Source organism: Sphingobacterium thalpophilum (assembly GCF_038396785.1).
In the GTDB taxonomy this organism is placed as follows: Bacteria; Bacteroidota; Bacteroidia; order Sphingobacteriales; family Sphingobacteriaceae; genus Sphingobacterium; species Sphingobacterium thalpophilum_A.
Map to the genome: position 1 here is coordinate 5,305,776 of NZ_CP151087.1, position 57,671 is coordinate 5,363,446.

52 protein-coding genes (1 of these 52 only partly in view) are annotated in these 57,671 nt (G+C 40.5%); 37 read left to right on the plus strand and 15 right to left on the minus strand.

Annotation, left to right across the window (positions count from 1 at the left end; translation table 11 throughout):
- Positions 1-142 precede the first annotated feature (142 nt).
- The 5 genes from AACH28_RS23395 (at position 143) to AACH28_RS23415 (ending at position 3,357) form a co-directional block, all read left to right on the plus strand.
- Positions 143-586, plus strand: a complete 444-nt coding sequence (locus AACH28_RS23395; RefSeq protein ID WP_341831675.1) for an alcohol dehydrogenase catalytic domain-containing protein — start codon at positions 143-145, stop codon at positions 584-586.
- Positions 583-1,164, plus strand: a complete 582-nt coding sequence (locus AACH28_RS23400; RefSeq protein ID WP_341833138.1) for a zinc-binding dehydrogenase — start codon at positions 583-585, stop codon at positions 1,162-1,164. Before AACH28_RS23395 ends, AACH28_RS23400 begins: the two co-directional genes overlap by 4 nt.
- Positions 1,165-1,331: 167 nt before the next feature.
- Positions 1,332-1,841: a hypothetical protein gene (locus AACH28_RS23405; RefSeq protein ID WP_145327908.1), complete on the plus strand. Its 510-nt coding sequence runs from the start codon at positions 1,332-1,334 to the stop codon at positions 1,839-1,841.
- Complete coding sequence (locus AACH28_RS23410) at positions 1,831-2,097, plus strand: hypothetical protein (protein WP_232475571.1); 267 nt, start codon at positions 1,831-1,833, stop codon at positions 2,095-2,097. The genes AACH28_RS23405 and AACH28_RS23410 overlap by 11 nt, the downstream gene beginning before the upstream one ends.
- Before the next feature lie 366 nt (positions 2,098-2,463).
- Positions 2,464-3,357: a sensor histidine kinase KdpD gene (locus AACH28_RS23415; protein ID WP_088162330.1), complete on the plus strand. Its 894-nt coding sequence runs from the start codon at positions 2,464-2,466 to the stop codon at positions 3,355-3,357.
- Positions 3,358-3,525: 168 nt separating this feature from the next.
- Here AACH28_RS23415 and AACH28_RS23420 read toward each other — a convergent pair whose 3' ends face one another.
- From AACH28_RS23420 to AACH28_RS23430, 3 genes are all read right to left on the minus strand, one after another.
- Entirely contained in the window at positions 3,526-4,212 is a 687-nt protein-coding gene (locus AACH28_RS23420) for a class I SAM-dependent methyltransferase (RefSeq protein ID WP_341831676.1), read from the minus strand.
- 221 nt (positions 4,213-4,433) lie between these two features.
- Positions 4,434-4,646, minus strand: a complete 213-nt coding sequence (locus tag AACH28_RS23425; protein ID WP_341831677.1) for a hypothetical protein — start codon at positions 4,644-4,646, stop codon at positions 4,434-4,436.
- A gap of 62 nt (positions 4,647-4,708) precedes the next feature.
- Positions 4,709-5,059, minus strand: a complete 351-nt coding sequence (locus AACH28_RS23430; protein WP_341831678.1) for a hypothetical protein — start codon at positions 5,057-5,059, stop codon at positions 4,709-4,711.
- Positions 5,060-5,271: 212 nt separating this feature from the next.
- On the opposite strand from AACH28_RS23430, the gene AACH28_RS23435 reads away from it, so the two are divergent.
- The 6 genes from AACH28_RS23435 to AACH28_RS23460 all read left to right on the plus strand — a co-directional run bounded on the left by AACH28_RS23435 (position 5,272) and on the right by AACH28_RS23460 (position 9,053).
- Complete coding sequence (locus AACH28_RS23435; RefSeq protein ID WP_075993542.1) at positions 5,272-5,649, plus strand: hypothetical protein; 378 nt, start codon at positions 5,272-5,274, stop codon at positions 5,647-5,649.
- 83 nt (positions 5,650-5,732) lie between these two features.
- A complete protein-coding gene (locus AACH28_RS23440) occupies positions 5,733-6,587 on the plus strand; it encodes a FixH family protein (protein ID WP_341831679.1) in 855 nt (284 codons plus the stop codon).
- 42 nt (positions 6,588-6,629) lie between these two features.
- Positions 6,630-7,121, plus strand: a complete 492-nt coding sequence (locus AACH28_RS23445) for a cytochrome c (RefSeq protein WP_341831680.1) — start codon at positions 6,630-6,632, stop codon at positions 7,119-7,121.
- Between the two features lie 48 nt (positions 7,122-7,169).
- A complete protein-coding gene (locus tag AACH28_RS23450) occupies positions 7,170-7,517 on the plus strand; it encodes a hypothetical protein (RefSeq protein ID WP_115050401.1) in 348 nt (115 codons plus the stop codon).
- Positions 7,518-7,557: 40 nt separating this feature from the next.
- Positions 7,558-8,424 (plus strand): helix-turn-helix domain-containing protein, encoded by an 867-nt coding sequence (locus AACH28_RS23455; RefSeq protein WP_341831681.1) that lies wholly within the window; start codon positions 7,558-7,560, stop codon positions 8,422-8,424.
- 455 nt (positions 8,425-8,879) lie between these two features.
- Positions 8,880-9,053 carry a hypothetical protein gene (locus tag AACH28_RS23460; protein WP_341831682.1) on the plus strand — a complete coding sequence of 58 codons (174 nt, stop codon included), beginning with the start codon at positions 8,880-8,882 and terminating at the stop codon, positions 9,051-9,053.
- 33 nt (positions 9,054-9,086) lie between these two features.
- On the opposite strand, the gene AACH28_RS23465 is transcribed toward AACH28_RS23460, so the two are convergent.
- Together AACH28_RS23465 and AACH28_RS23470 are read right to left on the minus strand one after the other, a co-directional pair.
- Positions 9,087-9,845, minus strand: a complete 759-nt coding sequence (locus AACH28_RS23465) for a TIGR03915 family putative DNA repair protein (RefSeq protein WP_145327900.1) — start codon at positions 9,843-9,845, stop codon at positions 9,087-9,089.
- A complete protein-coding gene (locus AACH28_RS23470; protein ID WP_075993537.1) occupies positions 9,845-11,098 on the minus strand; it encodes a putative DNA modification/repair radical SAM protein in 1,254 nt (417 codons plus the stop codon). Before AACH28_RS23470 ends, AACH28_RS23465 begins: the two co-directional genes overlap by 1 nt.
- Before the next feature lie 183 nt (positions 11,099-11,281).
- Between AACH28_RS23470 and AACH28_RS23475 the strand changes: the two genes are divergently transcribed.
- Together AACH28_RS23475 and AACH28_RS23480 are read left to right on the plus strand one after the other, a co-directional pair.
- Complete coding sequence (locus AACH28_RS23475) at positions 11,282-11,554, plus strand: hypothetical protein (protein ID WP_341833143.1); 273 nt, start codon at positions 11,282-11,284, stop codon at positions 11,552-11,554.
- Entirely contained in the window at positions 11,463-11,789 is a 327-nt protein-coding gene (locus AACH28_RS23480; RefSeq protein WP_341833139.1) for a pyridoxamine 5'-phosphate oxidase family protein, read from the plus strand. Before AACH28_RS23475 ends, AACH28_RS23480 begins: the two co-directional genes overlap by 92 nt.
- A gap of 106 nt (positions 11,790-11,895) precedes the next feature.
- Here AACH28_RS23480 and AACH28_RS23485 read toward each other — a convergent pair whose 3' ends face one another.
- The 3 genes from AACH28_RS23485 to AACH28_RS23495 are packed head-to-tail and all read right to left on the minus strand — an operon-like array spanning position 11,896 to position 12,611.
- Positions 11,896-12,048, minus strand: a complete 153-nt coding sequence (locus AACH28_RS23485) for a lmo0937 family membrane protein (RefSeq protein ID WP_112376008.1) — start codon at positions 12,046-12,048, stop codon at positions 11,896-11,898.
- Between the two features lie 52 nt (positions 12,049-12,100).
- Positions 12,101-12,220 carry a ClbS/DfsB family four-helix bundle protein gene (locus AACH28_RS23490; protein ID WP_341831683.1) on the minus strand — a complete coding sequence of 40 codons (120 nt, stop codon included), beginning with the start codon at positions 12,218-12,220 and terminating at the stop codon, positions 12,101-12,103.
- Positions 12,168-12,611 (minus strand): ClbS/DfsB family four-helix bundle protein, encoded by a 444-nt coding sequence (locus AACH28_RS23495; RefSeq protein WP_341831684.1) that lies wholly within the window; start codon positions 12,609-12,611, stop codon positions 12,168-12,170. The genes AACH28_RS23490 and AACH28_RS23495 overlap by 53 nt, the downstream gene beginning before the upstream one ends.
- Before the next feature lie 366 nt (positions 12,612-12,977).
- Here AACH28_RS23495 and AACH28_RS23500 point away from each other — a divergent pair, with 366 nt between their 5' ends.
- The 6 genes from AACH28_RS23500 (at position 12,978) to AACH28_RS23525 (ending at position 17,341) form a co-directional block, all read left to right on the plus strand.
- On the plus strand, positions 12,978-13,427 hold the full coding sequence (locus AACH28_RS23500; protein WP_341831685.1) for a protein-disulfide reductase DsbD N-terminal domain-containing protein: 450 nt from the start codon (positions 12,978-12,980) through the stop codon (positions 13,425-13,427).
- A 194-nt stretch (positions 13,428-13,621) separates the two neighbouring features.
- Positions 13,622-13,813, plus strand: a complete 192-nt coding sequence (locus AACH28_RS23505) for a hypothetical protein (protein ID WP_286771140.1) — start codon at positions 13,622-13,624, stop codon at positions 13,811-13,813.
- Positions 13,814-13,829: 16 nt separating this feature from the next.
- Entirely contained in the window at positions 13,830-14,435 is a 606-nt protein-coding gene (locus tag AACH28_RS23510; RefSeq protein WP_341831686.1) for an outer membrane beta-barrel protein, read from the plus strand.
- A gap of 444 nt (positions 14,436-14,879) precedes the next feature.
- On the plus strand, positions 14,880-15,971 hold the full coding sequence (locus AACH28_RS23515) for a GTP-binding protein (protein WP_341831687.1): 1,092 nt from the start codon (positions 14,880-14,882) through the stop codon (positions 15,969-15,971).
- A complete protein-coding gene (locus AACH28_RS23520) occupies positions 15,938-16,090 on the plus strand; it encodes a GTP-binding protein (protein ID WP_341831688.1) in 153 nt (50 codons plus the stop codon). Before AACH28_RS23515 ends, AACH28_RS23520 begins: the two co-directional genes overlap by 34 nt.
- A 699-nt stretch (positions 16,091-16,789) precedes the next feature.
- Positions 16,790-17,341 carry a class I SAM-dependent methyltransferase gene (locus AACH28_RS23525; RefSeq protein WP_341831689.1) on the plus strand — a complete coding sequence of 184 codons (552 nt, stop codon included), beginning with the start codon at positions 16,790-16,792 and terminating at the stop codon, positions 17,339-17,341.
- 118 nt (positions 17,342-17,459) lie between these two features.
- Here AACH28_RS23525 and AACH28_RS23530 read toward each other — a convergent pair whose 3' ends face one another.
- Positions 17,460-18,437, minus strand: coding sequence for a hypothetical protein (locus tag AACH28_RS23530; protein ID WP_286753612.1), 978 nt, complete (start codon positions 18,435-18,437; stop codon positions 17,460-17,462).
- Positions 18,438-18,854: 417 nt separating this feature from the next.
- Between AACH28_RS23530 and AACH28_RS23535 the strand changes: the two genes are divergently transcribed.
- Both AACH28_RS23535 and AACH28_RS23540 read left to right on the plus strand, forming a co-directional pair.
- Entirely contained in the window at positions 18,855-19,733 is an 879-nt protein-coding gene (locus tag AACH28_RS23535) for a histidine kinase (RefSeq protein ID WP_312741179.1), read from the plus strand.
- Complete coding sequence (locus tag AACH28_RS23540) at positions 19,730-20,443, plus strand: LytTR family DNA-binding domain-containing protein (protein WP_112376016.1); 714 nt, start codon at positions 19,730-19,732, stop codon at positions 20,441-20,443. Before AACH28_RS23535 ends, AACH28_RS23540 begins: the two co-directional genes overlap by 4 nt.
- A 12-nt stretch (positions 20,444-20,455) precedes the next feature.
- Here AACH28_RS23540 and AACH28_RS23545 read toward each other — a convergent pair whose 3' ends face one another.
- Positions 20,456-20,695, minus strand: a complete 240-nt coding sequence (locus AACH28_RS23545; protein ID WP_286753615.1) for a hypothetical protein — start codon at positions 20,693-20,695, stop codon at positions 20,456-20,458.
- 260 nt (positions 20,696-20,955) lie between these two features.
- Here AACH28_RS23545 and AACH28_RS23550 point away from each other — a divergent pair, with 260 nt between their 5' ends.
- Positions 20,956-21,984 (plus strand): sulfite exporter TauE/SafE family protein, encoded by a 1,029-nt coding sequence (locus AACH28_RS23550; RefSeq protein WP_159333130.1) that lies wholly within the window; start codon positions 20,956-20,958, stop codon positions 21,982-21,984.
- Positions 21,985-22,120: 136 nt separating this feature from the next.
- Positions 22,121-24,577: a PIG-L family deacetylase gene (locus tag AACH28_RS23555; protein WP_341831690.1), complete on the plus strand. Its 2,457-nt coding sequence runs from the start codon at positions 22,121-22,123 to the stop codon at positions 24,575-24,577.
- Between the two features lie 164 nt (positions 24,578-24,741).
- On the opposite strand, the gene AACH28_RS23560 is transcribed toward AACH28_RS23555, so the two are convergent.
- Both AACH28_RS23560 and AACH28_RS23565 read right to left on the minus strand, forming a co-directional pair.
- The gene (locus AACH28_RS23560; protein ID WP_341831691.1) at positions 24,742-25,509 is read right to left on the minus strand and encodes a DUF4382 domain-containing protein; all 768 of its coding nucleotides are present in this window, start codon (positions 25,507-25,509) and stop codon (positions 24,742-24,744) included.
- A 134-nt stretch (positions 25,510-25,643) separates the two neighbouring features.
- Positions 25,644-27,935, minus strand: a complete 2,292-nt coding sequence (locus tag AACH28_RS23565) for a family 20 glycosylhydrolase (protein WP_341831692.1) — start codon at positions 27,933-27,935, stop codon at positions 25,644-25,646.
- 369 nt (positions 27,936-28,304) lie between these two features.
- Here AACH28_RS23565 and AACH28_RS23570 point away from each other — a divergent pair, with 369 nt between their 5' ends.
- From AACH28_RS23570 to AACH28_RS23595, 6 genes are all read left to right on the plus strand, one after another.
- A complete protein-coding gene (locus tag AACH28_RS23570) occupies positions 28,305-32,306 on the plus strand; it encodes a two-component regulator propeller domain-containing protein (RefSeq protein ID WP_341831693.1) in 4,002 nt (1,333 codons plus the stop codon).
- Between the two features lie 327 nt (positions 32,307-32,633).
- Positions 32,634-35,756 (plus strand): TonB-dependent receptor, encoded by a 3,123-nt coding sequence (locus tag AACH28_RS23575; RefSeq protein ID WP_182983941.1) that lies wholly within the window; start codon positions 32,634-32,636, stop codon positions 35,754-35,756.
- Position 35,757: 1 nt separating this feature from the next.
- On the plus strand, positions 35,758-37,608 hold the full coding sequence (locus AACH28_RS23580) for a RagB/SusD family nutrient uptake outer membrane protein (RefSeq protein ID WP_286734723.1): 1,851 nt from the start codon (positions 35,758-35,760) through the stop codon (positions 37,606-37,608).
- Positions 37,609-37,620: 12 nt separating this feature from the next.
- Entirely contained in the window at positions 37,621-38,298 is a 678-nt protein-coding gene (locus tag AACH28_RS23585; RefSeq protein ID WP_341831694.1) for a DUF3823 domain-containing protein, read from the plus strand.
- A 110-nt stretch (positions 38,299-38,408) separates the two neighbouring features.
- Positions 38,409-40,322, plus strand: coding sequence for a family 43 glycosylhydrolase (locus tag AACH28_RS23590; protein ID WP_341831695.1), 1,914 nt, complete (start codon positions 38,409-38,411; stop codon positions 40,320-40,322).
- Between the two features lie 28 nt (positions 40,323-40,350).
- Positions 40,351-42,849: a sugar-binding domain-containing protein gene (locus AACH28_RS23595; RefSeq protein ID WP_341831696.1), complete on the plus strand. Its 2,499-nt coding sequence runs from the start codon at positions 40,351-40,353 to the stop codon at positions 42,847-42,849.
- Between the two features lie 243 nt (positions 42,850-43,092).
- Here the strand turns inward: AACH28_RS23595 and AACH28_RS23600 are convergent, their stop codons facing one another.
- Positions 43,093-43,791 (minus strand): type 1 glutamine amidotransferase domain-containing protein, encoded by a 699-nt coding sequence (locus AACH28_RS23600; protein ID WP_286734725.1) that lies wholly within the window; start codon positions 43,789-43,791, stop codon positions 43,093-43,095.
- Positions 43,792-43,923: 132 nt separating this feature from the next.
- A complete protein-coding gene (locus AACH28_RS23605) occupies positions 43,924-44,499 on the minus strand; it encodes a Crp/Fnr family transcriptional regulator (protein ID WP_075993518.1) in 576 nt (191 codons plus the stop codon).
- A gap of 665 nt (positions 44,500-45,164) precedes the next feature.
- On the opposite strand from AACH28_RS23605, the gene AACH28_RS23610 reads away from it, so the two are divergent.
- From AACH28_RS23610 to AACH28_RS23620, 3 genes are all read left to right on the plus strand, one after another.
- Positions 45,165-46,517, plus strand: coding sequence for a MutS-related protein (locus AACH28_RS23610; protein WP_341831697.1), 1,353 nt, complete (start codon positions 45,165-45,167; stop codon positions 46,515-46,517).
- Between the two features lie 116 nt (positions 46,518-46,633).
- Positions 46,634-48,949 carry a GH92 family glycosyl hydrolase gene (locus AACH28_RS23615; RefSeq protein WP_341831698.1) on the plus strand — a complete coding sequence of 772 codons (2,316 nt, stop codon included), beginning with the start codon at positions 46,634-46,636 and terminating at the stop codon, positions 48,947-48,949.
- 61 nt (positions 48,950-49,010) lie between these two features.
- Positions 49,011-51,854 carry a hypothetical protein gene (locus AACH28_RS23620; protein ID WP_341831699.1) on the plus strand — a complete coding sequence of 948 codons (2,844 nt, stop codon included), beginning with the start codon at positions 49,011-49,013 and terminating at the stop codon, positions 51,852-51,854.
- A gap of 341 nt (positions 51,855-52,195) precedes the next feature.
- Here the strand turns inward: AACH28_RS23620 and AACH28_RS23625 are convergent, their stop codons facing one another.
- Positions 52,196-53,035 carry a hypothetical protein gene (locus AACH28_RS23625; RefSeq protein WP_341831700.1) on the minus strand — a complete coding sequence of 280 codons (840 nt, stop codon included), beginning with the start codon at positions 53,033-53,035 and terminating at the stop codon, positions 52,196-52,198.
- 726 nt (positions 53,036-53,761) lie between these two features.
- Here AACH28_RS23625 and AACH28_RS23630 point away from each other — a divergent pair.
- The 5 genes from AACH28_RS23630 to AACH28_RS23650 all read left to right on the plus strand — a co-directional run.
- On the plus strand, positions 53,762-54,529 hold the full coding sequence (locus tag AACH28_RS23630; RefSeq protein ID WP_075993511.1) for a pentapeptide repeat-containing protein: 768 nt from the start codon (positions 53,762-53,764) through the stop codon (positions 54,527-54,529).
- 366 nt (positions 54,530-54,895) lie between these two features.
- Entirely contained in the window at positions 54,896-55,234 is a 339-nt protein-coding gene (locus tag AACH28_RS23635; protein WP_088162303.1) for a PadR family transcriptional regulator, read from the plus strand.
- Positions 55,231-55,905: a hypothetical protein gene (locus AACH28_RS23640; protein ID WP_341831701.1), complete on the plus strand. Its 675-nt coding sequence runs from the start codon at positions 55,231-55,233 to the stop codon at positions 55,903-55,905. The genes AACH28_RS23635 and AACH28_RS23640 overlap by 4 nt, the downstream gene beginning before the upstream one ends.
- Positions 55,906-55,923: 18 nt before the next feature.
- Complete coding sequence (locus tag AACH28_RS23645) at positions 55,924-56,919, plus strand: hypothetical protein (RefSeq protein ID WP_088162301.1); 996 nt, start codon at positions 55,924-55,926, stop codon at positions 56,917-56,919.
- 168 nt (positions 56,920-57,087) lie between these two features.
- Positions 57,088-57,671, plus strand: partial view of a hypothetical protein gene (locus AACH28_RS23650; RefSeq protein WP_341831702.1) — the 5' portion only. 82 nt of this gene lie beyond the right edge of the window; only the first 584 of its 666 coding nucleotides appear in the window; its start codon is at positions 57,088-57,090; the stop codon falls past the right edge of the window.

Consider the following 57,671-nt stretch of genomic DNA (forward strand, 5'->3'; position numbering starts at 1 on the left):
CTTTCTCCATTCTATATAATTATTTTTGACTATACGATAATAGTAAAGATTCCAAAACAGGAAATCTCATCAATTCCGATATGAGCTTTGGTACAATTCATAATCAACGCAATTGTTATTTAAATCTTGATGCCATTTATAAATGAAAGCAATAAAAATAGTGAAAGAGGGACGTATGGAAATCATGGATATTCCGCAACCGACTGTTAAGGATGGACATGTCCTCGTAAAGGTAGACTATGTTGGATTCTGCGGTTCAGATCTGAATACCTTTCGGGGGTTGAATCCATTGGTCAATTTGCCGGTCATACCAGGGCATGAAATTGGGGCAACGGTCGTGGAATTGGGGACTAATGTGACAACTGATCTTAAGGTTGGTACAAAAGTTACCGTAAATCCGTATTCCAACTGTGGTGTTTGTACCGCATGTAAGAATAATAGGCCCAACGCTTGCCGTTACAACGAGACTATGGGTGTACAGCGCGATGGCGCCATGACCGAATATCTTGTCTTACCTGTTGAAAAGATCATCGCTGGGGGACAGCTTAGCTTTCATCCAAAGAATTGGCTCTTGTGGAACCTATGAGTGTGGGCTTCCACGCCGTTGACCGAGCATCGGTAACAGACAGCGATATTGTATTGGTATTTGGATGTGGTATGATCGGAGTGGGGGCGATCATTCGGTCAGCATTACGGGGAGCTACAGTCATTGCTGTCGATGTGAGTACTGAAAAGCTCGAACTAGCGAAAAAACTAGGTGCAAAGTATACGATTAATAGCGCTACGGAAGATCTGCTTGCGAGGTTGGATGTGTTGACTCAGTCCATGGGAGCTGATGTTGTTATAGAAGCCGTTGGCCGAAAGGAAACATACCTGGCGGCCATTGCTGCCGCTGCATATACAGGCAGAGTGCTGTATATCGGGTATGCAAAGGAAGCGATTCCTTTTGATACACAGTTTTTTGTCAAAAAGGAACTGGATATCAGCGGGTCGCGCAATGCCACGGCAAAGGATTTTGCTGCGGTAATGAATTACTTGAAAATGAAAACCTGCCCGATCGAAGAACTGATAACGGCTATTTATCGGGCGGAGGATGCACAATTGGCCTTGGAATCATGGTTGAATGATCCCGGACGTGTTTTTAGGCTACTGATCGCGTTTTGACCGAAGCGGCTTTGGTTTTGTGAAAGATCGAATTGAGGGGAGGGTAACTATAAAATATCTTGCTGTTAAATGAAGGATGATGAAACAATATTAAAGCAATATATGTACATTTAGGTATTCATAGTACAATTTAAATACCTAAAGGAAAAAAATAAACTTCAATGGCAATGCGCAGGAAATTTTTAGCATGTTTCTTCATCATATTGTTTTCACGGGGGCTGTTTGGTAATCCCCAAGATTCTGTTCAGCAGGGATTTGTAGACAAGACGGAACGATTTTTTAAAGAATCGGCTAAAAGGAGTGTCCGGGATTTGGTAATGGACCGTGCAGCCATCCGCCAAAATCGGGTATTGGAGGATATTAAGTTATTGGCGAGCCAATCGCGTTCCTTTTTGCGCAAAGGTTTCGATTCGTTGAACGTGGACCAGGAGCTGAAGGAGCTGATCGTCTTACATGATATTGCAAAAGATGGTGTCTTTGAAAACAAGGGTTCTGCGCAATCATCGCGCAACCTTACAGTGACCTTCAACATCTTGAACGCACTTTCCATAGAGGTAAGGAGTTTAAAACGCGATATGGACCGTTATCAGGATAGGCTCACAAATTATCAGTTGGATCTCGACTCGTTGAGCAATGACCCCGCACTTTTTGTCATCTTTAAGGATTATGAGCTTTAAAAAAGCCTATCAGGCTGGATCACTGGATGATGCCAAAGTTTTGCTTAAGGATGCTGTAGGCAAAGCAAAAGAAGCTTCTGCTTACAGTATAATTCCAGATTGCAATTGTGCGAATGCCAAAAATTACGCACTTAATGCGGTAATCTTTGGAAATAAGGCGTTAAAAACAGCTGATTTGGACAATCTAAAAAAGTGGGCCAAGAAAGCGATGGATATGTCACTGGATGTGATGACAGCCATACCCAATTGCAAATAATTTTGAGCATATTCAATAAACTTTAGGCAGGCTTTGGAAATTTAGGAAATCTTTGCTGAGAGTGCAGCATCGCCGAAATGGATTTAAAAATAGCTAAGTTTATTTGGCTAATAAACAAAAATAAAATACTTAAAACTATTTTACTGAGCTATTGTTCATTAAACCAAAGGTATATAAGGTATACGTCTATTAGAGGATAGTTTTTTGTAAAGGCTAGGTCAATATTGATCTAGCCTTTTTTTTGAATGAGTTAAGAAAGAATCGAGGTAAGTGTAGTTTTTTTTAAGGTAAATTTTTTAATTAGCATGTGATTGTTTGGCTTTGGTATTCCATTAGTCATTATTGTTAATTTATTACCTAAAAATTGTGCAAAGCCAAACTATTATTACTCTACTTATTGTTGGAATAGTCATCAGTAAAACGCTGATAGGCGTACTGATCTACTTTTTAATCCGAAAAAATCGGTTGTTAAAGGTCGAGCAGCTCAAATTGACGACCGCAAACAGTATCCTCAGTGAACAGGCAATTCGTATTCACCATTATAATGAGGAATTAAAAATTGCCGAGAGTTTCAAGACTAAAGTTTTATCGATTGCCTCACATGATCTCAGAGCACCATTTGCATCGGTCGAAATTTTGTTGGCGATTGATGATATTTCTCTCGTTGATAAGGAGGAGCTTAAACTCATCTTTTTAAATCTAAAAGGACAGGTGGCCAGATCGCGTACGATGTTGGAAGAGGTCTTACTATGGACAGAGTCACAACTCCGGGATAAACTTGAAAATACCGAGAACTGTAATATTCGCGATCAAATTGATGCGGTATTGGGGATCTATACGCTAGAAATCCAACGTTTCAATATACAGATCATAAATTCGGTGAATCCGGATTTTTGCGCGGATACACATAAAGGAATTCTCGCTTTTGTGCTAAGAAATGTGATTAGCAACGCCATTAAATATGGACGAGTCGGCGGTAGCATTGTGTTGCAACTGATAGATGATCCGAGCGATCGGTGGGAACTTATCGTCAGCAACGAAGGGGAAGAACTTACGTCGGAAGTCCTCCATAATCTAAATTTTGTCAATAGCTGGGATCGTAAAAAATCTGAGAGCAAAAATGGTGCAGGGTTGGGGATCTCCCTCTGTAAGGATTTGATCAAAAGGATTGATGGAAAAATGCAGTTCGAGAATCAGCATGGTACAGGTGTTTCTGTTCGGATCTCGTTTCCGCGGAAGGCTTATCAGGCTGTCTCTTAATAACAATCTATCTATTGTAAAAGCCCGATATAGATCGGGCTTTTTTTGATGAAAATTTAAATGACAAACTTAGTTTTTCATGAAAGATCGGTTGGTATGAAAGATCCGTAAACCAATTGTTTTGCGGTTTTTCCAGACGAAAAACACATTAAAGGTGTTGAACAAATTTTACTTTTTGATAGCCTCTAGCATAAAAAGTCCTTCAGTCTCGAAAGGGAGTTCAAGAATACGATTTTGTGCATCCATATCGACTTCAATAGAACCAAATCCAACTGCTTCCAATAGTTCGACGTCTTTGGCAGGACGTTGATGTGCACTGATGTCCAATGCCGATTTGATGTCATTGATCTGATCGATAGCGCCCGATGGGCATTCATCGTGCCTGTCGGTACTAAAGACCGTTTTCCCAAAATCGGCATCCAGGTTGATCAGTTTTCCACCCGGTTTAAGTACACGTTCCATCTCGCGGTAGCATTTTTCAAGATCGGGGATGGTCCATGTCATCAACCTGGTGAAGACGAAGTCAAAGGTGTTGGCTTCAAATTGTAGTACTTGTGCATCCATGACCCGATAGTCTACGCGAAGTTCTAGTTCTTGGCTGACGAGTTTTGCATATTCAATCATCTGCGGGGAGAGGTCAACGGCGGTAACCTCAAAACCCGCAAGGGTCATAATGTTGGCGAAATATCCCGTAGCAGTACCAACCTCAAGTACTTTATTGCCCGTAGTCTGGCTACGGACGGACTTGAAAAACGCTAGCCAGTGTTCGGTCTCCGGCCGGGACCAAGCTTCATCCCTTTCCTTGCGCCAGGAGCTACTACGGTCATTCCAATATGCTGTTATTCTTTTAATCATCGTAATAATTTTAACGGGTACAAATTTATCCATTTTATCAGCAACAATTGCTGGAATTTGTGTCATATCTCCGATCAGCTTATTTTGGATTTTTATTCTGCTTGCCTCAGCTGCGAACATAAATATCACCCAGCCAATTCACCAACGTAGTAATAAATAATAAGCAATACCTGTTGAATATTACACGATGACGTGGGGGAGTTTGCCGAGGAAAACAAATTTTAGCTGTTTTTTGATTGTTTCAGTTCATCAATTGTCCGGTTGTATCGATCATAAATAACTTTTTCAGGTTCAAAATTTGGATTAGGTTTCCAATATTCTTCGGTCTGAACCGTATTTTCCCTTAAGGTGGTCTTTGAGCTCAGTAGTGTTCCTTTTCCATGGACTTCGTTTATGTCAACGGGGTTGATGGTGGAAAAATGTTTCTCTAGCATTTTCTGGATTTCGCGAAAATTGCTGCAATTTTCGTAAATAACGACCTTTTTACTTGTTTTTATCAGGGTAAGACAACTTTCGCTATCCATCCTGGCTTTTCTGAGGCGATTTGCAATGCCGGTTGTGTCAGATAAAAGTTGAACTGCGCCTGGTCGTCGCTGTGGTAGTTGCTGTAGATAATGGTCTCGATAATTTCCCAGGAGATAAATTGGGTTGTTTTTAGCAAGGGGATTTGATAGGATAGGCCTTTATGATCGGATGTTACACTTTCCTGTTGGGCGATCTGTTGTGTTATGGTTTTCTTGGATACTCGAAATCCAACGGTCATACCGTACAGGATAATACCGGGGAATAGTATGAAAAGTCCGGAAACGACATAAGCTCCCACAACTTTGCTGTTATGAACCATCATCAATATGGTTAAAGCTATTCCGATGCAGATAAACAGCCCAAGTAATAATTTAATGACTAAAAGAGGGTTAAACTTCATTTGCTCAAAGCGCGTGATTTTTAGCTAAATGTACTAAAACTTCTTGATGTTTTAGAAAACGTTTGAGCGTTTTGAAAAGAGGCAGTTCGTTGCTGGTATGTCAATAATTAGTATATTTGCTGCACTAGCGATACATGAAAGCGAAACAATTGATATGGATTCTACTGCCGCTGATGCTCCTGCAGAGCTTCTCGTCGGTATGGCTATGGACTGTTTTTGAATTTAACAGAGATTATATCGCTAAGAATGAGTGTATCAATCGATTCAACGAAAAGGCACTTTCCTGTAGAGGACAATGTATTTTGATGAAGAAAATGCGTGAACATGAGGAGAAGGAACAAAAGAACCTGGAATCTCGTATAATCGACGTTGTATTTATCAATAATCAGCAATGTTTTAACCTTGATATCGCTTTTTTTGAAGAAGCGGCTGCGGAGACCTTACTTCCAGCATATCAGGCAAACTATAGCTATAGACCAATCTTTACTATTTTTCATCCACCTTTGGTTTAAGTCATTTTGCTTTTCGTACGGGCTGTCGGCATATTGACTGATGGCAGGTACTGTCTATTTTCAAAAGACTTAAATCAATTCATATGCATATATATTCCCGTGTAGGGACCATCGAGGGCTTGATCTTTCTGCTACTCGCGCTTTCAGTTGCTTTTTCAACTTCTTCCTGTACCATCGATCCTTCAAAAAAAGACAGCAAGAATGCAGTAGATTTTATCCGGCCTAAGGAGTCCGATCTGGTCCGTATAGCGGATACAGTTTGGGAGGCTACCAAATATGCCGTATTTGCGGATGCCAAACTCAACAATAAATATCATACTATTTATCTGCGTTTAAGAGATACTTTGGGAAAGCCGATCACTGATAAGTCGCTTGATTTCTATCCAGAAATGAGTATGGGACGCATGAAGCATGGTGGCCCCTTTGAACCTCCAATCGCGCTTGGTGAAGGCTGGTATAGCAGCCGGATGGTTTTTATAATGGCAGATATCCCGCAGATGGGAACGGGTTGGCAATTACATACGATACGCAGTCACGGTCGTATAAAAGATACGCTCGCCATTAAGATTCCGGTTACTGCCGCAGCAACCATGCGAACGATGAGTTCAGGAACCAGAGACGATAGCCGCGTATTTATTTCCTGTCTATTGCCTGATAGCGTAAAGCAGGGAAAACATCCGATTCGATTTTTAATGAATAAAATGAATGGTCATCATTTTCCGGTATTAGATCATTATGTCATTAAACTAAAGACCACTATGCCTGCTATGGGACAGGAATCTTTGGGGAATGCAGCGGCCGAAAGTACAGGTAATGGTTACTATGAAGGCACTGTTAATTTTTCTATGCCTGGTCGCTGGGAAGTCATTGTCGAATTATGGAAAGCGGGCAAAAAATCAAATCAGGATGATATAAAATATCTGGTGCAGGTCACTTAATACAAACAGAATTTATTTTACCAATATACTTAAACAATAAAAATGAAAAAGAGAATAAACGTAATCGTAGGCTGTTTTGGTTTTGTAGCTATACTGGCGTGTAGCGGAAATGAGGGGACAAAAGCCAAGAAAGAAGATCGTGCCGAGCAACCTTCCGTAGCTGAGCCTGCGGCCATGCTCGATTATAAAACAGAGGGATCCAAAGGTGTAGGAACCATTACCTCCTTTGAACACAAGCCCTTTGATGCGCAGCTCGCAAATAGGGGTGTAGAACTATTTGTGTCGAAATGTGCAATGTGCCATAGTTTTGACCGCACATTAGTAGGTCCATCATTGGATGCTGTCATCAAACGTCGTACCCCGGAGTGGATTATGAACATGATGCTGGATCCGGCAACCATGCTGGAGAAAGATGCCGACGCAAAAGCACTTAGTAAGGAATATGGTTCGCCAATGATTAGTTTGGGCTTGAAGCAAGAAGAGGCACGTGCCATTTTAGAATATTTGCGCGAACGTAATAGCACAACAAAATAGATCAAATCAATGAAGTCTCAGCGCTGTAGATGGTGGTTTTGTATGACAATGGCTTGGGCAATATGTGTGCAGGCAACCAATCTGTTGTGGGCATTTATTGAATTTGAGTGCAATCGTACCTATATCGAGCAAAACCTCTGTGTCAATCGTTTTGAACCGGCAGTGAGCTGTAAAGGCTTCTGTTTCCTTAGCGAAAAGACGGTTGAACAAAAGGATGTGAACAATGTGCTCGCCAAAATGAAGGGGATGGAAATATTGGTCTTTGTGCAGTATGTGAAGGGAGTCTTGCTGTACTCTCCAATAGTACCTGCTGTGAAAACTGTCTATCCGAAAGACTTTGTCTCCGATACCTTCGGAGGTATACTGCCTGAAGTTTTTAGACCGCCAATCATTTGATTATTCCACAAATATTTTTTCACAGAATAATCATAAAGAAATGGTAATACGAAAAGAGAAACTAGATTTTCTAAAATTAGAAGATATTGATTCCACTTCGCAGGGAATCGTTATTATGCCTATAGCAGCTTTTTTACAAGCTAAAGCAAATCAAAATACGCTCCACCTAAGGTCTTTTTATACCCTTTTGCTTATCAATAATGGTGAACTGTCTATGGTAGCGGATCAGAGCGTACAGATTATAGCTGCCCATGATATAATCAGCATAAATTCAAATTGTGTGTGTAGTTTTCATGCAGGTTCGTCTGTAGAAGGATACAGTGTCTTATTTACAGCATCCTTTCTCATGGAAAGTCAGAACACTGCTGTAAGAAACTTCTTTCATTTTTTAAGGAGTAGATGTAAACACGCTTTTGTGCTATCGAAAGAAGATATGATCAGTTGTCTACATATAGTAAGTTTGATGGAAACTGCTTATAATTCAGTTAAATTGAGTGCTCACGGTGTATTGAGCCGCTATTTAATTATGTTGCTCCAGATTTTGGGACGGCAAATCGTGGTCGATCATGTAGTTGTAAAGCAGGAGGATGATGACGATAAAATCCGAAGTTTCGAATCTTTGGTTGATAGTCATTATGCGCAGCAGCGTTATCCGTCATTTTATGCAGAGCAATTGAATATATCGATCAACTATCTTAATCGGATTTGTCGAAAAAAAAGATCGACGAGCTGCGGTACTATTATCCGTGGACGCATACTATTGGAGGCCGAGCGATTGCTTTATCATACTTTTAAAACGGTAAAAGAAATTGCCTTTGAACTTGGTTTTGAAAATGTACCATATTTCAGTACATTTTTTAAAGCAAATAAAGGAATGAGTCCTGAGGAGTTTAGGAAAAATTGTTAATGTAAATATCACTAAAAGCCTTTTTCATGTAGTTGAAAAAGGCTCTATGTTTATTTTTTCTTTTCTGATTTTTTCTTACCATCAACAGGTAAATCCAATATAGCCATTAATAATAGATAATAACCTTTTTCCAATCCTATTTTTTGTGCTTTTTGGTGTATAGTGTCCATATCTTTAGTCAATTATTGTTTAAATTCTATTTTGCTATTTGGGTAAACAGAATCAAATGCTGTACCCAAAAGCTTCCCTTGGCCAGTTAACCGTATTTTTAGGGTGTAAATAACGTAGCGCATTCACTTTGTGACAAAAAAATACGGACTGCTCAAGTATTTAATGCAGTGAACGTATCGGACGTATCCGCAGTGAGATGTAAAAAGTACATGAACGTCATTGCTGTAAAACATTTTCAAGGCCAGTATTGTCATACTTCCAATTAATAATTAAAACAGGTATTTATGAAAAAGATAATTCCATTTGCGCTCATGTCGAGTTTAATGATGCTCGTGTCGAGCTGTGCAGCAATTGAAGGTATATTTAAAGCTGGTGTATGGTCGGGCATCTTATTGGTTGTTGTCGTAGTCGCTATTGTCATTTGGTTGGTGAGCAAGCTGTTTGGCGGATCAAAATAATGATATGAAATAGGATTTTCACTAATTAGGGACTTATTGTTTTTCGACGAGATATTTCCAGTAACGTTTGGGAACATGTCTTAAGTGAAGCTTCAGGTTTTTGCGTGATTCAATAGAGGTATTCTTAAAATAAGTCTTCCAGAGATGCTGATAATCTTTTTCTTGAGGATCGAGATCCACTTCTAGCTGATATGGATCTTGAACCTCATGTGTATTGTTGTTGGATACCTCCAAGATATTTTTGCGATCATAATGGAAGCCATAGTTTCGCCGTATATCATAAATTAACCAGCACTGGTCGGCAAATCGGTTTTTAAAGAAGTCTACAACCAGGGGAATCACATTGAAATCGGGTTCAACGATGGCTGTGTAGAGATTATCGTTAGACTTGACAAATCGGATAAAAGCCTTCATGCGGTGTCGTTCGCGGCTGATCTTTTTGATCGTCTGATGGATACGGAGTACAGGTGGGTATCCATAATTGCGTATATCCAATTTTCCCCTTCGAAAAAGTTCGATGATCAACCGAAATCCATTGAGCCATTCAGATTGATTATCGGACAAAAAGTTATGATAAAAAATTTTTGTTTCTTGTGCTCCGAGTATCTTTTCCATTCCCACTAAAATGCGCATGGCTTTTTTTACATCAGTATGAACCTGTCGCTTCTCCGAAAAAATATTAATTTCCATAGACTTTTCTGTTGTGGGAATGCTATCAAATTCTTTCCGTTCAAAGGCTTCAAATACACAACAGAGGTATCCGGAATAACTTCCGTCAAAAATATAGTCCATTAGAAAAGTGTTAGCTGTGTATTGGAAGCCGTGACCAGTGTACGCGGGTTACTTTCAAGAATAGACTTTCTGATTTTTTCGGGATAATGGAAGCCTCCTGCTATGCATGTATCTTGGCAAACCATAAAATATTTGGCGCGATTATAGGCAATTCCTATTTTTCGAAGTTGATATTCCTTTAATTTTCCATATTTGCGCGACTGTACAATTTTGTTTGCGGATTGCCTGCCAATACCGGGGATTCGGATAATCCACTCATACGTAGCGCTGTTGATGTCGATGGGAAAGAATTGTGGGTTGCGTAGCGCCCAAGCAAGCTTAGGGTCTATTTCTAGATCGAGATGTTGATGCGTGCTGTTGAGTATTTCATGAAGCGAAAAACCATAAAACCGAAGTAGCCAATCCGTCTGATAAAGTCTGTTTTCACGTACAAGAGGTGGTGATGTCCCAATTTGGGGAAGGTTGGAATCGGTCGCGTTGATGGGAATATAACCCGAATAATAAACCCGTTTGAGATCGTAATCTTTATAGAATGTATTGGCGGCCTGCATAATCTGTAGGTCGCTCTCTGGAGTTGCTCCAATAACCAGCTGTGTACTTTGGCCTGCTGGTACAAACAAGGGTGTTTTCTTCTCTTTTTTTCGATCCTGCCGAAGGTTGAGGATTTCATTTTTAATAATCGCTAGAGGCTCGCGAACGGATTGATGATCCTTTTCGGGAGCAACTAGCTTGAGTCCCTCCTCAGTGGGAATTTCGAGGTTCACACTCATCCGGTCAACATATAGACCTGCTTCTTTTAATAACGATTCACTCGCACCCGGAATGGCCTTGAGATGGATATAACCATTAAACCGTTCTTCCGTCCGAAGTTTCTTGACGACCAACATTAAGCGTTCCATGGTATAGTCGGCAGATTTGAAAATACCCGAACTTAAAAAAAGACCCTCAATATAATTACGACGGTAGAAGTTCATGGTCAATTCGACAATTTCCTTTACCGAAAATGCTGCTCGTTGTACGTCATTGCTTCGTCGGCTCACACAAAATGAACAGTCGTAGATGCAATAATTGGTCATTAAAATTTTTAGCAGGGAGACGCAGCGACCATCTTCGGTGTAGGTATGACAAATGCCACTAGTCGATGAATCACCTATACCACCACTATTTTTTCGTTTACTTCCGCTTGAGCTGCAACTTACGTCATACTTAGCGGCATCAGCTAATATTTGCAATTTATCATCAAAACCAAACATGATATGTTCTCCAATAATTTGCTGTAAAATTACTAATATTATTAGTAATAAATACCCGTAAAATTACTGGATTTGCCTTTTTTAGGTTCGTACTATTCATCTTCAACTGCGGGAGTATGCCCAAATTTGCTAAAAAAATAAACGATTTGTGACGGGATTTTGTTCATGAATAAACTACATATTATGGCAGAGAATAATTTGAATAATAAAGAAGCGCTAGAAAAGCTAAAAGGGATCGTCCATCAAATTGATGTGGGAACAGTCTGTTCATTTCCATCGGATTCTGACTATCCCCATGGTGTTCCGATGAGCAGACAGGAAGTGGATGCAAATGGTGACATTTGGTACATCTGTTCGGCAGAAAGTGAGACGTTTAAAAATAATTTCACAGGATCCCAAAGTTTCCCTATTCTATGCCGATCCCAAAACCTACACCTTTTTGAGTATAAACGGTAAAGCAAGTCTTTCGCGGGATCAGGAAAGGATAGACCGCTATTGGAACAAAATGATGGAAGGCTGGTTTAAGAAAGGAAAAGAAGATCCCAATATCCAATTGCTACAGATCACACCTGAAGAAGCGCATTATTGGGATTCAAACTCCAATATGGTCGTCAACTTGTTTAAAATGCTGAAAGTAGCTGTTACAGGTAATACACAAGATATTGGTAATGAAGGAGATCTTAATGTTTAATATAAACGGAATCTATAATATCAACACAATAATTAACACCCTAAAAAGGTCCTCTTTTCCAACATGAGGACCTTTTTATAAACCAAGCTTTTATTTGGAAAATCTGTTACGCGTTTCCTTTTATCACACGTAAAAGTACCGCGATGATTGCAATTACCAAAAGAATATGAATTAGCCCTCCGCCAACAAAGCCTCCAAAAAAACTGATTGCCCATATCAGGACCAAAATAACAGCGATAGTATATAGTAGATTTCCCATAGTAATGAATATATATGTGTTTATTGAATAACAATACTTATCCAGCGATGGTTTAGTATTTTTTCTCTTTTTTCCACTTACGGATTCTCCCGACTGCATTTTGATAAGGTGAAGCGGTGTTAAATTGAATCATTCTGCCTAAGGTCCATTTTTTTATACCACGATACACCATAAAGCTGCATGTCTGTCTTTTGCTCAATGAGTTCCACAATTGTTAAAACAGTTTGGTCTAGTTTTGCGCACAAAGTCGTAAAATCTAAGTCGTTATAATCCTGATAAAATTTTTGAGCCAGTTTGCCTAGCTCATTCCATTTAAAACCAGTTTCCGGAAAATCAACCTCTTTGTCATCTTCACTTTTCTTATTCCATTTGAGAACCAGCTCACCCCAGCCAATTAAATAGGAAATTAGGTTATTTATACTCATTACTGTTCCTTTAGCATGACCATGGAGTATAAGAAGATTAGTTTGATCGTTCGGAATATCGGAAAGTTCACAGACAAGCTTGCTGTAATTTGTACGGATAGTTTGAAGGAGTTCGTCTTTGGTGGTTGGTATAGCCATGGCATAAATGTGAATTATACATAAGATACAAATAATTATGTATAATTGATTAGCTCGGGATGGAGTTGTAGAGCAAAACGCGTTCAAAAGCCCGCAGAAGACAATGTTCGTCAATTCCCTTTGTTTAAGTCCGATAGCTTTCTTGAATATATTATTGGAATTGAAAAAACAGTAGGCTTTAAATTGTAAAAAATATGGTTTTATATATGTTTTTTGATAAAATTTATTGTTTTATTAAATTGGTGTTGTATTTTATTCTGTTTATAACGAATATTGTTGTAAGTATTTAGGCAGGATCTTTCATAGGGGAAATACAGTGTAAAATGTACTGCCAATGAAATAATAAACTGAAAAATTGATAAAAAGATGAAAAAGATTTTATTGTTATTAACCGTGGTTTTATTCGTCGTTTCGGGCGCACTCGCTCAGATTCATAAGCCTGTTAAATGGACTGTGGCCAGCAAAAAATTGAACAACAAAGAAGCTATGGTCTATGTGAAGGCTACTATTCAAAATGGTTGGCACATTTACTCCCAAAATGTAAAAGACGGTGGCCCAATTCCAACATCTTTCAATTTCGGTAAAGCTGCTGACTACGTTTTGGTCGGTAAGACAGCTGAACCAAAACCGAAGATCAAACACGAAGAGGTTTTCAAAATGGATGTGGGATACTTCACCAATGAAGTGATCTTTCAGCAAAAGGTTTCGCTGACGAAAGGAACAGCAACAGTAAAAGGTACCGTGGAATGGCAAGCTTGTGACGCTTCACAATGTCTTCCTCCAGATGAGTATGCTTTTGCTGTAACGATCAAATAGTTTAATAAATAAAAGCAATTAACGATCTAAAGCGATTTGGCGCTTAGGATAATTGATAGAAAAAGGAAAATTAAGGATAAAGGCTAGGTAATCACACCTAGCCTTTTTTGTTTAAAGGGGCTTTTGGTATAAAAAATACGCCCTTTGGTATAATATGTTAAATCTATTTTTTACGAAATTTTAGCTTTGTTTAAATGGATTACACAAACTTACTTGAGCAGGCAGATCTTTTTTTAGTGCATAGTTACCGCAAGAACCACAACCCACAGCTATATTTTCACACCATTGAAAGTGTTCGAGATATTGTAAACGCAGTAATGACCCTAAGTGAAAAATATGCCTTGACGGCCGAGGATAGAATTGCAGGAAAACAGTCATCGGTCTAATGTAAAGGTGTGTTTTATGATAAAAATGATAAAGATAGATCGATTAAAGTTGAAACATTGTACACTAGTTAGTTTTTTGATCATGGGATTGTTATGTTTCGAGACCGCATGTTACGGACAAATGGGGTTTGGACTTCGGGTGGGTGGTAATATTTCGCGTGCAAGTGGCAATACATTTGGCGCCAATAGAATGGGATATCAATTGGGAGGGGATTTGATTTTTGAACTTAATAGCAAGATGGATATTCAAGTTGAGCCTAGTTACAACTTAACCAGAATTCGTGTCAATGGTAACACGGCTTCTCTTGCTGGAGGCTTATCCAAGGGGACCCGTTCGCTGAAATATCTCAATACACCCGTATACCTTAAAATTAATTTTACGAGAAAATTTTCAATCTTGGGTGGCCTAGACTTGAATATGTTGCTCAACGACGACAGGTATAAACTTAATGATGGAAAACCAGCGTTCAACAGTCGTACACGGATAGGTTACGCATTAGGGATAGATCTTGGCGCGCTGTATTTTAGATACCGACAATTCAAAAAGAATAATAAAATTGTAGACAATTGGGATGCACATATTGACCAGTATCAACTGGGATTTAAAGTGCGTTTGTTTTAAGCTAATAGTTCCACTGGTAGGTAACCTTTACAGACTTTCCTGTGCTGTAAGCTGAGCCGTTCTGATTTTGCTACATCAGGCGGCTTTAATTTTATTAATGATTTACGATTTGTTGTGGAGATATGTATTGCTGGATATCAAGGATATTTGCAGGACTAGCTCGACACACCAATCGATGTACTTGTAACGGGCTGATGGAGGATGGAGCTCCTATAGGGCTGAAGGATTTTCCCCGTTTATCAAACTAGACTGCAAATAATGGGATGCTGATCGTGAACGTACGTTACGACAAGGGGATGCTGATCATGTTAAACGAGGTTTGTACTTCTTCATGCGAAAGTTTTTAAGGAAGTTCACCTGTTATTGTTTTAGCGTATATCTTTATATAGCAACAATGTTGCATTTGTGTTGTTTTGTTTTTACATTTGTTTAAACGAAATTACTATGAGCAGCATTTCCAAAAAAGTTAAATTACCTGTCACTGTTTTAAGTGGATTTTTAGGTGCGGGAAAAACCACACTATTGAATCATATTCTACACAATAAGGAAGGCAAGAAAGTTGCTGTTATTGTTAATGATATTAGTGAAGTGAACATTGATGCACAAGCTGTTGAACGTGAAAATGTGCTTTCGCGAACAGAAGAAAAGTTAGTGGAGATGAGCAACGGATGTATTTGTTGTACCTTAAGGGAGGATTTGATGGTGGAGGTGGAGCGACTAGCGAAAGAAAATCGCTTTGATTATCTTCTTATCGAGAGTACTGGTATTTCGGAGCCTATTCCAGTAGCGCAGACATTCAGTTATAGTAGTGCTGACAATGGGATTGATCTGTCTACGTTCAGTTACATTGATACTATGGTAACTGTGGTGGACTGTTTCAATTTTGCTAAAGATTTTGGAAGCGCCGATACCTTATTAGATCGGAAACTGACGGATGACGACTATGACAATAGGGCAATTGTAAATCTGTTGACTGATCAGATCGAATTTGCCAATGTTATCCTTTTGAATAAGGCCGATCTGGTATCTGAGGAAACTTTAGGCACTCTCGAATCTGCTATTGGGCGGCTCAATCCTGGAGCCAAATTAATCCGTACACAATTTGGACGTGTTGATCCAAAGGAAATTATGGGTACGAGCTCGTTTGACTTTGATGAAGCTTCCTGTTCGGCTGGATGGATCAGAGAATTTGAAAATGAACATAGCCCCGAAACAGAGGAGTATGGTATTTCATCTTTTGTCTTTCGATCGCAACGGCCTTTCCATCCCCAGCGACTGCACCGTTATCTCAATGAGCGGTACCCACATAATATCATACGCGCTAAAGGTCTCCTCTGGTTGGCATCCCGGCCGAATCTTGCGATTAGTTTTAGTCAGGCAGGTGGCAGCGTAAGATTGGAAAGTGCAGGCTCATGGTGGAGTAGCATGCCCGAAGAGCAGCGTTATCAGTATCCCAGTTATGCCGAAATCAGCGCTGAACTTCTTAAACGTTGGCACCCGGAGTGGGAGATCGAAAAAATGAATTGGTATTTATAGGTCAGCATCTGGAGAAAGAAAAATATCTGTCGGAGCTTGAAGAATGCCTATTGACCGAAGAAGAAGGTGATGACTGGCGTTTTACTTGGTGGAAAGACGAATTTCCTAAAAATATTTAAAACCATTTGTGATCGGCATCGGTTAAAAAAGTAAGTAATGTAGGTTAGATATTGTATTTTTCGAAGGCCAGGAATTAATTTTCTGGCCTTTTTTATACTGATTTGCCAGATGTTATCAAGATACGGTTATCAGCCTTCATCAATCGCGCCACTAAAAAATAGGAATCTATCCCTAAAACGCTTAATCATGATGGTTGAAGATCATCTTTATGATTCCGAAAATTTCAAAGAGTCATAGCAAATTTGAAGATGTCATGGTAAAAGAACAGTATAGTTGAGGAACAATCATAGTCACTATGCATGATATAATTAACAATGAGCAGACTGCTTGATTTTAATAATACCTAAAAGGTTTAATTTTATACCGAAATCAATACTGAAAAAGCATCAAAAAAGAGTAGGCTTAACTTGAATGCAATTGAACGCATGCATACGCTGGGTAATATCTTTAAACCTGGGGTGGTGAAAGGGTTTGATCTGAAAAAGTAATTGATAGACTTTCAAAAAAACAGCACTGATAGTCTAAAGATAAAACTCGCTCACGCATCAAAGAGGTGAAATTAGTAACGGGATTGTCAGAATATTAGTATGTTATTTAGAATTGTTTTAAATTACTGGTTTTCTATGTATATTTGAAATACAGAAGGGCACCCTTTCAATTGAATGCTAATTTTATATTGAATGATTATTGTTATATAAATGAATAAAGTAGAACTGTTTGAAAATGAGCGTGCAAGTGGCTATGATCAATTTGTTGAGTGCTGGATTCCCAATTACCATTATTTTTTAGATCAGTTGCCAAAGCTCCTCCGAGAAACTGAAAACAAGGATTTACTGGTGGTAGGATGTGGTACTGGAAATGAAATAGAACGTTTTGTCGACACAGCAGAATCTTGGACAATAACCGGGGTAGATCCGTCGCCTGAGATGATTAGCCAGGCCCTGGAAAAATTTGAAGCGGATGAGAATGTTCATCTTGTCGAAGGTGTGGTAGGTGATTTGGACGAAGAGAAACAATTTGGTGCTGCGACGCTTTTGCTTGTATTACACTTTTTAGAAGACAATGGCGAAAAATTGGTTATGCTCCAAGATATTTCCAAGAGAATGATGTCGCAAGCACCCTTGTTATTATTAGATATTACGGGCAATAAGGAGCAGATTCAACAAAACTTGCAGTTGTTGCGGCTTCTTCTACCCAAGGGGATAGATGAAACACAGGTCGCTCAAAGATTGCGAAGAATCGAGCACTAATTGTTGCATGTCTCGGAAGAACGATTAGTCGAGCTCTGTGAAGAAGCCGGATTTGAACCTCCTGTTCGATTCTTTCAATCATCGATTTATATGGGGTGGATAACCCGAAAAAAAGATATTATTTCCTTTTCTTAGCAAAGGGATTGAAGGAAAGCCCCGCATTAATATAAAACGAAGGACCGGGATTTGCTTCCCATACATAATCGCGCTGGGTTTTGTTTTTTTCAAATACGCGTGCACGGGGTATGGTTTTTAGTCCTGATTTAAGGGTGGCAATAAAAGATCGGCCCAGGTTATGTTCATAAGTCAGACCCGAATTGATCTCCATCTGACTGAAGGTATATACTTTTTCAGCGCCCTGAAAGTTATAGAGGTAAAAGATCGTACTATTTAAATCGGAACCTATTGAAACGCGGCCATTCCGCAAGACCTCTTTTCGAAGGTAGGCTCCTTTAGGTAAGATGACATCAAGTATCATCCCATTGGCAAATTGTTGCTTGTAGGCAAAGGTTGGTAAAACCGGAATAATTGCTGCCGGATCTATAAAGCCGATGAGGCCCACCGCCATTTGAATCTCCCGCGTAGCTTTTAGGACCACAGTAGCAGATAATATCCCATTAATGCGTTCTATTGCTTTTTCACTCCCATTGGCAGCAACCGTTGCGGTATAAAATGCTACCTTGCCCCACAAACGTGAATAACGGGTAAGATTAAGTGATTCGTAATGATAATGATATTGATGGGTTGACTGTATGGTGGATTGTGCGATGGGGTCTAAACGATTGGAGTTTACAGAAGTGAACTGATAGCCAATATTGGTACCCAAGTTCCAGGTTCTGCTCTTTAAAAAATTAATGTTGATACTACCTCCGGCTTGGTACATCGATTCTACTTTTGTTTTAGGTAAATCCTGACCTTGGAGCTTTGATGAATAACGGTATCCTGTATTGGATTCATAGGTCAAATTGAGGACCCGTGTTATGGGAAATTTGTCGGTAACCACAGCCCTCACTTTTTGCTGCACGCTATCTTTAGTCTGTGCGATGGACGTGGATAGGCTAAGTAACAGCACAAACATTGAAAGTATTTTTTGCATAAATATATGATTAAAATCATTGTAAGAATAGCCGAAATTTGTAGGTGGGATTCTTTTTTTAGACCAACAGGTCTTCTTTTTATACAAAAGTCCATTTTTGGGGAACAGCGGAAAGAAAAGTTAAAAATCATCCATTAGTTTTGGTATAAAAAAAACAGGCCTTCGTATAAGAGATCGGGTACTTGCCAAGAAAAGCGCTATTTTTGTTATTCAGGTTAAAAATTGTTCTAAAGCATGCAGGACTTCAATAATAGCGTTGTTTTAAGGTATTTTACAGAAAATAAATTCAGGCCACTGCGACATGTGTTTTTTCTGATCGGTTTACTTTTACTTTTTGCAAATGCAAATTCGAGTTCTCATTTTCAGGGTAATTATCGGTTTTATTTTTCTATTATCTTGTGGCTTGTATTTGTATGCATGTTTTACGCTAATATGTATGTACTGATACCCAAGTTTTTCTTTAAGGCTAAATATGAGCTATATGTCTTAGCATTGATACTGCTGGTAACGGCCAGTTTGCTGGTGGTCATGTACATTGCAAATTACATCTATTCCATTCATATTCCCGCTATAAAAAAACCGGAGTCGGACTCTATGGGGCTAGTCGCCGCATTATTTATCTGTATTCCGATTATTCTGACGACGACGACATTTAAGCTTTTTAAGCGTTGGTTGGAAGACAATAAGCGCATTTCTGAACTGAAAAATTTGGCGCTGACCACAGAGCTTATATCCTTGAAGAACCAGATTCAGCCACATTTTTTATTCAATATGCTGAACAATGTTAAGGCTTTAATTCGAAAAGATCCGAATATGGCTACGGAGGTCATCATGAAACTATCAGACTTTCTAAGATATCAGCTCTATGAAAATAATGATGATAGGACGCTTTTGAGGTCTGAAATCAACTTTATCTCCAATTTTCTAAAATTGGAGGAAATACGCCGTGATAACCTCACAACGCGAATATCCTGCCCAGCAGAATTGGAAAAGAAAGGTATATTCCTACCACCACATCTTTTTACAGCCTTTGTTGAAAACGCAATTAAACATAGTCTAAGCGCAGGCGCTGGTGATACCTTTATTACAATTCATTTTTCTGAAGCTAATCAGCAGCTTTGTTTTGAATGTGAAAATTCGAAAGATCCCGACAGCTTATTTGTCCGAAGCAAATACAGCGGACTGGGATTGGCTAATGCCAAAAGACGACTGGATCTCCTATATAGAAATGATTATGAACTGTCGGTGTCAACGACTGAAACATTGTATAGTGTTAAACTTACTATTCCATTATGAATTGCATTATTGTAGACGATGAACCCCTGGCTAGGGAAGAAATGAAAAATTTAATCGAAGAAATTTCGTCCATTCAGATAGTCGGTACATTTTCCAACGCGATATCGGCATTAGAATGTATTAAAACAAATTCGGTGGATTTGCTTTTTCTGGATATTGAGATGCCAACGGTTAATGGACTCGATTTTGCACAGTCTCTTCCCAATGACAAGCTGGTTATCCTGACGACTGCCTATGCGCAATATGCACTGAAAAGTTACGAATTGGATGCAATAGATTATCTGTTGAAGCCGATCAATAAAGACCGCTTAGCCAAAGCGATCGATAAAGCAATAGCCTATAAAAAATTACTAGCGTTAAAAGAAAATCAAAGTACGGTTGAGAAGGCCAGTGAGGATGCACTTTTTATTAAATCGGATAGGAAATACTATAAAATTGCATTTACTGATATTCGCTTTATAGAAGCACTCAAAGATTATGTGGTTATTTATACCCGGAACAATAAACTGATTACTGCAATGAATTTGAAGACAATTCACCAGAAACTTCCGGTGAGCCTCTTTGCACGCACCAGTAAATCCTATCTGATTAATTTGTCCTTTATTGATTCATTTGACAACCATACTGTTTACATCGACAAATTTGAAATTCCGATCGGTGAAATCTATCGAGAAGCTTTCTTTAAACAATACACGGGAGGACTGCTGTAATCTACTGGCGGCTTAGGCAACTACAAAGCGATCCAGGAAATCAACTTGGATACCATAACCATGTAGGAACTTCGTCAGGTAGTCGATGGAGCACTCTTCTGTTTCGAACCTGAATATGGCATCCTCATCATCTAGATCGACAGTAGCATCTTGTACTTGTGGAAGATGAGTTTTGACCAATTGCATCAAAAACTCTTTCTTGCTTTTGGTCTTTACAGAACTTTTAAAAATCAACACTTGCCTAACTTTCATCCCGACTAATTTATATGTGTTCAAAATTATTTGATACCCTTAACGTATGGGATATCGTTACAAATCTATATTCTTCATTGCTTCACGCAACCTATATTATACGAAAGCATTTAGTTTTTATACAAAAACAAGGTTGAGCATTGAGCAGATGAATGGTGTAGATTATATGGAGGGCTAGGGATATCAATTCTAAATTTCTACAGAAAGTCGGTGCATTTTTGTCAGAGGCTACAGTGAAGTAGTTTTTTTGTTGAAATCCTATGATAAATTTAGTTGTCCTGTTTTTAAGTACCATAGTCGCTTTTTGGATCAGCGCCATATGTGGAGGGGGAGCAAGCCTTATTCTTATTCCTTTATTGAATTTTATGTTGCCTTCATCGTTAATTCCATTTTCGTTGACGATTGGTACGTTTACCAGCTCAGTATCGAGAATAATTGTTTTTAAGCGGCATATCAACTGGAAGATCTTTCTGTGGTTTGTACCGTTTTCAATTCCGGCTGTACTATTAGGTGGATATCTGATTAAATATATAGAACCTTCCTATTTGCAGTTGATTGTTGCTTTTTTCCTCATGGGAAATATCCCTCAATTGTTTAAATCAAAAAATGCAGCGTTATCTTCGGAAAGTAAGTGTTCGAAATCTTTTTTGGCAATTATAGGTTTTCTTTCGGGCTTTATTTCAGGAATTACAGGTGCAATCGGCTTGTTGTTCAATCGGTTTTATTTGAAAATGGGGCTTTCCAAAGAGGAGATTATTGCCACCCGTGCTGCAAATGAAGTGTTTTTACATCTCGTAAAACTTATTATTTATATTATTTTAGGTCTGTATTCTAAGGCAGCGCTGGGACTGGGCCTGGCAATTGCCGTTGCAACAATAGTCTCATCATTTACTGTTCAGTTTATATTACCCTACCTCAGCGACCAGGTATTTAAAAAAATAGGTTATGGTGCTATGGTGGTTTCAGGGGCGATATTGCTGACAGGTAGTTCGCGTAAGATTGTCGATCAGAATGACGTGCTGATAGCCTTAGATCGCTCGAAGAATAAAACTGAAATTGCATTGAGCTGGCGAGACACAAATTTTGTCTTGGAATTTAGTCAGACGCATGGCTTAGAACTCGAACGATCTATTCACTGGACTGGTTTACCACTCAAACTTCAGCAAAAGTATTTTGCCCTTAGCAAAAAACATAATAGTATCTATATCGAAAAGGTTATACGTTTTAGAAGGAAGGCTAGTTATGAATTTTACTGTCATAAAGAAGGTGTGTTAACACGATTGGATTAAATTGTCTCTTGCCTTTTTATTTTTAAATGCTTATTTCTACTGGTTTTAAAGTGTATTGATATATAATCTATCTATTTAGTAGATTATTGAAAAATATTCCTATATTTGAACCGAAGAATTATTTAGCAGGAAGGATATGGCAATGGAATTTTTAGCACAACAGGCACAAACGCAGCATTTAAATCAAGCTTTTTCAGGTAAAAAACAAATGATGATGCGCGGGCTATCTATGCTTAAAATTTCGGATCGTGTTTTATATACCGGTGCCCATCCAGACGATGAAAACAATAAATTATTGACATTTCTAGCGCAGGATCAATTGGTCGAGACAGCCTACCTTTCTGTTACGCGAGGTGAGGGAGGACAGAATTTTATAGGTAGAGAAAAGGGATTGGATCTGGGGGTACTTCGGGTGCAGGAGTCACTTGCGGCACGTGAAATTGAGGGAACAAAACAGTTCTTTACACGGGCAAAGGATTTCGGCTTTGCAAAATCAGTCGATGAGACGTTGGCGCGATGGGATGAAAATGGTGTACTGGCAGATATGGTATGGACTATCCGTTATTTTCGTCCCACTGTAATTGCAACGCGATTTTCGCCGAATGTCCCTGACTCGCATGGGCACCATCAGGCCTCAGCAATCCTAATGGCGAAAGCTTTTGATCTGGCCGCTGATCCAACAGCTTACAGCGAACAGTTAGCAGAACTAGCACCTTGGCAAGCTCAGCAATTGCTGTGGAATGTATATCAGGAGAGTGGTGTTAAAGATATTGGCGGAGAAGTAACACCTTTGCCAGCATATATTTCTTTGGATATTCCTATAAGACATGGCTCTTTTGACTTACATTATGGTGAAATTGCAGCAGAAAGTCGTAATCGACATCGTTCTCAGGCCATGGGAAGTTTGGCGCAGCATCACTCTAGTATCGAGTATTTTGAAGTATTAAAAAGTGCATCGATCAATTCAGAGGCTGTGAATACTATTTTTACGCATTGTTCAGTGCAAGATTCTTATGCAAATGTATTCAATCGGTTGGTGGATGACCTTATCGCAAAATGTGAGTCTGATACGGCAGAGCTTACATTGGAGCTTGCTTCGATTTTATTTTGGATGAAGATCGTTCCCGAAGATAATATTATTCATAAAAAACGAGCTGAGGTAGAACGTCTGCTACTTGATTTTGCTGGTGTCTCCTTAGAAGTACAGGCTTCTAACGCCCTATGGGTGCCGGGAACCGAGGTTAATATGATCTTGCATGCACATATTCCAGTGGAGTCTAATTTGCAGTTGACAGCGGTAAATGTTCCTTTTATAAGGGGGGCAAGGCAAATAGATCTTCCCTCGTCTCCATCGAAAATGATCCATTTGAATGGTCAGCTTCTTGATACAATTTTACCTTCTTTTCCAACTTGGCTTAATGCTAATGGTGACGCACATAATTATACACCAGAATCGTCTGCTGATGTTGTATTGACACAATATGGGACCGAATTGTTGGTTCATCTGGAACTGGAATTTGCCGGCTTACCGATCGCGATTAAGCTTCCTGTAAGACATGCAGGTAGTCTCGTTGTCGTAGCTCCCCCGGTAACAGCAGCATTTGATTCGGATATCGTTGTGCTGTCTAAAGCGACCCAACGTTTAGTTGCTTTGGAGCTGCAATCCAATATAGCCGAATCCTTACCTTTTAAAGTGAGGTTAACGCTTCCGGACGGATTGAGCGCATTTCCGAAAGAAATTGATCTCAACATCGCAGGTAATGCAGCGGAAAAACTTTATTTTGAGTTGAGTTCAGCAGCATCACAGGAAGAGATTCAAGAGATTGGATTTGAGATTGAGACCAGTTCAGGTATATATCCGTTCACAGCTAAAAGTATTGTTTATCCGCATATTAACAAAGTAACTTACTTTCCCAAGGGAATACTACGGGTGCTGAACTTGCCAGTGGATATTACGGCCCGGAAAGTTGCTTATATTTCGGGGATGAATGATGAACTTGGAGGGAGCTTGTGCCAACTTGTTGAGCAATTGGATATTATTCCATTTGAGTCCATTGGTGAAATAAATCTCTTCGATTTTGATGCAGTGGTCCTGGGAGTACGGATTTACAATACTCATCCCTTAATTGCGGAATTTCATCAGCTTTTCCGTGACTATGTGGAGCAGGGCGGTGTATTGATAGGGCAGTATAATACGCCATATGATTTGCATTTGACTGAGGTTGGGACTTATCCTCTAGCTGTTTCTCAGGAAAGAATTACAAATACAGAAACCCGCATTTCATTTTTGGACCCATCCCATCGTATATTGAACTACCCCAATTTAATTGGGCAGCATGATTTTCAAAATTGGGTGCAGGACAGGGCACTTTTTTTACCGCAAAAATGGAGTGCAGACTTTGAACCAATACTACGGGGGCAAAACGCAAATAATCAGCATGAAGATGGTTTGTTGCTGCTTCGCAAAACAGGAAAAGGTTATTATATTTACAATAGTTTGTCTCTATTTAGACAACTGCCTGCAGGAGTAGCGGGAGCATATCGTCTTTTTGCCAATATGCTTTCACTTTCATCAGTCTCAGATACTTATTGATCAATAAGTGTTGTAGGCGAGATGATCTAAAAATTGAATCAACACATTTTCGTGGATGGATTAGAAGACCGCTACAATTAAAATGCCCCAAATAGTTACCACTATTTGGGGCATGTCCAATTTTACGATAGGTTTCTTATCAGATACTTTAATCCGATTGTATGTTATTGTACAGAAATAATTCCTAAATCTTTCACACTTCCTTTGGCCACTTGTACGCCTTCAATGCTTTTGTTCATGTAACCAGCTACCGAAGGTTCGACAACAATCTTGTAAGTGCCTTCAGGCATCCCAGGAAAGTAAAACTTTCCGGCTGAGTTTGCCAACGTACCTACAGTATCTACACCGGTAATAGCAAATACATTGGCTTGTGATTCCGCAGGACTAACTGTGCCGGTGATTGCTCCAGATGTGGCCACTGGGATGGCGCGAATAACGGATTTAAGAAGATATTGATCGTTGCCCGTCTTTACAATCGATTTTGACGCATCAAAATCCAAAAGAAGTGTGTACGCTACATCCGGAATTAACTCATCTTGTACTTTAAGTTTAACGCCAGAGGACTGTCCGCTAGGTGTTTTTAGCGGATGTACAACGCCATTGACCCAGATTTCATTTCCTGAGTCATTAAGTTTGAGCCGAATTTCTTGGATCATACCAGATGGAACATCCTGCCCGGCGATGACGGTATCTTTTCCCATTGTATAATTCAAAATATTAAATGGATCGGCGGCGACATCTATCGTTGTGCTACCCGAAGTAGTTCGGATCTCGATCGCATCGATGTGAAGATTGATCGCGTCATAGTAACCTGGAGCATCCGTAATTTTTACTGTGACAGGTGTTTTTTGTGAGGAGGGACCATCATTTTTGCTGCAGCTGCCGAACAACACCAGGGTCGCTAGAGCAAGGAGAATAAAGTTCTTTTTCATAGTTAGTAACATTATGGTTACAGCTAGGCAGAACTTATGCTATTATATAAATAAAACAAAGTCCCCAGGCCAAAAAAAATAACCCCAGATGGAATTGACCATACTGAGGTTGTTTCTATACTTCATAATGATTATTAATCCTTTTTATGGAAAAAGGACTCTTTGGGAATATCAATTACCTTTGAATCATTGAGACTGTATTGAAGTTTTAGGGTAAATCCACCTCCAGCTTCAAGGAAATCTACAGCAATTGGATGGTAGCCTGGTTCTAAAGCAATCTGTCCACTTTTCATAATCGGTGCATGCTGCCCGTCATTATTGACGACGAGCTGATCATGTATCCGCAAGACACCTCCATCATCGCAGGTGAAGTAGAAATTATAGATTCCTTTTTCCTTGACATAGATATATCCCCGTATTTTTGCACCAAATGAAGGCATTTTGATGGTATCGCTTAAAGCGACATTGCTGATCACTTCCTGGCGTACTTCGGGCCCTGTAATGGCCGAAGTGTTGGCAAAAGTTCCATTGAAAAGTGTTGCCATAAGCCCTGGGGCTATGCTATTTTCATTGGGTTTTACGCTCTTTTTCCAGGTATCATTTTTAAAATCAACCTGATAAAGTTCACTTTTTGCACCGGAAGAGGAGATTGTTGCAAAACGAATTGGCCCTTCTTTTTTAACCACGAGCGAACCGTTCAATACTGGGCTCTGCTGTGTTGGAAGGCTACCATCCGTTGTATAGTGTATTTGATTCTGTGGAAGTTCATTTACAACCTTTAGAACAGATTGTCCGTCAACAATAACCTGTGTTTCGGCGAATCCTGTGAGGTCTGGCATACGATAGCGTAAACCCATTTTGTTCCAAAGTCCAAAGTGCGCAATTACTCGATTTCTATAGCTATCATACAGCGGTTTGTTGGTCCATACACGTTCTGATAAAGCGCTTAACCGCGGGAGAATCATAAACTCCAACCGGGCGGTGGAAGGAATCATTTCTGTCCAGATATTGGCCTGAGCACCTTGGATCAGCGGTGCTTTTTGGCTGGAAATATCCGTAGGTACGACATTCATATTGTACACGGCATCCAAACTGCTGCTATTGGGTAAATAATCAAAATAAAGCGGGTTTGTAGGTGTCATAATGACCCGGTGACCACGGTTTACAGCTTCTATCGGTGCATTTTTTACCCAACCACGCCAGTACATCACCATCATGCTCGTGTCCGAACTACCGTCTAATATTTCATCCCAACCAATGCTCTGTTTATTTTTTGAACGAATAAAACTGTTTACTCGTTTGACGAAATAACTTTGAAGATCATGTAAGTTCGCTATTTGCTTTTCTTTCATAAAAGCTTGAGCCGCTGCTGATTTTGACCAGGAGTCTTTTTCGACCTCATCGGCTCCGATGTGAATATAATGCGAAGGGAATAAGTCAATAATTTCGCCTAGTACGTTCTCAACAAAGGTATAGCTGCTCTCTTTCCAGGGGCTGATGGGGATAGAAAATTGCTTTCCCCAGCCCGCGGATTGGCTGTCCAATAGGAGTTCAGGATAGGCCTTGGTAGCCACCATCATATGTCCGGGCATGTCTATTTCAGGAATAATTTCTATCTGGCGACTGGCCGCATAGGCAACAATGTCCTTGATATCTTGTTGTGTATAGAAACCACCATATTCTTCCTTTCCGTTTGTTGTGCGGATCAATTCCTTCGGCAGATTAAAATCGGGGTTCTCTTTGGCTTTCACAAAGCAGGCCGAATCTTGATTGTTATAAGTACGCCAAGCCCCCTGTCCTGTTAGTTTAGGGTATTTCTTGATTTCTATGCGCCAGCCTTGATCGTCCGTTAAGTGCAAGTGAAATTTGTTGAACTTATAGGTTGCAAGCAGATCAATGAATTTATAGATATAATCTTTTGGAAAGAAGTGGCGGGCTACATCGAGCTCAACACCGCGCCATTTGAAAGCGGGCTGATCTTTTACGGTTACATAGGGAAGAGCAAACTTACCTGTTGTTCCCGAAAGTAGATACAATTGCTGGACTGTCTGTAAACCATAAAATGCGCCCTTTTCTGAAGAAGCGATGATTTGTATGCCTTTTTGATCTATCTTCAATTCATACGCTTCATTTGAGAGGCCCTGGACTTTGATCAATTGCAGCGTGGCGTTTGTCTTCTTCACGCTTTTTTTGTTCAGTTGACCGAATAGCGATTGGTTGATCCATGCCGGCAGTGACGTAGAAGAAAATGCTGGATCAATAGCGTAACCCAATTCTTGACCATTTAGCTGAAAAAGGCCCGGCCCGGCTTCCAGCTGTTGAGGAAACGGAATAAGTTGAGGAAGTATGTTTTTTTGTTGCGCAAAACTTAATGTCGGCAGGTACAGGGCACAGGATACAAGTAAGGTTGAGAAGATTTTATTCATAAATGTGTTTTTTGTGATTCACAAGTAGTTTTAGATTTTGCTGCAATATACCAATATTTCGGGTATCGGCCGGCAATTTTGGTTGATCTGTACTTCTTAGCATTATAAGCAAAGCATTTCTCCTAATATTGTTATAAATGTTTGTTCGACATTTATATATTTATTCTTATCTTTAACTTGAAAATAACCTGTATTTGAATAGGCCTATAGTGTGTTTATATCTTGAATATTTTCATTGCATAATTATTTTACTGCTGTTTTAAACAAGATCGTAAAAAGTTGCCTGTGGGTTGACTGCTTTGATATTTTGCAGAGAAGCCTTTCAATAAAGTAGGTTGGTGTTGTTAATTTATTGGTGGTGGTAGAGCTATGAAAAATTTTCTTATTAGCATTGTTTTCTTTTGGCAGTTGGCCCACGTTTATGGACAGCCTAATCGCGTCCATTTTTTCTCCCTTCAAGATGGTCTGACCAATCAGCAGGTGCTGGATATTGTGCACGATGATGACGGATTTATGTGGATAGCCAGCGAGCTGGGATTGAACCGGTATGCAGGGAAGTCTTTTAAATCATTTTATGCAACAGACAAGCCGGATGGGCTATCGGTCAATAGTAATGAAATCAATACCTTGCTTTATACCGACAAGAAATTGTATATCGGAACGCGGTCCAATGGCCTGAATGTACTTGACTTACGTACAAATAAATTTAGCTATTACACACATGACGGTACTAATCCGAAATCCATCGCGACAAATGATATAACCGATATGATTGAAGGGAAAGATGGAAAACTGTGGCTGGCCACCTATCATCAAGGTGTACAGCATTTCGATCCAATAACCAAAGAGTTTAATCATTTCAATAAGAAAAATTGTCCCGGACTTCCCGAGAATAGTGTTTGGTCCTTAGCTGAAGATCGCAGTAACATGCTTTACATTGGGCATGTAAATGAGGGCCTGACAATTTTAGATCCTCTTCGTCGCTCATTGAAACGATTGACTTATCAGAATACCTTGGGTAAACTTCCTGATAATGAGATTAAAGTGTTGTTTTGTGATCAGGGGGGGAATGTGTGGATTGGAACCCGTAAAGGGTTGGCTGTATATCATCCGGCTTCAGGTCAATTACAGCAAGTCCCTTTGGCAGGATTAGCAAAAAATGGGAATGAACCTTTTGTCTACGCAATCAAGGAAATTGGCAATACCTTATGGATAGGAGGCGAGTCGTCGCAACTATTTTTGTTGCAGCCGAAATATACGTTTGATAAACGTTTTGAAGGCGTCCAGCACATACAGCTTTTTGATCTTGGCAAAGGTAATAATACCATGGTCCAGCATATCACTCCGGATCGGTTCGGAAATATTTGGCTGGCGTTATATGGTGGAGGTGTAGGGGTTGTTTCGCATATGGCTCCTTTTTTTAGTGTTTTTCCTTCAGACAATATGTTACCTGACCGATTGGCAACAGTGAGTAATGTATTAACTGGTGAAAATCGGACTCGACTGGTAACTGAGGGCTCGGGTATAGTAGAAATGAATGCTGGAGGCCGTTTGTTGGGACAAATTACCCAAAAAAACGGATTGCCCGACGATTTTATACTTACGGCATTTAAGGATCGGCATCAGCATGTATGGATGGGATTGCGGAAGGGCGGGATTGCTGTCCAATATGCTGGATCTTCCGATTGGCATATGATCGATTTAGGGGAGTCGGTGACCGAAGTTCGTGCGATATATGAGGATCATTTGGGGCACATTTGGATTGCTGCCCATCAAGGTCTTTTTATATACGATGGAGTGGCACACCATGTTCAAAAGCTTCTGATCAATAAGCCTATGCTTGGTGATTATGCACCGCGAACGCTAGTGGAAGATGGTCAGCACAATATGTGGGTAGGAACTTATGGGCAAGGACTCTATGTATATAATTCCGACCGTAAACTGCTTCGTAAGATGGACAATAAGAGTGGATTACGTAATAATACAATCAATCATTTGCTACGCGATAGGGATAATAATATTTGGATCGCTACAAACCACGGATTGGCTATGCAGGATGCAGGTAAGAAGATCGGTGATCTCGCTTTATTGTTGCCGCCGGGAGGTAATGCTTGGTTGTTTGTCAATGGACTTGCGGAGGATCATACCGGAAATATTTGGTGCGCAACCAAATCGGGGATGTTACGCTATGTCTTGCAAGAGAGGCGTTTTCTCCACTACGACCAATCCTTTGGTTTACCCTTGGGCGGATTTATCAATGCAAGTGTAGGAAAAGACCGCGAAGGGCGACTGTATTTTGGCATGCAGGAAGGAATGTGTTATTTCAATCCTGCTAATATTCCGTCCGATTTCCCTACTTCGCCTGTAAGCCTGAGCCGATTTATTGTTTTTCAATCGGGCGAATCCAATGCGCAGGTTGATAAATATCCGTCGGATACAAAGACGATTAAGCTCAATTATGATGAAAATAGTTTTCGCATCGAACTTGCTGTCATGGATTTTGCTTTGGATGGATTGGTCGAATTTGGGTATCAATTGGAAGGACTCAATAATGACTGGATTTTTTTGGGCAATGAGACAAGCCTCGATTTTCGTAATATTCCCTATGGTGAGCACGAGCTGCTCATTCGTACGCGAATGAAAAACGGTCAGTGGTCGCAAGAGTATCAACGGCTGCTGATTAACATCGCGCCACCTTTTTATTTGAGCTTACCTGCTAAGGCATTTTATATGCTACTCGTGCTTCTGATTGGATATGTGATTATATCCTTTTATTTCAAAAGGATGAAAGCCGAATCGGAACTCAAACTTAAAGAACGGCAACATCTACAAGACGAACAGCTGCATGCCGAGCGGATGAACTTCTATACGCATATTACCCATGAATTACGTACACCCCTGACGTTGATCCTGGGTCCCCTTGAGGATCTGTCGCAAGAAAAGCAGCTTGCTGAGAAACACCGTGCGTTGGTTCAGACGGTTCAGAAAAGTGCCAATAGACTTTTCACATTGGTCAACCAGCTTTTGGAGTTTCGGAAGGTAGAATCGCAATTTAAACCCTTTGTTCCCGAAGCAGGATCCTTGGGCGAAATGCTCGCCGATCTGACACATAAATATAAAACATTGAATCACAAACCTGGTCTTCGCGTGTTGTGCGAACTCCCTACAGCGGATATACGTACGTTGTTTGATGCAGAAATTGTGCAATTGATTGTCGATAATTTATTGTCGAATGCGTATAAATACACAGCTTCGGGCTATATTAAACTAAGTCTGCGCTACGAAGGTGCAGATCTAAATCATTGGGCCATATTGTCTGTAGAAGACACGGGGGTTGGTATTGCCGAAGAAGATATTGAGCGGATTTTCAAAAAGTATTATCAGATTCTAGGCACAGGTACGCAAGGTACAGGAATTGGCCTTGCTTTGGTCAAGGAACTAGTTGCAATACATCATGGAAAGGTAGAGGTAAGTAGTACGTTTGGGCTAGGCACTAGATTTACGGTCAAGCTAAAAGTAGACCAAGTTGTCGCACAAGAAAGCGAACCGCCCACGGCTTCGCATCGCCCCCTGATTCTACTGGTCGAGGACGATTCGGAGCTCCGGGAGTATCTTGGAACTACCCTGCAAAGGCATTATGATGTGGTACTTGCTGAAAATGGAGCTGCGGGCTATAAAACGGCGATGGCACGAATACCTGATCTGGTGATCAGTGATATTATGATGCCCCATACGGATGGTTTTCAGCTTGTACAGCAATTGAAACAGGAACGTAGCACAAGTCATATCCCACTGTTGCTATTGACAGCAAAAAATACCGATGCAGATCGGCAGAGAGGTTATGATCTGGGGATAGACTCCTACCTGATCAAACCAGTTACAGCAGCTTTACTTTTCAAACGTATTGACAATCTATTGAGCCGACAGAAACAGATCAATGAACTGATTTTGGAAAGTTTAAATTCAAAATCATCTTTTTCAACTACCAATATAGGACTAGAACAAAAGCCTACGGAGGAACTCTGGCGTGAAAATGAATTTGTTCAGGATTTTATGCAGATTGTCGAACAGCATATGCAGGATGAGGTATTGGATGCTGCTGCCCTCGCTGATCGCATGAATATGAGTCAGTCTACCCTTTATCGGAAATTGAAAGGCATCACAGGGAAAAATATCAATCAACTCGTACGTAAGATACGTATCCATAAGGCGGCAGATCTACTTCGGACCGGGAAGTATAACGTGACTGAAGTGTCATTTATGGTCGGAATCAATAGTGCGATTTATTTTCGACAATGTTTTAAAGAGGAGTTTGGCCAGCTACCTTCCGAATATCAACGATCCGACAATAAAGCTCGCGTAGTGTATTAAAACAATCCACATCAGATAAGTATGCCCCTACTATTTCAAGATAGATAGGGGCATAGTTTTTTCGTAGATCAGTTTGAAAAAAAACATAAAATATGCCTTAAATATATTTAAAAAACTGTTTTTGACTAAAAAATATATGTTTTTTGACGGATTTGTGTACGATAGAATGCTGCAAAATCGGCTAAGTTTGAGGTATTAATCCAATTATAAATCTAGGTAGGGGTGGCAACGATGCAAAAGAAATAACCAAAGTAGACCGTAGTTTACCATCATATTGTCTTGTCCGGCTAGATTGTATTATTTACTGTTTAATTCGTATTGAAATTTATGAAAAACTTAAAGATTGCTTCTTTTTACACCATGTTGAGCGTGATGCCAACATTGCTGTATGCGCAGGAGAAGGTTACGGGACAAGTTTTCAACAAAGCAAACGAGCCTATCGTTGGTGCGAGTGTACTCCTCCTGGAAGGAGGTAAGGGAACCTCAACAGACAAATCGGGGAAATTTGAGCTGAATGCTAACAAAGGAACGCTCGTCGTGTCATTTGTTGGGTATAAGACTCGTCGAGTTCCATTGGATGGAACAACAAATTTAAAAATCCAGCTCGAGGCAGATGAAAATGTATTGGAGGATGTCGTCGTTGTTGGTTATGGTAAACAGTCCAAACGTAATATTACAGGGGCGGTAAGCAATATTAAATCAGAGGATATTGTACGGTCATCATCGACGACGACTGCTGGGGCTTTGGCAGGAAAGGTGCAGGGGATCTCAGTGCGTGCCAAAGACGCACGTCCCGGTCGTGGTGCAGCGATCGAGATCCGGAATATGGGCTCGCCTTTATATGTAATTGATGGTGTTGCTTATGGAGGTCAGGAAGGTACTGATTGGGTTGGTACACAGAATGGCTCCGGAGCAGATATCTTCAACTCGCTGAATCTCGAAGATATTGAGAGTATCTCTATTTTGAAAGATGCCGCAGCAGCAGTATATGGATTCCGTGCTTCCAGAGGTGTTGTATTGATTACCACCAAAAAAGGTGCAAAAGGAGAAAGTGCAAAAATCAATATTAATGGCTACCAAGGCTGGCAAAATTTGACACGTTTTCCGACCATGGCAAACGCTAAACAATACACACGTGGATTAGTTGAGGCCGCACAGAATGAAAACCGCGACCCGAAGACGGTATATACGCCTGAAGAGTTGGCGAAATGGCAGGCAGGGACAGAGCCCGGCTACCAAGGCTATGATTATTATGACATGGTGATCCGTAAGAATATTCCACAGCGATACATCAATGCCAATGTCACCGGTGGAAATGAAAAGTCCAATTACTTCCTGTCATTGGGCCACCTCAATCAGGATGCAATGATCAAGGATTTCAATTATAAGCGAACCAATTTCCAGGCCAATATGGAAGCTGAGGTACTCAAAGGACTTACTGTTGGGACACAGATTTCAGGAAGACATGAAGGAACACAGGATGTTGGCTTACCAGGTGGGGATGGATACTTCTCGTCTATTTTGGCTATTATGAAAAATAGGCCGACTGTAGGTCCCTACGCAAATGACAATCCGGAATATATCAATCATACCAATGATTTTCCCTATAACCCGGCTCTCTTTAGTCGCGATATTGCCGGCTATAAAGACAATAAATACCTTGCAGGAAATGTGAATCTCTTTGCGGCCTATAAGACAAATTTTGGTTTGTCGGCAAAAGGAACTGTTTCTTACAACTATACCAACAATAAATTTGAAGGCTTCCAATATACCTATGATGTATATCGGTACGAAAATAATGCCTATAAGCGTACTGGTGGAAGTGATGCTGGCTGGCGTTACGATACCACGAGGGAGATTGTTTCTCGCTTTGCACAGTTCCAGATCGATTATAACAAGCAGATCGGCGATCATACTTTCGCGGGAATGTTAGGCTATGAGCGTTCAGATTGGGACCGGACGTATAAGGCATTGGGCGCAAATCCTTCAAACAATTATATTCCGTTGTTAAGACTGTCGGAGCTCAATAGTTTGGCCGATGAATGGGCTTACGAGGCTCGGGCTGGATATATTGGCCGTATCAACTACAACTACAAGGGCAAGTATCTTCTGGAGGTACTGGGCCGTTATGATGGTTCCTTTAAATATTATGAAGGTAAACGCTGGGGATTGTTTCCAGGAGCATCGGTAGGTTGGCGTATTTCGGATGAAGGGTTCTTTAAATCCTTAAAATCTGTGGTGAGTGACCTTAAAATCCGTGGTTCGATCGGACAAACAGGACTTGAAGAGGGCGTGGGAATGCACGATTACCTTGCCGGGTATAATTGGGCGGCTGGAAGTGCTGTCTTAGACGGAGCTTATGTGCCCGGGGTACAGCCTAGAGGTTTACCAGTTCGCAACCTCTCCTGGGTTAAAAACACCAATTATAACATGGGTATCGATGCGACACTGCTGAAAAATAAGCTGACATTGACGGCCGATATCTTTAAAATTATCCGTACTGGATATCCTGGCAAACGTTACGATGTCCTATTACCAGCCGAAATCGGTTATGATCTTCCCAATGAAAACCTCGGTAAGAACGGCTATTATGGAGCCGAAGGTATCATTACCTATACCGATAAGGTCGGTGAGCTTAACTATGTTGTCAGTGGGAATATGACTTTTTCACGTTATCGTGACCTAGAAACCTATAAGCCTCGTTTCAGTAATTCGTGGAATGAATACCGTAACTCGATTGAAGACCGCTGGGGCGGAGTATGGTGGGGATACCAAGTAGTTGGACGATTTCAGTCGGAAGAAGAGATCCGCAACCATCCGATCAATAATGATGGTCAGAACAATAGGACGCAACTTCCTGGTGATCTGATTTATAAAGATGTAAACGGCGATGGGGTTATCAATGATATGGATCAGCGTCCGATCGGTTATCCGACGGGTTGGGCACCGATGATGAGCTTCGGTGGTCGGATAGGACTTGACTGGAAAGGCATCAACTTAAATATTGATCTGGCCGGTGGTGCGGTGCAATCCTGGTTTCAGGATTATGAATTACGTAATGCCTTCCATGGTGGGGGTAATTCTCCAGCTTATCTACTTGAAGATAGATGGCATCGCAAAGACCCTTATGATCCAAACAGCGAATGGATTCCGGGACGCTACCCTGCGATTCGTAACGGCAACTCGGGTCCCAATAGTCGAAATAGTGATTTTTGGTTGACCAATGTACGTTACCTGCGTGTCCGCAACCTGGAGGTTGGATACAATCTGCCAAAAGCATGGATTCAAAAGATAAAGGCCGAAAAAATACGGTTCTATATCAATGCCTCAAACTTGATTTCTTTTGACAATGTCAAAGACTACCAGATTGATCCCGAGATCGAAGCGAGAGCAGCAGTAGTATATCCACAGCAAAGGGTATTTATGGTTGGATTTAATATGACTTTTTAACATGAAACTACGATTTAAACTTACATATATAGGAGTTGCTTTATTGACCTTGTCCTCGTTGAGCAGCTGCAATCACGACGATTGGTTTGACCGGGATTCAAAATCATTGATTACCGATGCACAGCTTTGGAATGACCCAAAACTGTTGACTTCACTCGTCGCCAATTATTACGATAGAATGCCAACGCTACATGGTGTTTTCAATACAGGAGGAATGACCGAATTGGATGATGCCATGTGGTCGGGACATCGCGATCAAAACTGGCGTAATGATTATCAGTTTGGTGACGATTACGGTCGCTATTGGGATTATGGATTGATTCGGGATCTGAATCTTTCCCTCGAAAATATCGATCAGTTCAGTACACAATTGTCTGATGCACAACGCAAGCAGTATAAAGCCGAAATACGCTTCATCCGCGCTTTCGTTTATTTTGAGCTCGTCAAACGCATGGGTGGGGTTCCGATCGTTACAACCCAGCTCATCTATGACTTTAGCGGTGATCCAACACCATTGCAGGTGGCACGTGCCAAGGAGTATGAAGTCTACGATTTTATTTACAAAGAATTGGAAGAGATCAAGGAAGATCTTGCCGTCTATAATGCCAGTAAGACCAGAGCCAACAAGTATACAGCATTAGCTTTGGAAAGTCGGGCAATGCTTTATGCGGCGTCCATCGCGAAATATAATAATCTAATGGCCTCACCGATAACGACTGCCGGAGGAGAAGTGGGGATTCCAGCCAATATGGCGACGGGGTATTATACCAAGTCACTGGCTGCTTCCAAGGAAATTATGAATGGCCCCTATGCGCTTTATAATGAGAATGCCGATAAAGGTGCCAATTTTTATGATATGCTCAATAAGAAAACTGGTGCTGAAGTCATCTTTGCCAAGGATTTTGTCACGAGTTTAAAAGTTCACCGCTTTGCTTATGACAATATCGTCAGAAGTCTGACCGAAGACAATGAGTCGTCTTCGACGATTTCTCCTTCATTGAGTCTTGTAGAAAGTTTTGATTATCTAGACGGTAGCAAAGGTACACTACATGATAAAAACGGCGCAGGAAATTACGTAGCCTACCAAAATATCAACGATATTTTTGCGAATAAAGATGCTCGTTTGTTTGGGACTGTGATTTATCCGGGAACTTCTTTCCGCGGACGTGCTGTGAGTATTCAAGCTGGAGTTGCAACTTGGGGGACGAATGGAGCTTACCAGTTTACAGCAGCGCCACAACTGGGACAGAATTATGCGAGTGGTGGTTTGTGGACCGGCTTTGATGGACCGCTTTATGACGCACAGGACGTCAGCAACACCGGCTTCTATATCCGTAAATTTGTCAGTGATGCGCCGGCAGCCAGTACACGCGGTACATCAGCTGCTAACTGGTGGCCGTGGTTTCGTCTTGGTGAAATTTACCTCAACGCGTCAGAAGCTGCATTTGAGCTGGGACAGACCGTGGACGCTAGAACTTACGTCAATAAATTACGCGAAAGAGCAGGATTTCCGGCCAATAGCGTTAGTAACCTAACAATGGATATTATCCGGAACGAACGTCGTGTCGAACTTGCTTTTGAAGATCATCGTTACTATGATCTTAAAAGATGGCGTATTGCACATTTGGTGTGGGACGGATCGGAAAATGATCCCAACGCTGTTGTATATGGACTATATGCTTATCGTGTCGTGCGTCCAGGGCATGCCGATGACGGTAAGTATATCTATGAACGGGTAAGACCTGCGCGTTTCAGAAAGGCACGCTTTTTCCGTATGGCCAATTATTATGCGTCCATTAGTCAGGATGTCATTAATAAAAATCCTAAAATAGTTAGAAATCCATTCCATTAATCTAGTTGTACCATGAAAATAAAATTTTTAAGCTTATTGGTAGCTTTTGCAAGCCTACTCGTTGTAGGTTGTAAATATGATAATTTTGAAGCCCCAAAATCAACGCTTTCGGGACGCGTTGTTTATGAAGGAAAGGCGATTGGCGTTCGGAATAATGGGCCTCAATTGGAATTATGGCAGGATGGGTATCCGCTTCGCTCAGCAATACCCGTATATTTTGATCAGGACGGCTCTTTTTCTGTTAGTCTTTTTGATGGTGAATACAAATTGGTGCGGAAAGGAGATTCACCATGGCTACAACAGGCAACCGATACGGTTTTGGTGCAAGTGAAGGGCAATACGACAATTGATGTGCCTGTAACACCCTATTTCACGGTGACAAACGAGTCTTTTCAAAAAAATAATAACAGTATTACTGCTAACTTTACGGTTAATAGAATAGTAGGTACGGCAAATTTGGAGTTTGTGCGACTTTACCTCGGTAAATCTGTTTTAACAGATCAGGTACAACGCGAGCTACGTGTGGATGCCAATTTGGCTAATGTTGCTTTTGGTCAACCGACAAGTATCGTCGGTGAATTGCCGGACAACCTGAAAAACCTCGATTATGTGTTTGCCCGAATAGGGGTGAAAGCTACGATATCTGGAGAGTACTACTATACGGCAGTTCAAAAAATAGCTTTAAAATAGGTGCTGATGGCAAGTAAAATTGCCGGATTACGAAGCCACGGGATCATATTCCGCGGCTTTTAAAGATGCAAAAAAAATGGTCTAATGCTTATTTATTCTACTAAACCTTCATGAAAAAAAACAAAATTTCAATCTTAGTTACCTTATTTTTAATACATGCTACATGCGGCGTTTTTGCTCAGGCTTATCGCAGCGGACCTACGGACAAAGATTTTGCAGGTTATTTATTTGCCTATTTCAAAGGTAATGCTGTCGCAGATGAAGCGGTTTGTTTTGCGATTAGCACAGATGGCTATACCTACAGAGCCTTAAATGAAAACCAGCCTATCCTGGATTCGAAGGCGATCAGCAAGACTGGTGGTGTACGGGATCCCCATATTCTCCGTGGCGAAGATGGGAAAACATTTTATATGGTGCTCACCGACATGACCTCCTCCAAAGGCTGGGATTCCAATCGGGGTTTGATCCTGCTAAAATCCGAAGACCTTGTGCATTGGTCTCATCAGGCAATCGATATCCAGCAGCGTTTCAAAGGTCAGGAAGCGTTGAAAAGAGTATGGGCACCACAGACTATATATGACCCTTCGGTCGGTAAATACATGGTGTACTGGTCCATGCAGCACGGAAATGGTCCGGATATCATCTACTATGCCTATGCTAATAAGGAATTTACAGATTTTGAAAGCGAACCTAAAGTGCTGTTTCTTCCAAAAAATGGTAAATCCTGTATCGATGGCGATATTATTGCAAAGAATGGCTTGTTCTACCTTTTTTACAAAACTGAAGGACATGGAAATGGCATTAAGCTGGCGATAACCGATTCACTGACTTCGGGGAAATGGATTGAACAGCCGGGGTATAAACAGCAAACCAATGATGCTGTGGAAGGATCCAGTGTCTTTAAACTCAATCAGTCGGATAAATATATCCTTATGTATGATGTCTATGGTAAAGGGAAATACCAATTCTGCACCTCCGAAGACCTTGATCGTTTTAAAGTAATCGACCATCAAATTGACATGGATTTCCATCCACGTCATGGGACCATTATTCCTATTTCAAGACAAGAACTTTTGGACTTGACCTCCAAATGGGGGAAACCCAAAGATATAGAATTCGCATTCAGAAAGAATCCCGTTTTGGATGGCTTTTATGCCGATCCGGATGTACTCTATTCCAATAAAACAAAAAAATACTATATCTATCCAACGAGTGATGGTTTTGATGGCTGGGGGGGCTATTATTTCAAGACCTTTTCGTCTTCCGATCTCAATCAGTGGAAAGATGAAGGGGTGATTTTGGACCTGAAAAAAGATGTTGCCTGGGGACCTCGCAATGCATGGGCACCTACAATCACGGAAAAGAAAGTCAAGAACGATTATAAGTACTATTATTATTTTACAGCAGCGCAAAAGATCGGTGTTGCGGTGGCTGATTTACCTACCGGGCCTTTTAAGGACGCGGGAAAACCGCTGATCGATTTTAAGCCTGAGGGTGTCAATGGCGGGCAGGAGATTGATCCGGCGGTGTTTAACGATCCGAAATCGGGAAAAAGCTATCTGTATTGGGGAAATGGCTATCTGGCTGTTGCTGAACTCAACAAAGATATGGTTTCCATCAAAAAAAATACAGTAAAGGTACTCACTCCGGATAAGACATTCCGCGAAGGTGCCTATGTTGTCTACCGTAAAGGACGCTATTATTTCTTTTGGTCAGAAGATGATACCCGGAGTGAAAATTATCGGGTACGCTATGGAACTGCATCTTCCCCAGATGGACCGATCACAGTTCCGGCTAATAATTTAGTCTTACAAAAAGATCCTGCGAAAGGGATCTATGGCACTGGGCATAATTCGATTTTGCAGATTCCCGGTAAAGACGAATGGTATATTGTTTACCATCGATTCAATTATCCCAAAGGTATTGATATGGGCGACGCAGCAGGATTTAACCGGGAGGTATGCATGGATCGTTTGTATTTTGATGATCAGGGCCATGTCTTGCCTGTTGTTCCAACGCTTTAATCACTTGAACCTAATGCAAAAAAGTAAAATGAATAATCTCATAAAAAAACTAGCAGTCTTAGCTGTTTCTATTGGTATGGGCATCAGTGACCTATACGCACAGGCTGGATTTGGTGAGGCCGAAGTGATCAATTCAGACTGGCGTTTCCATTTGGGTGATATCGAGGGGCAGGCCAGCGCAGAAACGAAGCGTGGAGCCTGGCAGCAGGTCTGTTTGCCTCATGATTGGGGTGTAAAATACCCGCTCAGTCCAAGTTTAGCCAGCGCGACAGGCTATTTACCGGGCGGTATTGGCTGGTATCAAAAACAGCTCCTGATACCTATGGAAGATCAGGGCAAAAAAATATTTATCTATTTTGAGGGCGTATACAACCGAAGCGAGGTGTTTGTCAATGGCAAATCTGTTGGAAAACGCCCCAACGGCTATATATCCTTTTCTTATGATATCACACCCTATATTGAGTTTGGAAAAGAAAATACCATCGCTGTTAAGGTCGACCACAGTAAAAGTGCCGATTCAAGATGGTACACGGGATCGGGCATTTATCGTGACGTTTGGCTTGTAAAGGCCAATCCCTTGCATATCGATCAATGGGGAGTATATGCCTATCCAGAGCTAAAGCAAGGGAAAGGAATGTTAAATACCGAAGTGACCGTTGTCAATAGTACGTCCAACGGCAGTGCGCTTACCGTTGTGCAGGAGTTGATTGATGCCGCAGGGAAGGTTGTCGCTAATAAATCGGAGAAAGTAAAGATTGATGCTACCGCTAAAGCGACGATACAGCAGCAATTGACGGTTGCAAACCCTAAATTGTGGAGCTTGGATCAACCCAATCAATATACCTTGCGGACAAGCGTATTGCAAAATGGAAAGCAAATTGATCAGTCGGCAATCAAAACGGGCTTCCGAACTTTTACATTTGATCCAAACAAGGGCTTTGCTTTAAACGGCGAATGGATGAAAGTCAAAGGCGTGTGCCTACATCACGATGCTGGTGTGCTGGGTGCTGAAATGTATACCGAGGTATGGCGTCGACGGCTGCAGACATTAAAATCTTTGGGTGTCAATGCCATTCGAACCAGCCATAATCCGCAAGCATCCTCGCTTTACACCTTATGTGACGAGTTGGGGCTGTTGGTTATGGATGAGGCATTTGATGAATGGGAATTTCCAAAACGGAAATGGCTGCAGGGCTGGAATGTCGGGACGCCCGGTTTTGAGGGATCGTATGACTTTTTTGAAAGCTGGGGCGAGCAGGATCTTGCAGATATGGTCAAACGGGATCGCAATCACCTCTCGATTTTCGCCTGGAGTATAGGGAACGAAGTGGATTATCCAAATGACCCTTACTCACATCCTGTCCTTAATGGCGAGAAGAAGGAGGGTGGTTTTACACAGGCTTCTTATGGCGGATACAAAAAGGATGCACCAGATGCGATGCGCCTTGGGGATATTGCCAAAAGACTGGTTGCTACAGTAAAAAGATACGATAAGAGCAGAGCCGTTACTGCAGGCCTCGCAGGTGTGGCTATGTCTAATGAAACAGCCTATCCTGGAGCACTTGATATTGCAGGGTACAATTATACCGAAAGTCGTTATCAACTGGATCATCAGCGTTATCCTGCACGCGTGATTTTCGGAAGTGAAAATCGACATGATCTTCCGGCATGGCTTGCGGTGCGTGACAATAACCATATATTTGGCCAGTTCTTGTGGACGGGTATTGACTATCTCGGAGAGTCGGGGCGTTGGCCTTCACGTGGATTTTATTCGGGACTGCTGGATTTCGCAGGTTTTATTAAACCGAGGGGTTATTACCGCCAATCGCTGTGGTCCGATAAACCAATGGCTTATTTGGGAACCTATCCATTGAAGGGCGGAGCAACGACTACCGATGTCTGGTCTGCATTGGAATCCGAACAGGGGCAACGGAAAAATGAAGCGCCCTCCATGGATGCCTGGCCAATTTGGAACTATCAGGAGGGGCAGCAAATCAGGGTGGTCTGTTACACCAATAGCCCTCAGGCGCGATTGGAGCTTAATGGTAAGGTTGTTGGCGAAGAGAAAAATTACGATGAGAAGACAGGTATCATCTTTTGGGATATTCCCTATGCAGCTGGTAAACTAGAGGTTGTTGGTCTGGACACGAATAAAAAAGAAGTAGTTCGGCACACTATCGAATCCAGTGAACGTCCGGCGGCGATTCAGGCGACGGTGATAGGAGGGAAAGCGATTGAGAGCGGTGGCATTTTGCAGGTTGCCTTGCAAGTGGTGGATAACAAGGGACTTCCTGTGGTCCTTTCGGAAGATGAAATCACCTGTGATATTGCTGGACATGCGCGATTACTGGGTATGGAAGCGGGGAACAATGCAGATATGGGCGACTATACCGATAATAAACAGCGCGTTTATCATGGAAAAATGATCGTGTATGTTCAGGCTTTGGGCAAATCGGGCGATACAATTAATATACGATTTACCTCGCCTTGGTTGACAATGGCAAACGTAACCTATAGCATAAAATAATTAACTCACTTGTCTTTATTGAACTTCTGAACTAAAAAAGCACCGGAAAACTCCGGTGCTTTTTTTATGCCAAAATCTTATAGGATGTCCATTCCACTATCGGAAAAATTACGGTTTTATATATTGCTCACAAAAAATATAAATCGGCCAAAGCCAGTTTGTACTTTGCTGCTACCTATATAAAAATCAACAAGGTTATTTCCTTTCAAGGAAATAACCTTGTTGATTTTAGCTAATTGTTTATTATATCTTGCTCAATAGAGCAAACAAAGCTTTAGCAGTTTCTTCCGAAGACCCAGGGTTTTGCCCGGTAATGAGATGACCATCTTTGACTACATAACTATGCCAATCTTCCCCTTTGCTGTACTGACCACCCAATTTTACGAGTTCATCTTCCACTAAAAAGGGAACAACATCCGTTAGTTGAACCGCTTCTTCCTCGCTATTTGAAAATCCGGTAACTTTTTTGCCTTTGATCAGTGGCTGACCATTACTATCCTTGACATAGCGAAATACAGCTGGGGCATGGCATACGGCAGCGACAGGTTTGTTGTGGGCCCAAAATGATTCGATCAATGCAATGGATGTCTTATCGTTGGTTAAATCCCACAAAGGGCCATGGCCCCCAGGATAGAAAACAGCATCATAATCCTGCTCATTGATATGATCCAAAGGAATGCTATTTGCCAATTTTGTTTGAAGCTCCTTATCGGCATCAAAACGTTTGGTTGCTTCGGTTTGAAAATCCGGGAGTGCACTTTTAGGGTCTATCGGTGGCTGACCACCTTTAGGCGATGCGATTGTGACGTCCACTCCTGCATCTTGTAAAACATAGTAAGGTGCTGCAAATTCCTCAATCCAAAAACCTGTTTTTTCTCCCGTATCTCCCAATTGGTCATGTGATGTCAATACAACCAATACTTTTAATTTGTCTTTTTTCATATTAAATAACCAAGTCTGTTAAAAAATTATATGTTTAAAACGATAGTACAAAGTAGGGGATAAGTTGCCAGAGCCCTATGTGATATACATCACAATTTAGCGAATGGTTTTGCTTTTGTGATATAGATCACATTATTTGGCTTGGTATAGCCTGCTCAGTGTTTCGCGGGAAACACCCAGATATGCTGCAATCAAATGTTTGGGAATGAGATTATAGAGTTCAGGATATTGCTGCATGAGTTCCTCGTAGCGGCTTCGAGCATCGTTGTTCAGCAGTGACATTATTCTTTTTTGCAGCCCAATATATCCTTTATTGGAACGCCATCTAAAAAAGGTTTCAACTTCGTGAATTTCCTTACATACTTTTTCACGGTCTTCGTTCGATAAGCAAAGAGTGTCTGCATCGCTGACACAATCTAAATTGACCGTAGCTGGGCCTTGGTTATGCAATGCATTATAATCGGAAGCCCACCAGGTTTTTGTGGCGAACTGTAAGATATGCATCTTTTGTTCATCGTTGGTGAAATAGGTCTTTAAACAGCCATTTAGCACAAAATACTCTTGTTCCACAAGGTCTCCTTGACGGATAATCATTTGTTTCTTTTTAAAGGAGATCGGTTTAAAAAAAGAAAAGAAGTAGTCGAATTGTTCGTCGTTTAACTGGACGGTTTTGTCGATATGTTGTCTCAGAATTTCACGCTCGGTCATAGCTAACAGTTACTTGATCGATTTAAAATTAAACAAAATCTCACAATGATAGCGAAGGGCTGCATCAAGTTCTCCTCAGATTCAAAATTAAGAAGGGAATAACACTACTTTTACAGGGGGTAACAAGGGGTTAGTAGGGGATATACCCTACTAACCCCTTGTTACCCCTGTAATATATTAAGATAATATCAATTTGATTTTAACTTGTTCCTAAACAAAAAGGGAACTTGAAATACGTTAACCGCGCTACTAAATTTCCCTGTTTAACCGGTTTAGTGATTTAGAAAAAATGATTTTTTTTTGATTTTATTTTGTTTATACAAAGTTATTTTCTATTTTAGTGTTGCCCATTCAAGGGCACTTTTCATAAAATAGGTTAATAATATGGCTAAAACACCCGGAGTACCCCATGCTTTCGGGTGTTTTTTATTGTTTTTTACCCTTCCGTTGTTCCTTGGATATGTTCAACTAAATTTAAATGCTTAAGAACCTATATCTTGCCTGATTGGCTCATTGGTTAAATATTTCAGTTTTAATATTCTAGAATAATCGCTAGTAATCTCATGATTATGGAAATTTATTTCGCTGTATAACGATTCTGCTACAGTGTTGCTAATTATAATGACTTTGAGTAAGTTTAGGGAAAGAGCCACAGGAAATAAATTATGTCCATTGTTGACAAACAGACTTTAGCAGATTTAAATGTTACCAACAACAGGTATAAGGATATGATTGATTTTTTCGATTGTACAGTTACGGTAGGTGGGCGGGATATGTTGTATAGTTATTTTCTTAAACCTCTTTCCTCTAAATTGGAAATAGAAAGCAGACAGCATTTAATTCTTTTTATGCAAAAAGTTGAGATTTCCGATCTATTGGATAAGTATATGATGCAGGATCTTGAGCAATATTTGTCTCTGCCACAGGAACCCTATTCACCTTCTCGGACTACTTATTACTTGGAAATGGTGTCAACGAATTTTTTTTCTTTGGATTTTAAAAAACGCGAGATACTTGTAAAGCGATCTATTCACGAAATAGCAAAGATTACGGATGGTCTTGCTATTTTATTAGAATATGTAAAATCAGAAGGTCATACTTTAGCTATTCTCAAAGAGTATAGTAAACACATAGATTATGTTTTGGAAGATATCGATCGGGATGAATTTATACAGTTGCTGAATAACAAATTTTCTAAAGAGCTGATGATCAAATACGATTATCTTTTTAGAAATATAAAACGAAATGCAATACGTGAGATTTTCGATGTTTTGTATCATTTGGATGCCTTGTTCAGTGTAGCAAAAAGTATCAAAGGAAAGCATCTTGTATTTCCTCAGATTGAGGAAAAGACAGGGGGAGAGGATATGATCACCATACGTGGAGCTTATAATTTATTTATCGAAGATGCCATTAAAAATGATGTCGAAATCAATAAAGAAAATAACCTTTGGTATTTGACTGGAGCAAATATGACAGGAAAATCTACCTTGTTGAAGACAATTGGAAGCTGTGTTTATCTGGCACATCTTGGTTTTCCGGTTCCAGCAGATGCGATGAAAACAGTGCTTTTTGATGGAATATCGGCGACCATAAATTTAGGTGATAATATAAATGCAGGTGCAAGTCACTTTTTTAACGAAGTATTACGGGTTAAACATTTGGCGGAGTTACTGGCATCCGGTAAGCAAATGTTTATTCTCATGGATGAGCTATTCAAGGGGACAAACCATAGTGATGCTAGTGAAGCAACCCAGGAATTAGTTAACTGTTTGAAAGGATATAAGAACAGTGTATTCTTATTGTCCTCACATATTACAGAAATTTGCCCCATACTGTATAAAGATGGTATTGCGATGAAATATTTAGAGGTTCAGTTGGATGAACAGGAGGGGATTGTCTTTACGTACCGACTTTTGGATGGTGTTGCCGAAGAAAAGTTAGGCATGTGGTTATTGCGTAAAGAACGGGTATTTGAGATTTTAAGGAAATTTGATTTGGGAAGACAAAAAGAATGAGATTGATTATATTGTTCCAGTTTTATAGTCTTTGGCAAACTTTTGGTCGAACATAACCAATTGTCTGTATCTTATCGGATTCCGTAGACTTGACAAAGTAATCTAAACCATTTTTTATGATATCCCGTATTCAATTTAGTGTTGTTCTATTTTTTATCTATTTTAATTGCTATTCGCAATCTAAATACGTCAATCCGTTTATCGGTGCGGTTACCAGTGGTGAAAAAGCCGAAACCGGTGGGCATGGTTTCGGTAAAACTTTTCCAGGGGCAGCAACTCCATTTGGCTTAACACAGGTTAGCCCCAACACGATCACAGGTGGAGATAATGGTTCTGGATACAACTACGAGCATACCTCCATCGAAGGATTTGCCTTTACACAAATGAGTGGTATAGGCTGGTACGGTGATCTAGGTAATTTTTTAGTCATGCCGACCACAGGAGAGCTGAAAACTTCGGCAGGCAGTGCCGAACATCCGGAAAAAGGCTACCGCTCTCGTTTTTCCAAAAAAGATGAGAAAGCAGGTGCCGGTTACTATGGAGTGGTGCTTTCAGATTATCATATAAAAGCTGAAATGACCGCTACACCGCATAGCGGTATGCTTCGGTTTACCTTTCCCAAACATAAAAAGTCGCGGATTCAGATCGACTTAGCGCGGCGAGTAGGAGGTACATCTACGGAACAATATGTGAAAGTGGTGGACAATCATACCATCCAAGGATGGATGAAGTGCACGCCCGAAGGTGGAGGTTGGGGAAATGGTGATGGGAAGGCAAATTATACGGTCTATTTTTATGCCCAATTTAGTAAGCCTTTTACCGATACAGGAGTATGGAGTTGTGCCCTTCCAGAGGGGCAAAAACGGAAATTGGAAGATGTCACAAGTGCCAGTTATCAAGAGATGGTTTCCAAATCTGTCGTCACAAAAAATATCGGCATTATGGAAGGTAAACATTTGGGGTTTTATACCGAATTCCCTACACAAGCAAATGAGCAGGTCTTAATGAAAGCTGGAATTTCATTTGTCAGTATGGAGGGAGCCAAAAATAACCTTGAAACAGAAATCAAAGATTGGAACTTTAACAATGTATTGGAGCAAATGCAGAAACGATGGGATGATGCATTAGGGAAAATCGAGGTTCACGGCGGGACAGAAGACGAGAAAACTGTTTTTTACACAGCTTTGTATCATTCGATGATCGATCCGCGAGATTTCTCGGATGTAGATGGAAAATACGTTGGCGGTGACGGACATATTCACCAAACGAAAGATTTTACCAAGCGAACAGTATTTAGCGGCTGGGATGTTTTTCGAAGTCAGTTTCCTTTGCAAACGATTATTAATCCGACTATCGTAAATGATATGATCAATTCTTTGGTGACATTGGCCGAAGAAAGTAAACAGGATTATTTAGAACGTTGGGAATTTTTGAATGCGTATAGTGACTGTATGATCGGAAACCCTGCCGTATCAGTTATTACGGACGCCTATATGAAAGGGATATCCAACTTTGATGTAGAAAAAGCTTATAAATATGCGCGACAGACTGTTGAAAAATTTGGAAATGGAGAAAAGGGAACTACAGGAGAAATTTCAACGACATTGGAATACGCTTATACAGAATGGTGCCTGTCTCAATTAGCAAAACGATTAAATAAAACGGCTGATGTGGATTTATATGCTCATCGTGCGCAAAGTTATAGAAACCTATTTGATCCCACAGTCGGCTGGTTTCGACCGAAAGAACAAGATGGTACATGGAGTAAATGGCCAGAAACGGGCCGCTTAACCCAAAATTATGGCTGTGTTGAGAGCAATCCTTATCAGCAGGGATGGTTTGTCCCTCATGATGTGGATGGACTTGCAGGCCTTTTGGGTGGTAAGCAAAAAACCATCGCGGATCTCAATAGTTTTTTTGAACTCGCTCCGCAAGATATGATGTGGAATAATTATTATAATCATGCCAATGAACCGGTGCACCATGTGCCATTTCTATTTAATCGTTTAGGAGCGCCATGGCTCACGCAAAAATGGACGCATGAAATTTGTTCACGTGCCTATCATAATTCAGTTTATGGTTTAATTGGTAATGAAGATGTAGGGCAAATGTCGGCTTGGTATGTATTGGCGGCGTCTGGAATACATCCTATTTGCCCAGGCGACACACGTTATGAGATTACAAGTCCTGTGTTTGATACGATCACCTTTAAACTTGATCCAAAATATTATCCTGGGGCACAGTTTGTAATCAAAACAGAAAATAACTCGCCTGAAAATCGCTACATCCAAAAAGCTGAACTTAATGGCGTCCCTTATAATAACTGTTTTATAGATCACAATGAAATTATGCGAGGCGGAACCTTGGTATTGTTTATGGGGAACGAACCAAATAAACAATGGGGACTCAGTAAAATTGTTGAAAGCAAATAAAATCAAAGTTTTAAGCAAGTATCTGAAAGTCGCATCAGTAAATGTTTTGGCAAAATAAAAGATGAATTACTTTAAAAAACAATTCTATATCCTGTGTCTATTGGGCGTATTGGGCCAGGCAAAGCAGAGCTATAGTCAGCAGCTGCCGCTATTTAACAAAGAAAGCAACAGCCTGACTGGAGACTGGCTAATAGGAACTCCCCAGGCGAAAGCAGGACTTTTCAAGACGAAAGAAGGTCATTTGGTCTTTTCCAATGGTTTGGTCAGCCGTACATTTACGACTTTTCCAAATGTAGCCAGTATTGGTTTGGATGAATTGACTGGAAATACAGCATTTCTACGGTCGATTCGACCTGAAGCTAGCGTAACAATCGATGGGTTTACTTTTGATGTTGGCGGATTGGAAGGACAGAAGGTACATAATTATTTACTGAAAGAATGGATCCCGAGTTTAAAGGCAAACCCCATGGTTTTTAAATTCCATGACTATAAAATTGAAGATACAAAGCCCCGTTTTGGCTGGAAGAAGAGACCAAACTGGATGCCTAAAGATATGCCTTGGCCTGTGTCGGGCAAAGAGCTGACATTTACTTATAAATTGGATAAACAGGCGATCGATGCGCTTGCCGCAAATAGCAAAAGTGACCAAAACAGGGTATTGCTGTTGGAGGATAAATTTCAGCATCTAGATTCCGGATGGAAGTTGATGGTTTCAAAATCACATGAGCGTAATTCCTTTGTCAATGAAGGAAAAGTAGGCGAAATTATGGCACTGGAAAATGCTGCTGTGTTCGCTGAAAGAACAGTTCCTCAAGAGGTAAAGGTACTCGTAGCCAAGATGAATAAAGGTACTGATCAATCCAGCGATTGGGGATTAGGTTTTGGACTAACCCTAACGAATAGTAGTCCCCGGCTTTATTGGAGATCAAGCGAAGGCAAGGTTGTTTTTTTTGATGGCAAACGTGATAACGGAACTTTCGAAGTTGGTAAAGCAGATCAGCTATGGTTTAGATATGAAATAGCGGATAAAGAATTATTGGCACAAGCCTCTTTGGACGGACAACAATGGCATACTGTTGGTTATCTTCCACTAAAGTCGGGTGACAAGATACAACTGGTCCGTGTCGGAAAAACGGATCCAAACGGCGGGAATAAGGATGGTAAGGCTTCGATAAAGGAAGGTCGCTCCAAAATAGAAGGTTTTTGGGCATACGGTGATTTTCCATCTCAATTTGCAGGCGATCTGTCCAATAAACTTGCTTATATGAAAAACGTTACGGTACAGGTTCATTATGATCTTTATGATGACATGCCGATCTTTAGTAAGTGGATTACCGTGCAGAATCAGTCGGACCAGGAAATTGTGGTTAATAGCTTTAAGAGTGAGCAATTGGCTGTATTTGAGCCCGAAAGTTCGGTAGATTATAGAAGCCGTTGGTTATACCCTAATATCACCGTGGAAACAGATTATACATTTGGCGGTATGAGCGAGGAAGTCGTCTATTCCTCGAGTCTGGAGTGGAAAAAAGACCCGCTATATACGACACAGGTTCACTACGACCAGGAGACACCCTGTCTGTTGGAAGTTGCACCTAAAATGGGACCTGAACAACAGGTTGCTGCCGGTGGAGAATTTGCAAGCTATCGGGTTTGGGAGCTGTTGAACGATAGCTGGGAACGGGAACGTAAGAGCCTTGGATACCGAAAAATGCTGCGTTCCATGGCGCCATGGGCAACTGAAAATCCGATATTGATGCATGTACGGAGTTCGGATAACGAGTCGGTAAAAAAGGCAATTGATCAAGCAGCAGAAGTTGGTTTTGAAATGGTGATAATGACCTTTTGGTCTGGATTCAATGCCGAAGATGATTCTCCCGAAAATCTCAAGCGTATGAAAGAGCTTGCTGACTATGCGCATAGCAAAGGAATTGAACTTGGAGGCTATTCGCTCCTGGCCAGTCGGCATATTGATGCTAAAAATGACGTTGTGCTACCTGAAGGCATGCATCCTCGCTTTGGAAGTTCACCTTGTATTGAGAGTGAATGGGGCCAAGCTTACTTCAAAAAGCTGTATAACCTGTATGAAAGTTCGGGATTGGGCGTATTTGAGCACGATGGATCCTATCCTGGAGATTGGTGCTATTCCACCGATCACCCCGGGCATCAGAATGAAAAAGACTCGCAATGGAATCAGTTTAAACGGATCACTGATTTTTACAAATGGTGCCGTGAAAAGGGAATCTACCTGAATATTCCGGATATGTATTTCTTGAATGGCGGCAACAAAGTCGGGATGGGCTATCGAGAGGCAAACTGGTCGCTTCCGAGGGCACAACAGGAAATTGTGGAAAGACAGAATATCTTCGATGGTACCTGGGCGAAAGCACCATCCATGGGATGGATGTTTGTTCCTTTGGTAGAATATCAAGGTGGAGGCAAAGAGGCGACGATCGAGCCTTTGAAGGATCACCTACCACATTACGAGCAACGCTTGGCCAATCTATTTGGCGCAGGTGTACAGGCCTGTTATCGTGGGCCACAGCTTTATGACTCCCCAGAAACAAAAAATGTAGTGGCCAAATGGGTGAATTTTTACAAGAAACACCGCGAAGTTTTGGACAGTGATATTATCCATGTAAGACGTCCTGACGGGATGGATTATGATGCTATTTTGCACGTGAATCCGGCGGGGAAAGAAAAAGGATTACTAATGATCTATAATCCATTGGACGAAGCGATAAAACGAAAAGTTAAGGTCAACTTGTACTATACCGGCCTGATAGGAAATGTACAAGTGGTTGAGCAAGATCAAAACAGTAGGACAATGCCATTGAATGCAGCCTCGGAAGCGATCTTTGAGGTCAATATACCGGCAAAAAGTCAAACTTGGTTCGTCATTAAGTAAGCCGTTCGGCGAACGTTTCGGATCAAGACTTCAATTTTTTAAAGAGTCTTCTCATCACGATGATGAGAAGACTTTTTTTTTGACTTGACTTACGTGTTATTTTGTGTGCGACTTTATCTGATTGACAAGAGTTCACCACATGTGTCTTTTCGGATCAGGTTTGTCGTCGTTTACGCAATGGGATAAGCCATGCTATACGTTATTCAATATGGAGCAATTTTTTGTGCTGTTGCGAAGAATGGCGCTTCCATTGGAGAGCCTTTTAAGAATAAGTCAGATAGGATCGCAAAAGAAGAAAACTCGTTTATTGTCAGTTTTGGACTTAATTAAAAAGGTTCTTTTTACTTAACGTCTTTTTTCTCCGGCCATTTTACAAACACGCCCGTTTCGAGTGTAAGTTCACCAGTTGCAGCATTATAACTATCCTTGGATAGAATAGGAATTTCACCGGCTACTTTACTTTGTTCGGGATTATGTGTACGATTATGGTAAGTCGGCACTTTTTCAAGCTTGACCAATTTACCATTGATGCGTAGATTTTTTTGAACAACGGTTACTTTAGGCAATTTATCGTATCGGATGACATTCAACCCTTCGAGGTCCCGCGGTCTTTGGGCGAAATCAATAAAATACTTGTATTGCTCCAAGAACGATGTGATGTGCTTTTTCATCTGGATTTTTTTACCCGGGAAGGCTAGGGACCCTACATTGACCACTTTTTTTGTGCTTAAATCTTCGACATACATGGTGACCCAGGAATGTTCATAATCGCCCCAGCTGAAATAGGTTTCTTTGGGGTTAATAGTATCTGGAACGGCTTTGCCTGCGCTATAGCCATCTTTTTTTAGTGTGATGCGATAAGAACCTTTGTGCCAGCCTACGGTATTGCGGACACTGATAAAATCACCCTCCGCATCTGAACTGGCATAATATCCTGTAGTTTTTAAAGCCTTTTTTGTCCGTTCAAACCAACGTGAAAAGATGCCATTAAATTTGATATCTTCTTCTTTACCAGTCTTAACACTGATACCGCCACCGGCAGATTGAATACCACAATATAAAGGCATATTGTTTAGGGATATATTAAAGGGTGAAATGTAAAATGAATAGTGGTCTGGGATGTCATCTTGTACAATAATATCAATGGAAATAGAATGGAAATCATTGACGGCTGAGTCCAATACATAATAGGAATTGGTATGCTGTTTTCATATTTTTTTTTAAGCTCCTCTTTGGTTTGGGAAAAGGCTGTGCCACTGAATAAGGTAAGTGGTACGAGCACCGCCAAAATATTTTTTATCAATTTCATAAACAGTTTTAATTGTGTTCACCAATATACTTTTTTTTCTTTTAGCAGTAAAGGGCTGATTAACCGGTCGATTCAAATAGTACACCAGACGAATCGTAAATCATTTTTGGCGAATTGTAAACGGGGGGAGAATCTCTGACCGAGCACTTTATATTTGGTTCCAAGAAATGCCAAGAACATAGATTGGAGTTTTTTTTGAAGTAGGGAGTGAACAGATCTTAATTCGCTAATTCATTGTGCTGTAAGTTTATGTGTGCCATTTTAATTTTAATTGTCATAGTAGATAGTGCCTTATACTTAAGGTGAATGTTTTTCATAGGTAGTAAGCCGTAAAGGACTCCCCGTTCTTGCGGCTTTTTTGTGTCTATTGGCCAATTATAAGAATTGCTGGCTAGCGTAGTCCTATAGTCAGTTTGCTAGGAGATCTTATATTTCTTGGCTGTTTTAGGCTATGATAAAAAAAATAAAAAAAGTCAAAATTTCTTTAGGACGTTTTGTCTTTCCCGTTGTCATCATTGTATAAATGGAGATTTTGGCCGTTAAAAATCCATTTGCAATGCAACTACTATGAAATTTTAGCCTATTAATCATTTTTAGCATGGCACTGACTAATAAAATATTCCAACAAAGTGAGATTGAAAGTTTTGAATTCAATCACAAAGTTTTAAAAAACTGTTCATTTATCGATTGTACGATAAAAGGGAAAAGCTTCATGAACTCCATGTTTCGTGATTGTAAGTTCATTCGCTGTACCTTTATAGACTGTAACTTTCAGTCTGTTGTTTTTCAGGAATCTGGGCTTTGGATGGAAAGTACATTCGAAGCGAACGATTTTTCGAAAGCCATTATTGGAAATTTAAAAATTGAAAAGTCCTCCTTCCTTTACAATACATTTGACAAAACAACTTTCGATGGGACAAATTTGGTTCATGTGGTTTTTAAAGGAAAGATCAGTTCTTCATGGTTTTATGGAATTCCTTTTACAGAAGATTTATACTCTACCAATCTTTTTATTCTCAAAAAAGCCAAACCATTAAAAACTCCCTTGATAAATTTCGGTCATGCGGAATTGAAGGACGTTATATTTTCTCGAAGGCTAGATCTCTCCAGTACGGTTTTTCCAAACCAGGAACATCTTAAAATCATCAATAATCCAAGACGTTTTTTTGACAGTTTCCTCAAAAGGTCAAAAGAAGTATTCACGGATAATGAATCGTTAGTTTTCTGTCGGGACTTGGTAGATAATGTCTTGTATAAACCCGAAAATAGGGGTATGCCGATCATATTGGTTGATTTAAATCAATTTTATCCCTCATTGAATGAAAATAGAGATCGTCTTATTGTTGATCTCCTGAAAGCGGGATAATCATATCATTCTATATATAATTGTTAATGCAAAGCCGTTTGGAGTTCCCAGCTCTAGCGGCTTTTTCCCTGTATCCCTGCCGTTGCCATTGTTTGCTCTTGCCAGTGCCTTTGTTCACTCTTGTTCCTCGTAAACGCCTACCTGAGACCTAATGTTTATCTGGTTCACGAGGTAAACACTAGGCGATTCATAGGAATTTGATTGGTTAATTGTAAAAGCAGGGCCGAAGCAGTCCAGTCAAAAGGCAGTGCAAGGGCCATAACTAATGGCGGCGGTTAAAATGCAAGCTGCTGTATCATAGTTTTCTTATATTTTTGTATATATAAGAAAATTAGGTATATTTAATTAATTGTTTAAGATGAAGGAATGAAAGATACGAAGTTATTAAAAGGCACTTTACAAACGATTATTCTAAAGCTATTGTCTAGAACGAAAAGAATGTATGGCTATGAAATGACTCAACAAGTAAAACTCTTAACCGAAGGAGAGTTTATTCTGACTGAGGGAGCGCTCTACCCTGCATTACATAAGCTAGAAGCGGAAGGACTCCTGGATACAGCAATAGAAGTAGTCGATGGAAGAGCAAGAAAATATTACTCCCTGACAGTGAAGGGAAAAAAAGCTCAGGTAAGTAAAATGAAAGATGCGTTGACCTTTGTGGAGAAGTTACAGGTTATCTTGAACACTAAACCAATTGTATCATGACAGAAAAGAAATTGACCAAAGAGGAATTAGGTATTCTGATGGATTTTATTCGTTCTAAAGGATATCGTTATGTTGATGTTCAACTTGAAATTCTGGATCACTTTGCTTGTAAGGTAGAGGAACTCATGTCTTCAGATGCCGGTATATATTTCAATCGAGCCATTGATCTCGCTTATGCCAGTTTTGGAGCGGCAGGTTTTGGAAACATTGCCGCTAGCTATGAATTGAATCTGCAACGTAAACAGATCAATAAATTTCCTGCTGATTTTTTACAATTCGTCAAGCATTGGCATAGTGCAATTTATATCGTGTACTTCACATTGTTCTATTATTTTGTGCCGCTCGATGCAGATGCTTTTTGGACCGGATTAAAATTAGGGATGATCGGTACACTCGTTTTTTATATTCCAGTATACTTATTGCGGCATCGGCCTAGAGGGAGCAAATACTGCGTTTATCGCAATTATCTTGGTTTAACGATACCGATTATGGTTTTGATCATCGGGTTGGTTTCTTCTGAATGGATCGTTAATTATATTCCTTTAGCTTTGTATCGTGTTGTTATTCTTATTTTTATGTATGTTGGATTAGGAATTTTGTATATATTTGAAAAGAATCTAAAGGCCATTGTCCGACGGGTAGATGAGATCGAAGTGCTGCACCAGAGCTGACGATTAATTTTTTAAATTATGAAATATCTTTTCCTGTTGTTACTAAGCATTTGTTTTTTGTCCAGCTGTGACAAAGAAGATATTGACTTTGACTCCACGGAGGTCGGTGGTGGAACAATGGCTAAAAGGTATCAATTTGAAGGGCGTTCCGTCGGGTTTTCGGTTAGCCAGATTTACGTGGATGGTACCACAAATAAAAACTTCTATTTGGGGACAGTTTGGGGATTAAAAGATACCACACCGCAACTAAAACTAACTTCCCTTCGTAACTATTATAAACCTTTCAAAAGCACAATTTCTTCTACACAACCCACTTTATCTCCCATTCATATTATTCCTGGATTTGATGCTGTGCGAGCTTTCGCGAAGAAAAGCAAGGGGGAACCGGCTGTTTTGAAGCAATCATCGGTAGGGGCATTTTTCGATTATAGGGCAATACGTTACCATCTTAATAATAGCCCTGACGTAGATAGTGTACTCAAATTGGTCCGTCACCATGATTCCACCACGATAAAAAGAGCTAATAGCCTGTTGTTGCGTCGAGAACATATTACATTTAGTCTCCAGGCGGATCTGAAAGACTATGAACAGGCTTTTAATAGGGATGCACTTGGGAAGTTAAAAAATACAGGTTATAATCCCTACTATGTTTCCTCAGTCAACTATGGTACACACTCAATCATGATGGGAGAAAGTGATTTTCCACGAGGTGATCTTAAAAATGTATTGGAAAAATTGCTGTACAATCAATTTCTGACGAAAACCGACGAAACGGTATTAAAAGGGTCCGACGTATTGGTTTATCTGCGCGGTGGACGTCAAACAAGTTTTATTAGACGCGCGACAGGTCTGGATGAAATTAAAAAACTTGTCATTGATTATAAAAATGAACTTGAACTGCAACAGAATAGCTTTGATTATCCCATTAGCTATAGTCTAGGAGGCCTTAATTCCCATGGGCACCTGAAATTCTGGTACTCTTATGATTTTCTCGTCCGTGAGGAAAAAGAGTAATTTTTATTTAAACAAATAGATAATTAAAGAATATTTTTTACATTTGGCCAATTGTCGCAAACGGCATTATAGTGTTGTTTTTTGTCTATCTATTTTAAATGTGGCATAACCATTAGCCTTTTTGCTTCAATACCATTATTAGCTATAAACAATTATTAAAGAAGAACTATGGAAGAAACAATTAAGACATTGATCTACGTTCACGCATTTTTTGGTGGGATAGGATTGATTACCGGCCTGATAAGTGTGGCTGTAAAAAAGGGGGGAGCAGGGCACAAGAAAATGGGGATTATATTTTCCTATGCGATGGTGATTAGTTCTTTAATTTCACTCGTTATTGCGAGGATGCCGGGCCACGAAAACACATTTTTATTTTTGATCGGTATCTTTACCATCTATCTCATTCTAGCAGGTAATCGCGCATTGACTTTACGCAGTAAAATTAAACAAAAGGCCGATTGGAAAGACAAACTGATTTCCGCCACGATGCTACTTGTATCGATCGGTATGTTATGTCTTGGTTTAATTGGATTGGTACAACAGGTGGCAAATTCTGTTTTATATGTCTTTTTTGGTGGTTTTGGTGCATTTATGAGTATTCGGGATTTTCAGCTGTTTAAAAGTTTCAAAGAAAAGAAAAATGCCTGGCTGGTCAGTCACTTGGGCCGTATGGTAGGCGCATTGATTGCGTCGGTGACTGCATTTTTAGTTGCTGGGATTCAGCTTGGCTCAACACTGGTTTGGATTATGCC

Coding starts and splice junctions, on each gene's coding strand:
- AACH28_RS23395 (WP_341831675.1), top strand. CDS start 143: ATGAAAGCAATAAAAATAGTGAAAGAGGGACGTATGGAAATCATGGAT.
- AACH28_RS23400 (WP_341833138.1), top strand. CDS start 583: ATGAGTGTGGGCTTCCACGCCGTTGACCGAGCATCGGTAACAGACAGC.
- AACH28_RS23405 (WP_145327908.1), top strand. CDS start 1,332: ATGCGCAGGAAATTTTTAGCATGTTTCTTCATCATATTGTTTTCACGG.
- AACH28_RS23410 (WP_232475571.1), top strand. CDS start 1,831: ATGAGCTTTAAAAAAGCCTATCAGGCTGGATCACTGGATGATGCCAAA.
- AACH28_RS23420 (WP_341831676.1), bottom strand. CDS start 4,212: ATGATTAAAAGAATAACAGCATATTGGAATGACCGTAGTAGCTCCTGG.
- AACH28_RS23425 (WP_341831677.1), bottom strand. CDS start 4,646: ATGCTAGAGAAACATTTTTCCACCATCAACCCCGTTGACATAAACGAA.
- AACH28_RS23430 (WP_341831678.1), bottom strand. CDS start 5,059: ATGATGGTTCATAACAGCAAAGTTGTGGGAGCTTATGTCGTTTCCGGA.
- AACH28_RS23435 (WP_075993542.1), top strand. CDS start 5,272: ATGAAAGCGAAACAATTGATATGGATTCTACTGCCGCTGATGCTCCTG.
- AACH28_RS23440 (WP_341831679.1), top strand. CDS start 5,733: ATGCATATATATTCCCGTGTAGGGACCATCGAGGGCTTGATCTTTCTG.
- AACH28_RS23445 (WP_341831680.1), top strand. CDS start 6,630: ATGAAAAAGAGAATAAACGTAATCGTAGGCTGTTTTGGTTTTGTAGCT.
- AACH28_RS23450 (WP_115050401.1), top strand. CDS start 7,170: ATGGCTTGGGCAATATGTGTGCAGGCAACCAATCTGTTGTGGGCATTT.
- AACH28_RS23455 (WP_341831681.1), top strand. CDS start 7,558: ATGGTAATACGAAAAGAGAAACTAGATTTTCTAAAATTAGAAGATATT.
- AACH28_RS23460 (WP_341831682.1), top strand. CDS start 8,880: ATGAAAAAGATAATTCCATTTGCGCTCATGTCGAGTTTAATGATGCTC.
- AACH28_RS23465 (WP_145327900.1), bottom strand. CDS start 9,845: ATGGACTATATTTTTGACGGAAGTTATTCCGGATACCTCTGTTGTGTA.
- AACH28_RS23470 (WP_075993537.1), bottom strand. CDS start 11,098: ATGTTTGGTTTTGATGATAAATTGCAAATATTAGCTGATGCCGCTAAG.
- AACH28_RS23475 (WP_341833143.1), top strand. CDS start 11,282: ATGGCAGAGAATAATTTGAATAATAAAGAAGCGCTAGAAAAGCTAAAA.
- AACH28_RS23485 (WP_112376008.1), bottom strand. CDS start 12,048: ATGGGAAATCTACTATATACTATCGCTGTTATTTTGGTCCTGATATGG.
- AACH28_RS23490 (WP_341831683.1), bottom strand. CDS start 12,220: ATGGTGTATCGTGGTATAAAAAAATGGACCTTAGGCAGAATGATTCAA.
- AACH28_RS23495 (WP_341831684.1), bottom strand. CDS start 12,611: ATGGCTATACCAACCACCAAAGACGAACTCCTTCAAACTATCCGTACA.
- AACH28_RS23500 (WP_341831685.1), top strand. CDS start 12,978: ATGAAAAAGATTTTATTGTTATTAACCGTGGTTTTATTCGTCGTTTCG.
- AACH28_RS23505 (WP_286771140.1), top strand. CDS start 13,622: ATGGATTACACAAACTTACTTGAGCAGGCAGATCTTTTTTTAGTGCAT.
- AACH28_RS23510 (WP_341831686.1), top strand. CDS start 13,830: ATGATAAAAATGATAAAGATAGATCGATTAAAGTTGAAACATTGTACA.
- AACH28_RS23515 (WP_341831687.1), top strand. CDS start 14,880: ATGAGCAGCATTTCCAAAAAAGTTAAATTACCTGTCACTGTTTTAAGT.
- AACH28_RS23525 (WP_341831689.1), top strand. CDS start 16,790: ATGAATAAAGTAGAACTGTTTGAAAATGAGCGTGCAAGTGGCTATGAT.
- AACH28_RS23530 (WP_286753612.1), bottom strand. CDS start 18,437: ATGCAAAAAATACTTTCAATGTTTGTGCTGTTACTTAGCCTATCCACG.
- AACH28_RS23535 (WP_312741179.1), top strand. CDS start 18,855: ATGTTTTACGCTAATATGTATGTACTGATACCCAAGTTTTTCTTTAAG.
- AACH28_RS23540 (WP_112376016.1), top strand. CDS start 19,730: ATGAATTGCATTATTGTAGACGATGAACCCCTGGCTAGGGAAGAAATG.
- AACH28_RS23545 (WP_286753615.1), bottom strand. CDS start 20,695: ATGAAAGTTAGGCAAGTGTTGATTTTTAAAAGTTCTGTAAAGACCAAA.
- AACH28_RS23550 (WP_159333130.1), top strand. CDS start 20,956: ATGATAAATTTAGTTGTCCTGTTTTTAAGTACCATAGTCGCTTTTTGG.
- AACH28_RS23555 (WP_341831690.1), top strand. CDS start 22,121: ATGGCAATGGAATTTTTAGCACAACAGGCACAAACGCAGCATTTAAAT.
- AACH28_RS23560 (WP_341831691.1), bottom strand. CDS start 25,509: ATGAAAAAGAACTTTATTCTCCTTGCTCTAGCGACCCTGGTGTTGTTC.
- AACH28_RS23565 (WP_341831692.1), bottom strand. CDS start 27,935: ATGAATAAAATCTTCTCAACCTTACTTGTATCCTGTGCCCTGTACCTG.
- AACH28_RS23570 (WP_341831693.1), top strand. CDS start 28,305: ATGAAAAATTTTCTTATTAGCATTGTTTTCTTTTGGCAGTTGGCCCAC.
- AACH28_RS23575 (WP_182983941.1), top strand. CDS start 32,634: ATGAAAAACTTAAAGATTGCTTCTTTTTACACCATGTTGAGCGTGATG.
- AACH28_RS23580 (WP_286734723.1), top strand. CDS start 35,758: ATGAAACTACGATTTAAACTTACATATATAGGAGTTGCTTTATTGACC.
- AACH28_RS23585 (WP_341831694.1), top strand. CDS start 37,621: ATGAAAATAAAATTTTTAAGCTTATTGGTAGCTTTTGCAAGCCTACTC.
- AACH28_RS23590 (WP_341831695.1), top strand. CDS start 38,409: ATGAAAAAAAACAAAATTTCAATCTTAGTTACCTTATTTTTAATACAT.
- AACH28_RS23595 (WP_341831696.1), top strand. CDS start 40,351: ATGAATAATCTCATAAAAAAACTAGCAGTCTTAGCTGTTTCTATTGGT.
- AACH28_RS23600 (WP_286734725.1), bottom strand. CDS start 43,791: ATGAAAAAAGACAAATTAAAAGTATTGGTTGTATTGACATCACATGAC.
- AACH28_RS23605 (WP_075993518.1), bottom strand. CDS start 44,499: ATGACCGAGCGTGAAATTCTGAGACAACATATCGACAAAACCGTCCAG.
- AACH28_RS23610 (WP_341831697.1), top strand. CDS start 45,165: ATGTCCATTGTTGACAAACAGACTTTAGCAGATTTAAATGTTACCAAC.
- AACH28_RS23615 (WP_341831698.1), top strand. CDS start 46,634: ATGATATCCCGTATTCAATTTAGTGTTGTTCTATTTTTTATCTATTTT.
- AACH28_RS23620 (WP_341831699.1), top strand. CDS start 49,011: ATGAATTACTTTAAAAAACAATTCTATATCCTGTGTCTATTGGGCGTA.
- AACH28_RS23630 (WP_075993511.1), top strand. CDS start 53,762: ATGGCACTGACTAATAAAATATTCCAACAAAGTGAGATTGAAAGTTTT.
- AACH28_RS23635 (WP_088162303.1), top strand. CDS start 54,896: ATGAAAGATACGAAGTTATTAAAAGGCACTTTACAAACGATTATTCTA.
- AACH28_RS23640 (WP_341831701.1), top strand. CDS start 55,231: ATGACAGAAAAGAAATTGACCAAAGAGGAATTAGGTATTCTGATGGAT.
- AACH28_RS23645 (WP_088162301.1), top strand. CDS start 55,924: ATGAAATATCTTTTCCTGTTGTTACTAAGCATTTGTTTTTTGTCCAGC.